The sequence below is a fragment of the Rhizobium mongolense USDA 1844 genome, from assembly GCF_000419765.1.
In the GTDB taxonomy this organism is placed as follows: Bacteria; Pseudomonadota; Alphaproteobacteria; order Rhizobiales; family Rhizobiaceae; genus Rhizobium; species Rhizobium mongolense.
This window is the reverse complement of record NZ_ATTQ01000002.1, coordinates 392,399-448,330: the sequence shown is the minus strand read 5'-3', so window position 1 is coordinate 448,330 and position 55,932 is coordinate 392,399. Positions and strand designations below refer to the sequence as shown.

Sequence of the window (55,932 nt, the reverse complement as noted above, 5' to 3'; positions counted from 1 at the left end):
GGGCATCGAGACGCTGCCGCTGCGCGTCAAGCAGCAGACTGCGAGTGCCGCCAGGATCGCGGACTTCCTTGCCGAACAGAAGCAGGTGGCCAAGGTGATCTATCCGGGCCGCAAGGATCATCCGCAGGCCGATATCATCGCCAAGCAGATGTCCGGCGGCTCGACGCTCGTCGCATTCGAGCTGAAGGGCGGGAAGGAAGCAGCCTTCGCTTTGCAGAATGCGCTCGACATCATCAAAATCTCGAACAATCTCGGCGATTCCAAGAGCCTGATCACGCATCCGGCAACCACGACGCACAAGAACCTGAGCGATGACGCCCGCGCGGAACTAGGCATTTCCCCTGGTACCGTTCGCCTTTCGCTCGGCATCGAGGATGCCGAAGACCTGATCGAAGATTTCGCCCAGGCTCTTTCAAAGGTTAAGTCCTGACCTGCAATAGCGACGGCCGGACCTTGCCGGTCCGGCCGCATGCTCCACCTAAGAAATGGCGCAAGAGCTTCGCTTTAATACGGGAATTAACTTCGAAAATTAGGATTAATGTTCGAAACGACGTGCAATCATCGCGGTTTGAAGGATGATGCATGTGCACGTTTCTTGACGGATCGAGCGCTGTATAAGATACGGGTAACATATCTTGGCTATGGTGTAAGGCATGTACCGCGCCCTCACACGAGATATCGAAGTTGTCGTCGAGCCCTTTTATCTGGAGGAGCAATCCGATCCGGATGATGATCGCTATGTCTGGGGCTACCGGATCGTGATCAGCAATAATTCGGACCTGACAGTACGGCTCATCAATCGCTACTGGAACATCACCGATCAGAACGGCCTGGTGGACGAGGTGACCGGTCCTGGGGTCGTCGGCGAGCAGCCCCGGCTGGAACCCGGCGATACCTACGAATACTCGTCCGGCTGCCCGCTCGATACGCCTTCCGGCCTCATGTTCGGGCACTACCAGATGGAAACGGAGGACGGCGAGCTTTTCGATGTCGAAATACCCGCCTTCTCGCTGGATTCTCCCGGGCTGCTCAGGGTGCTGAATTGATCATTCCGCAGCCGATGCGACTTCCACGACCTCAAACCGGTAGGTCGTGGAACAGAATTCGCAGGTAACGGCAATCTCGCCATTCTCCTGGCTGGCGTCGATCTCGTCGTCCGAAAAGCCTTTCAGCACATTCTTGATCTTCTCGCGCGAGCAGCTGCAGCGGTCTAAAACTGCCCGGGTACTGAAAACACGCACGCCACGCTCGTGGAAGAGACGAAAGAGCAGGCGTTCGATTCCGACCTGCGGATCCGTCAGTTCGTCCGCATCGATGGTATCGACCAACGCGCGCGCTTCGGTCCAGGCGTCGTCTTCCTTGTGTGCCAGCGCGGCGTTATCGCCGTCGCCGCCGTGGAGGTCTGGCTGGCGCATGCGCTCCGGCGCTTCCGGCAAGAACTGCGCAACGAGACCGCCGGCGCGCCAGCGGTGGCGTGGCTTGCCCGCCTCGTCGCGGTCAAACAATTCGGCGGCAGCCAGGCGGACGCGCGTCGGGATCTGCTCCGACTGACGGAAATATGTGCCGGCAATATCCTCAAGCGAGGTGCCGTCCAGCGCGACGATGCCCTGATAGGGCTGACTGAACTTGCCCTGGTCGATGGTGAAAGCCAGCACGCCTTTGCCAAGAAGCTGTTCCGGCTCGGTTTGGCCGGCGGCGACTGCCTTGTCGAGCAGGGCCTGATCGAAGCGCGCATAGGCACGCACGTTCTCCGGCGTCGAGAAATCAGCGACGAGGAGATCGACAGGGCCATCGCCCTTGGTCTGCACCGTGAACTTGCCTTCGAACTTGAGCGAGGTCCCGAGAAGCACGGTCAGCACAATGACTTCGGCGAGCAGCCGCGCAACGGGTGCCGGATAGTGATGACGCTCGAGGATCGCATCCAGCATGGGACCGAGCTGGACGGCGCGGCCGCGCACATCGAGGCCCTCTACCTGGAACGGGACAACGTGATCATCACCGGCGAAATCGAACTCGCCGAGAGCACTTGCGGTTTCTGCCATGGTCTTACTCCTAGTAGTCCGAGCGGCAGACCAGAAGTCTATCCACTCGCGCGGCCACGAGGCCATCAGGCCAAAGGTGGCGCCAGTATGGTTCAGATCACACCCAGGCACCATGCAAGAATCGACTTTTGCGCGTGAAGACGGTTTTCCGCCTCATCGAAAACCACGGATTGCGGGCCGTCGATCACTTCGTCCGTTACTTCCTCACCACGATGGGCAGGCAGGCAATGCATGAACAAAGCATCCTTGCCGGCCTTTGCCATCAAAGCCGCGTTGACCTGATAGGGCTGGAAAACGTTGTGACCGCGGGCCCGATGTTCCTGATTCATGGAGACCCAGGTATCGGTTACCACGCAATCGGCACCCTCGACCGCACGGTCGGCATCATGGCCAAGCACGATCTGGGCGCCTTCGTTGCGGGCCCAGTTCAGATAGTGATCCTTCGGCTCGGAACCAAGGGGCACGGCCATGTTCATGCGATAGCCGAAACGGGCAGCACCTTCGACCAGCGAGTGCAGCACGTTGTTGCCATCGCCGGTCCAGGCGATCGTCTTGCCCTTGACGGGACCGCGATGCTCCTCGAAGGTCATGATGTCGGCCATGATCTGGCAGGGGTGTGTGTCGTCCGTCAGCGCGTTGATGACCGGCACCGTCGCACGTTCGGCAAGTTCCAGCATGCGGTGATGCTCCGTGGTGCGGATCATGATCGCGTCGACGTAACGCGAGAGCACCTTGGCGGTATCGCCGATCGCCTCCGCGCGGCCGAGCTGCATCTCCGTGCCGGAGAGAAAGAGCGTCTCGCCGCCAAGCTGGCGCATGCCGACATCGAAGGAAACGCGCGTGCGTGTCGAGGGCTTCTCGAAAATCATTGCCAGCATCTTGCCTGCGAGCGGCTTATCACCCTTACCGGCCTTGAAGGCCTGCTTGCGCACGATCGCATCATCCATGATGGATCTGAGATCGGATGCGGTTACCGCCGAGAGATCGAGAAAGTGTTTGGGGGAAGCCATGTCGTTCTTACCTGTATGCCCCTTGAGGCGTCTATCCGTTCAAGCCGTCTTCTTGGTCTTTGCGGCGCGAATGCTTTCGGCAGCGCGCTCCACGCGGGCAAGCCCCTCGCGCGCTTCCTCCGCCGTGACGACCAGAGGCGGAAGGAGACGGATGACATTATCGCCCGCCGGAATGGCCAGAAGATGAGCAGCACGAATGGCCTGCAGCAGTTCGGAAGACGGGACGGCTGCCTTGATGCCGAGCATCAGGCCTTCGCCGCGCACATTCTCGATAACATCCGGATAGCGGTCCTTCAGCGAGGCAAGACCCTGGCGGAAGACGAGCGCCACGTCGCGCACATGTTGCAGGAAACCGTCGGCCAGGATGACGTCGAGCACTGCGCTGCCGACCGCCATGGCAAGCGGATTGCCGCCATAGGTGGAACCATGCGTGCCGGCCTTCATGCCGGAAGCGGCATCCGCGGTCGCAAGGCAGGCACCGAGCGGGAAGCCGCCGCCGATGCCCTTCGCCACCGCCATGATATCCGGCGTGACGCCGGACCATTCGTGGGCAAAGAGCTTGCCTGTACGGCCGACGCCGGACTGAACCTCGTCAAGAATCAACAACAGGCCCTTCTCGTCGCAAAGCTGGCGGAGCGCCTTCATGAATTCGTTTGTCGCCGGACGAATACCGCCCTCACCCTGCACCGGCTCTATGAGGATGCCCGCCGTCGCATCCGTGACCGCGGCGCGGACCGCCTCGATATCGCCGAACGGAACCTGATCGAAACCCGGTGCCTTGGGACCGAAGCCTTCGAGATACTTCTCCTGACCGCCGGCAGCGATCGTCGCCAGCGTGCGGCCATGGAAAGCGCCTTCGAAGGTGATGATGTGGAAGCGTTCTGGATGGCCATTGGAATACTGATAGCGGCGCGCGGTCTTGATCGCGCATTCCAGCGCCTCGGCCCCGGAATTGGTGAAAAACACCTTGTCGGCGAATGTGACGTCGGTCAGCCGTTTGGCAAGCGCCTCCTGGCCTGGAATTTCATAGATGTTCGACAGATGCCAAACCTTGTCGGCCTGCGCTTTCAGGGCTTCAACGACATGCGGATTGCCGTGGCCGACGGATGTTACGGCAACGCCTGCGCCAAAATCCAGATATCGCTCGCCGCCCTCGGTGATCAGCCACACGCCCTCACCTCGCTCGAACCGCAGAGGGGCGCGAGAATAGGTGTCATATAGCGGCGCGGCTTGAGCCATGGCGCGGTCTCCTGTCGTCGTTAGGGCAAACGGACTCCGGCTAAAAACCAGGCCCGAAAAATTAAAAATGCCGCCTTTCGGCGGCGATGGTCACTATTGACGTTTCGCGCCGTAATGTCAACAAAACTGCGGATTTTGGCGCGTGCGGCCGGCAGCCGATCAGGCGAGCTATTTATCAACAGCTAATGTTGCAGAAATGACTCGCTCGGGAAGCAAGTTGGGGAAAACTTGAAATTCGATTCATCCGGATTCCCGCGACTCTTGTCACGGAGTCAGCCTCACACTAGGTTAAAACTCAATTACTAGACTGCATGCGGCGGAACTAGTCACCACAATTGGTCAGGCGTTTCCTGCTTCGGACGTGTCCGGAGCAACGGTGAAGGATTCTGCCTTCACAACGCTAAACGGCGGAGACAGGGCATGAACTGGACAGACGAGCGTGTCGAGAGACTCAAGAAGCTTTGGTCCGAAGGGTTGAGCGCGAGCCAGATCGCGGCGCAACTCGGCGGGGTGAGCAGGAACGCGGTCATTGGCAAAGTCCACAGGCTTAGCCTTCCGGGCCGCGCCAAGGCCGGCGGCGCGACGACGACCGCACGCGCGCCGAAGCGCAATACTTCGGCTGTCCGCGCACCGAATTATGCATCGCGGATCGCGACCCGCACCGTCACGCGCCAGCAGGGCGCGACGATGCTCAAGGAAGAGGTCGAAATCGATCTCATGGAGGAGATGGACTATCGTCCGGCAGCAAACGTTGTCGTTCCGATCTCCCGCCGTCTTGGTCTGACGGAACTCACGGAGCGTACCTGCAAGTGGCCCGTCGGCGACCCGCTGAAGGACGACTTCCACTTCTGCGGCTGCGACAGCCCCGACACTTCCCCTTATTGCAGCTATCACCAGCGCATGGCCTATCAGCCGGTCAACGAGCGCCGCCGCGCAGCCCGCGCAAGCTGAGCCGGGTAAGTAACAAACGGAAACGGGTCCTCGCGGGCCCTTTTTTTTCGTCTGGCAATCGAGACCTCGGCCTCAAATCCACCACCAATATTCCAGGGGTTTACGTCGTCAGAAACGCACGGTGAAGTCCGTTCCCTTGCCGATTTCGGACTTGACGATCAGCCGCGCGCGGTGGCGCGTCAGGATATGCTTGACGATCGCCAGGCCGAGACCGGTGCCCTTCTTGGAGCGGCTGTCCTCGATATTGACGCGATAAAAGCGCTCCGTGAGGCGCGGCACATGCTCGGCGGGAATGCCCGGGCCCTTATCTGCGATGCTGACTTCAACCGCCTCGCCGGATGCATTTTTGACGCGGACATCGACGACCTTGCCCTCCTGGCCATACTTGCATGCATTCTCCATGAGATTTTCAAAAACCTGGACCAGTTCGTCGCGGTCTCCGAGAACCTCCGCCTTGCCTTCCGGCAGGTGCAGATTGATCTCGACACCAACCTCCGTGGCAAGCGGCACAAGCGCGTCCCTGACATGGCCGAGCAGCGGCACGAGATCGACCTTCTCGTCCGGTGCAATATGCGACTTGAGCTCAAGACGGGAAAGCGAGAGAAGATCGTCGACAAGGCGGCTCATGCGAGTCGTCTGGTCGAACATGATGCCCAGGAAGCGCTCCTGCGCCTTCGGATCATTCTTTGCCGGGCCTTGGATGGTCTCGATGAAACCGCGGAGCGACGCAAGCGGAGTCCGCAGCTCATGGCTGGCATTGGCGACAAAATCCGACCGCATGCGATCGATGCGCCGCACCTCGGAGATATCGCGGAACGAAAGCAGGAAAAAGCGCTCGCCATTCCCGGCACCGCCGAGGTCGATCGGCGCGCTGCGAACAATATAGACGCGCTCCGACGGCAGGCGCTCGGAATGCTCGATCTGGTTGGGAGCGTTGGTGGCGATCGTCTCTCCCACCATGTCCAGAATGCCCGGCGAGCGCAGGCGTGCAGAAATATGCGCCCCGATCACCACCTCGCCAAAGGCCTTTTCCGCAGCGCGGTTCTGGAAGAGAACGGAGGCATCGCCTGAGAGGAGCATCACGGGTATATCGAGGCCAGCCAGCGTTGCGGAGACGGCGGGCAGCAGACTTGCTGGCGCTTCCGGTTCGACTTCCGGCGGTTCCGCAAGCTTTGCCTGCACGCCCGGCATGCTGTTTAGAAGCACAATGGCGATCATTAAGACAAGAAGGCCCAGCACCGCCCACTTGTTCATGCCGGCCGCAAGCGCAACGAGGCCAATGACGATCGCCGCGAGCAGGACCGTTCGCTGCTGCCGGATGCGGGCCATGAGCCCCGTTGTCCATGGCATTTCGTCTTCCAAGTGTTCCTCGCCCAGTCGAGTCGTTCTTATGTTCAAACTCTGCCTGATAGCCGTGATTCATGACAGAAATTTTCCGCCGCTGCCATCTGCCGCAAAAGCGGCCACCGATACACACAGGAATTTTGCCTGCCGCGACGGATTTGATTTTCAATGGAAAATATGATCGCCTGCGAAGAAAGCCACGGACGGAGGAGGAAATATGGCCGAAGCTGTCGAAAGCCGCGCGGTTGAACTGAACATCAGGGGCAAGAAGCGCGTCTTCGATGTCGACGATCCGGTGCTTCCGGACTGGATCGATGAAGAGGCGCTGGAATCGGGGGATTTCCCTTACAAGAAAAAGCTGAAAGAGGAAGAGTATCTCGAAGAGCTGGAAAAGCTGCAGATCGAATTGGTCAAAGTGCAGTTCTGGCTGCAGGCGACCGGCAAAAGGGTGATGGCGCTCTTTGAAGGCCGCGATGCTGCCGGCAAGGGCGGCGCCATCTCGGCCTCCTCCGCCCACATGAACCCGCGCCTTGCCCGCGTCGTCGCACTCGCCAAGCCGAATGATCGCGAACTCGGCCAATGGTATTTCCAGCGCTACATCGCCCAGTTTCCGACGGCCGGCGAGTTCGTTCTCTTTGACCGCTCCTGGTACAACCGCGCAGGTGTCGAACCGGTCATGGGGTTTTGCACGCCCAAGCAATATGAGGATTTTCTCAAGCAGGCGCCGCCGCTGGAAAAGATCATTGCCCACGAAGGCATTCACTTCTTCAAGTTCTATCTGGATATCGGCCGCGAGATGCAACTCAAGCGCTTCCACGACCGCAGGCACGATCCGCTGAAGGTATGGAAGCTTTCCTCGATGGATATCGCCGCGCTCACCAAATGGGGCGACTACAGCGACAAACGCGAGCGGATGCTCAAGGAGACGCATACGGAATTTGCGCCCTGGACGGTCATCCGCGCCAACGACAAACGCCGCGCGCGGCTCAACCTCATCCGTCACATGCTGAAGAAAATGGATTACGACGGAAAGGACGACAAGGCGATCGGCGATCTCGACGACAAGATCATCGGCGCGGGGTCCGGCTTCTTGAAATAAAGGTCACTGCCCCGGCAGGATGCGCACGGCGTAGAGGTTGATGCCTCGCGCCTTGCCGTCGACATCGCTGTTGATCATCAGCCTGCCATCTCCGCTCGGCGCCGACGACCGGTCGAAGGTAACCTGAAGCAGAGCGTCGGACTTTTCGCGGGTGACGCTGAACCGGTGGCGGGCGCAATTGCCGAGCGTCTGGAAATTGCATTCGACCGTCACCTGCGTCGGCTCGTCGCTCGTCGATTGCAACGTGATCGCGATCGTCGAGGATTTGCCGGCGAGCTCTCGAAGTACGTCCTTCGGAACGCTGATGCCGATATTTCCATCGGCACCGTTGCTTTCCGAGATCAAACGAACGGCCGGACCATCGTTTTCGGCGATGTTTTCCGTCCGTGCCCGCGGGCCGCTTTCGATCTTGGCAGCGTCCGAAGGCTCGAATATCTCGATCCATTCCGCAGAAAAGCGGTTCTGCGGGTCGATCGTGGCCGGTTGATCGACATGCGGCGCCGTGTTCGCAGCACCTTCGTCCGCACCGTCGAAGTCTTCCGGCTCGGTACTGGCAGGCGGATTGGCGACGCTGGTGTCGCGCTCGGCCGCCGTCAGGAAGAGGCCGGACTTATAAGCCCACCAGGCCCCCATGCCGATGAAGGCGATCAGCACGCACCAGACAAGCAGCCGTGAGAAGAATTTTCGCGGCTTGCGGCGCTTTGCAGCCCCCTCGGGCCGGAAATCCATGTGGGCGGAGGGGCGGCTTTCGGGTGCAAGGCCTTCGCCGGTCTGAGGTGCAGCACCGAGATGATCGGACGTAGCGGCATGGACGTTATCAAGCCTCGACTCGTCGTAGGCAGGCCTTGCCGAATAGCCTCGTGTTTCACCGCCGACCTGAGGCGCGTCCTGTTCAAAATGCTCGTCGTGCCTGACTGGCGGCGGGATTTCGGCGACGGGCGGAACGGGCACTTCCGGTGGACCCTGGCGCGGATGCAGGCGCTCACGTTCTTCGGCCTCGATCATGTGAATGGTCGTTTCGAGCCGATGACGATGATGCGCAATCGCTTCCCGGTCGGTGATATCTTGCTTGCGAAGGCCGGCCTCCAGCGCCTGGCGGGCCGATTGATAAATCCTTGCACGGACTTCCGGATTATCGCGATCGGAGTTGTTAAGCGCCGTTCTGATTGCCGTTTCTAATCCGCTCACATCCGATCCTTCATGCTGGCATCAGGCATCACCGAAATCTTTACAAATGCCTAACAAAACTCGGTAGCGTCAATGGCTGAAAACCGCAAGTCTTGCGGCTGGAAGCATTTCGCATCGCAGGAATAAATATGCTCCTTACCCCGCCCTTGCCCACCTATCTCGACGGCCAATCTCTGGGGAATCGACAGGTCGGCACTCACGCATACTCTTTTCCTCGCCCATCAAGTCTGCTATCAAATTGACGTTTTCGTAAACGTCAATTGAATGGTGAGTGCAATGTCCCTTCCCAAAATCCTCACGGAAAACCTGAGACTGCCGGTTCTTGCTTCACCGCTCTTTATCATCTCGCATCCGGCCCTGACGCTGGCGCAATGCAAGGCGGGCGTGATCGGCGCTTTTCCGGCGCTGAATGCCCGGCCGGAAAGCCAGCTCGACGAATGGCTGGCAATGATCACCGAAGACATCGCGGCCCACAACGCCGCCAATCCAGACAGGCCGGCAGCTCCCTTTGCCGTCAATCAGATCGTCCACATGTCGAACAAGCGGCTGGAGCACGACCTGCGCCTCTGCGTCAAGTACAAGGTGCCCATCGTGATCTCTTCGCTCGGTGCTGTGCCCGAAGTGAATGCGGCCGTACACTCCTATGGCGGCATAGTGCTCCACGATGTCATCAACAACCGCCACGCCAATTCGGCAATTAGGAAGGGTGCCGATGGACTGATTGCGGTAGCGGCGGGCGCTGGCGGGCATGCCGGCACGTTGTCGCCATTCGCTCTGGTTCAGGAAATCCGTGAATGGTTCGACGGGCCGCTGCTTTTGGCAGGCGCGATCGCCACTGGCGACGCGATCCTTGCAGCACAGGCGATGGGCGCCGACATGGCCTATATCGGAACACCGTTCATCGCGACCGAGGAAGCGCGCGCCACCGAAGCCTACAAGCAGGCAATCGTCGCGGGCGTTGCAAACGACATTGTCTATTCCAACTATTTCACCGGCGTGCACGGCAACTACCTGAAGCCATCGATCCAGGCCGTCGGCCTCGACCCGGACAACCTGCCGGTAGCGGACCCATCGAAGATGGATTTCGAGCAGGCCGTCGGCGGCGCGAAGGCCTGGAAGGATGTCTGGGGGAGCGGCCAGGGCATCAGCGCGATCAAGGCTGTTGAGCCGGTCGCCAAGCTCGTCGACAGGCTGGAGGCCGAATACCGCGCGGCGCGCGCTCGCCTCTCGCTCTGAAATGCATGGTCGTCTTCAACGGGCGTTTTTTTGCCAAAGGCACGACAGGGCGCTTGAAATCTTCAAACAATGCCTGTATCAGCGCCATGCAAATCGCGGGCCGCACGGTTCGGCCGCCAAGTTGCCGCTTTAGCTCAGTCGGTAGAGCACATCATTCGTAATGATGGGGTCACGTGTTCGAGTCACGTAAGCGGCACCATTTGCGTTCATATCTGCGAACTCGACCCTCACCCTCCTCAGAAGGTATTTCGTCGACCTCTTCGCGCACGCACTTTCGAAGGTCAGATAAACGACCTACGACACTGACACACCTTTCCCCGACCTCCACACGAGCCAGACGGATTGGCCGCCCTCGTAGGCGTCATGCCCGCGCCGTTGGCCATGCAGCGCCTCCATTTGTTCGCGAATGCGCTCTGGTCCTCGCCACTCTTCGCTCGCCTTATGGAAGTCGCGAGGGGACGGCTTGGGCAGCGTTTGCGCACTGCTTGGTGTTGATGCTGTTGCCCAACCGTTGACCACGCGCCGCAATGCCAACCCGGCAGCGTAGTTCAAACGGAGATGGAATCGGCGGTTAAGGCATCGAAGTATACATCGCATTCAAGAATGCGAGCAGCCGCAAGCAGAGCTGAATGAACTCTGTTTTTTGCCCGCTTCTATTTCGACCCTATTCAGCTCTGCCGGCTTGTGGACAAAGCAACCGCTCGGACACCTTGCGTGCTTTCGGCTCGCCTTGGGCGTCGCCAGTCAAGGACCTCCCGTCGTCATTGCGCGATGGCGAAGGCGGCGGCATTCCTTGAAAGTCTTGCCTGAACCGCACGGGCATGGATCGCCGCTGCGGCGCTGCAGGCGGCCGATCAGCGGGAGCGTTGCTGCAGAAGGCAGCAGGGCTGCGGCAAGGGCTATGAGCTTGGCCGAGATGCCGGGGACCACAAGGCGGCGGCCGGATTTGAAGCCGCGCCAGGCGCGTTCGGCCACATAGTCCGAATCGAGCTTCGGCAAGATCTTGAATAGCGTTGCCCGGCTGGCGCCGGATTTTTCGAGGAACTCGGTCGACACCGGTCCGGGAGCGACGCATGTGACCGTCACGCCCGTGCCTCGCAGTTCCTGATGGAGCGCTTCCGAAAAGAAGCGCACGAAAGCTTTGCTCGCATAATACAGGGCCATATTCGGCCCCGGCGCGAAACCGGCGATGGAACCGAGATTGAGCACACCACCGCGTCCGCGCGCCGCCATTGCGGGCAGAAAGCTCAAGGTCAGGTCGCCGAGGGCGCGCATATTGAGATCGATGATGCCAAGCTGGTCCTTGATGGGCAGGAGTGTTGCCGCACCGCGTAATCCGTATCCGGCGCTGTTGACCAGGACATCGCAGTACAACCCGTTTGCAGACAGGAAGTCCTGCAAACGCGCCGAGGCATCGGCCACAAGGAGATCCAGTTCCAGCGTGAATACCTCGCCGCCCGCCGCCCGCACGTCTGCCGCGGCAGCGGCCAGACCTTCAGGCGATCGCGCAACGAGCACAACGACGGCCCCACGCTCCCGGGCGGCGACTTTGGCAATTGCCCTGCCGATGCCGCGCGAGGCACCGACCACGACGGCGGCCGGACGAAACTCACTCTGCATGATCATATTGCCGTACCTGAAGCCGCCGTATCGGGAGCGGCGGCACCCTGTGGGGCGAGTGGGGCGATGCTCTTTACTTCGCTGGCGACTTCGCCGTTCAATATCTTTTCGAACCGCTCCAGCGCCCGTGCGACATTGGCGCCGTCCATGACCCTGTGATCGTAGTGGATCCGGACCGTGACCGATCCATCTGCCGAGATCGGGCCGTAGTTGAACAGCGTGGTCAAAGGCGAAAGGGGATTGAGTGACTCTGCCCCGAGACCGGAATAGACCGACAGCTGGAAAGTGCCGAATCGGCGGGCACGCTGCCGCCCGATATTCAGCCCGAGCCACATCAACAGCCACCTCAAAGGCGCCGGCGCACGGGCGAACTTCAATGCTCGCCGGAACTCCTTGATTTCCAGGACCGGGCGTGAGCGCGCCGCCTGGATCAGGGCCTCGAGTTCGGCGATCGGCCGCCGCTCGGGGGCCTTGATAGAGCTCAGCAAGACGACCCGTTCGCCGCCATATTCGCGCTCGTGGGCAATCGAGGCCACGCTTTCGGGATATTCATAGAGCTGAGCTCTCGGGAACTTGATGTAAGCGCGCCTAAGATCCGGTGTCTCCCGGGAGAGAAGCGCGTATCCCTTCAAGAAGAGTACGGTCCAGGACGGCCTGCTTGGCTGGGCCAATCTGGCCGTCTGGAGCGGGCCGAGGTTCATCTGCCGCTGCACGGTGACCCGCGGCACTCCGATGGAGAACCGCATCAGATCCCCGACAAGGCGCCGTGCCGCCGAAAGCTTGATGGTTCGGCCTCGCATCATGCCTCCTCTAATAAAGATAGGGAATAATTCGCTTGGTCCTGTCCATATAGGCGCGATATTGCGCGCCGAAAATCTCCAGCATCATACGCTCTTCCTTGTCCACCCGTAGAAAAAAGAGGATTGCGAAGCCGATCAGACCAGCAAGCCCCACGATCCAGTTCGACAGGAGAAAGGCCTGGCCGAGGCCCATCAGCAGGAAAGACGTGTACATGGGATGGCGGACGAAAGCGTAGGGGCCGCTGCAAATCAGCTGATGCTGATCGCGAATCTCCAACGTGATGGACCAGTTGCGGCCGAGTTCCTTGTGGGTTCTGCGAAACACCCACATGGCGGCGGCAAAGAGCACCACCCCGACGGCCACCGCCCAGGCGCGGGCCGGATAATCGGCTGCTTGCGGCATGCCGGTGGCGACATAGAACCCCGGCACGATCGCAAGACCGAGCACCGCCGACGCAAGCCCGATCTTCTCGATATGAGAACGGCGGTGACTGACGACACGCACGCGCTTGGCGCGGCGCTCGAAGGGATATCGGATGATATACCAGGCAACGACGCCGAGCACCCACAGGATCTTGCCGACAACAGCTATGCTCAATTTAAGTCTCCAGAGCCCTGCTGCGTCCTGCAACCGACTGGATGGAGAAGCGGTATAGCAGCTTGCCCGCTCGCATTTAGGTGTTCATTTCGCGAAGCTGCGTCACGAATTGTTGCGGACGGAGCCAGATGCTGGGCGCCTTATAGCCCATCGAGCGAGCGATTTCTGCTACGAAAGCGTTACAGTTATAAACCGAAGCCTGCCAAAACTTGGATTTGGCCTTCAGCTTGCGTATGAAGGCAACGGTCTCATCGTATTCCGATGGAGTGAGAAGAACGCGCCAGCTTGCCGACCTGTAGGTCTCCTCAAGGTCGCCGTCACTGGCCCCGGTTTCGGCCGGCACGGGCAGGAAGTGGCCGAGAACGTAAGGGGCGGCATCGTTGCTCGCTGGAGCAAGCCCCGCGACCTCCGGATTGACCATCCCGCCAGCGTTATTCAACCGCCCGAATATCACGTAGGTGTGGCCGTAGGTCAGCGCATAGCGCGAGCGGAATTCAATAAAGTACTGGCCATCTCTTTTTTGCGATGATTCGCCAACAGACCCCCCCCGCGCATCCGAAACGAATCGCGGCTGCGGTGGCTTGTCTTCTGTCTGGCATGAGGTGAGCGCGAGAGCGAATAGAATTACAAGTGATAGACGGCCCTTTGCAAGCGTCATCGCTACACTTCATCTCCCGGTATCGAGCGAGCATCGACACATGCCCCGCTTGACGCCAATCTTTGCGCTGCAAGCTGAAAGGCAGGTCCAGCCCGGACTGCACGACGTTGGGAAGGGCCACGAATGCCCCCTCCCATTCAGCAACAGTTAGTTGCTACTTATATACTGGTGCCGGAGCCGTTTCCGCTACGGGCGGCGGGGCCTTCCCCTTGCCCTTACCGATCGACCCGCAAGCGCTCAGGCTTGCAACGGAAAACAACGCAACTAGGCACATGATCAGAATTCTGCTCATCAGTAGTCCTCTCCTTAGCACGGAATAGGTTATCGAAGGCAACGCTTCTACTAATAGCCGCAAAATACGCCTAAGCCAAGTGCAGAAAGGACACACCTTGCCTCTGCGCGGCCCCCGGCGCCTCATAATGCCTAACAGACCGTGGCGTTATCGTTGCAAAATGTAAGCATCATATGACCAATACTGGCGTTCCCACCGGAGCCCTGCTGTAGAGGTCGACGATGTCCTCATTGGTCAAGCGAATGCATCCATTGGAAACCGCCTGCCCTATCAACCAGGGCTCGTTCGTTCCATGCAGCCGGAACAGGGTGTCCTGTCCGCCCCTGTAGAGATAAAGGGCAGCGGCGCCAAGCGGATTGTGGGGTCCGCCCGAAACACCGCCCGCATACTGCGCCAAGTGCGGCTTGCGCCGTATCATGCTCGCTGTAGGCATCCACGAGGGCCATTCCGCCTTCCGGCCGATGGTCGCCCTTCCCTTGAGCGTCAGTCCCTCCTCGCCGACTGCAACGCCATAGCGCAGGGCCTCGCCGCCGCCTTCGACCAGATAAAGGTAACGCTCGTAGGTGTTGACCACGATCGTTCCAGCCGGCTCGCTTCCGTCATATGGCACGCGCCGCCGCCGGTAGCGCGAGCTGATTCGCGGCGTCGACGAAAACATCGACCCCACCTGCCATCCTGTCGTTGAAGCACATCCAGATACCATCAACGCCAGACTGCCCAGCAGGAGCCCCCGGCGCGCAACGTGTTTTTTTTCCATCTCTACCTGCTAAGCAATCGATCGACCCTATTCTTCGTCTTAACATCCCGGCGCCAACTGGCCAAGCCTCGCGTCAAAGCTGAAAGGTGCCAACGCTTTCGTTCACCTGGAACCTGCGCTGCCGTCCTTCAAGGGCCGGGGCGCTGCCAGGCGGGAGCATGATGGGTGAAGGGCTCGCAGAACCAGCGGCCGCCTTGCTTGCGGTTATGAAAGGTCTTGCATCAGTGGCGTGCCTCTGCTCGACTAGTGGCAGGGATAACGAGGAGGGACTTGATGACGAAGCCTGACTTCACGGGGAAAGTCGCGCTCGTAACCGGCGGAGGGTCCGGTATAGGTGCAGCCATTTGCCGGCAGCTCGCTGATGAGGGATCAGAGGTTGTCATTGCCGATCTCGATGCTGATGCCGCACGCAACCTTGCAGCGGAGATCCGTTCAAAGGGTGGGCGGGCGCGGGACTTTGCGGTCGATGTCACGGATGCCGGGGCTGTGGAAAAGCTGATCGGCTACACTGTCGAGACATGCGGCGGTCTGCATCTGGCGGTTAACAATGCAGGCATAGACGGCCCCCGAAAGGCGACGGCAGACTACCCGCTCGACAATTGGCACAACCTGATGAACGTCAACCTGAACGGCGTCTTCTACTGCATGAAGCATGAAATTGCCGCCATGCTGCAAGGCGGCGGCGGGGCCATCGTCAACATGTCTTCCGCCCTCGGTTCGGTTGGATTGCCATTTACAGCAGCCTATACGGCCGCCAAGCACGGGGTTGTCGGCCTGACCAAGGTTGCCGCAATCGAATATGCGAGGCTGGGCATCCGCATCAATGCCGTCGGCCCCGGCTGGATCGAAACGCCGCTTTTGACCGAGCATCTGGCGATAGCGGGAAGCCGGCGTATGGAAGCGCTTCAGCCGATGGGCAGGCGCGGCAGGCCGGAGGAAGTCGCAGCCCTCGTGTGCTTCCTTCTGTCCGAACAAGCAAGCTTCATCACTGGAAGCTACCATCTCGTGGACGGGGCCTATACCGCCCATTAGATCCACATGCCCACTGCGGCGGCCTAAGCTGGAGGCGGCTCGGCAGGATTCTGCGGCAGCGACTGAAGAAGGGTCTGGCGCGCAGAACGCAGATGCAGGCGGCACGAGAAGTCGATTGCCGCCTGATCGCGTGATTCCAGCGCCGCGATATAATCGAGATGTTCGTGAATGGCGCGTCCGTTGCGCTGGCGCGCGAACGCCTTGTTCCACTGGTAGTGATAGTGGAAGATGATCGCGATCGCATCGTAGAAGTCCGCGATGAACCGGTTTTTCGCGGCGCCGTGGATCAACAGATGGAAGCGCTCGTCAAGGGCTGAGAATTCCTTGTAGCGCGCATCGAAATCGTTGAGCATCGCATGATGCTCGGCCTTGATATCGGCCAGCGCCGCCCAGGCTTCGCTTTCGGGCGGTAGCTTGCCGAATTCCGTGGCCGAATGGAGCTCGAACATTTCGCGGACATCCGCCAGTTCCAATGCGAATTCGCGGGTGAAGCCTTTCAGGATCCAGTGGCTGTTCGGCCGCTTTTCGATGAGGCCGAAGCGCGAGAAACGGATGAGAAATTCGCGGACGCTGGTCGTACCGGTGCCGATCTCACGAGCCAGCTCCAGCTCGTTGATCTGCATGCCGGGCGCGGCATCATCCGACAAAATGCGCTGCATGAAGCTGCGCTCGATGATGTCGTGCAGCGAATCCGTCTCTTCGGACGGAAAGAGGTCTTTCTCGGTGGGAACGCGCAGCACGATCTTCTGGCGCTTGTTCCACCGGATGATGCCTTCGTCGTTCAGGCGGGTCAAGATCGCGCGGGCCGTGCTGCGGCTGATGCCGAGCTGCGCGGCGATTTCCGGTTCGGAAGGCAAGGCGGCATCCGGGCGTAGAGCAGCAGCATACCTGTTATAGGCTTCCTTGAAGACCGTATTCTGCCTTGCCATACCACCCCGCTCTTTCCTCGTGCCTTTTAAACTTTGCAACCTGCAAAGTTTAAAGCGCGCAGGCGCTAATCGACTGCGACCTTTAGCCTATTTCCTGGCCATCTGCGGCTGTTTGCCTCCCTTGACCACAGGAACAATATTCCCGTTGACTTGAAAATGTTTATTGTAGATAAAAAACAAAATCAATGCGCATTTTGCCGATGCAGCGGGCGCGTTCCTCAGGGAGAAGACAATTGAACAAACTGCCTTGGCTCATCCTGTCTGCTGGAGATAACGTCGCCGTCGCAACGGCAGCGATCGAAGCCGGAGCGACCGTCGCAGGTATAAAGACCCGTCAAAAAATCGAACCCGGCCACAAGGTTGCGATCGCCGACATCCCGCTCGGCACGCCGGTGGTGAAATATGGCCAGGCGATTGGCCGCACGACTGCCGAGGTGAAGGCAGGCGATCACATCCACAGCCACAACCTGCATTTCGAGAACGACCGTCTGGCGGCAACTGCGAATTCCGCGCCGGAAGCGGCGACCGCGGAAGACCGCGCGCGGACCTTCATGGGTTTCCGCCGCCAGGATGGCCGGGCCGCGACCCGCAACTATATCGGCGTCATCGCCAGCGTGAACTGTTCCACCACCGTCTGCCGTGCGATTGCAGACGAGGCCAATCGCACCATCCTGCCGTATTACGAGGGCATCGACGGCTTCGTGCCGATCGTGCATGACCAGGGCTGCGGCATGAGCTCGACGGGTGACGGCATGTCGGTCCTTCACCGCACGCTTGCCGGCTACACGCGCCATGTCAATTTCGGTGGCGTGCTGATGATCGGCCTTGGCTGCGAAGTAAACCAGCTGACGCTCTACGGCCAAAGCGGTGCCGGCAATGCCAAGCGGCACTTCAACATTCAGGATGCCGGCGGCTCGCGGCGGGCCGTCGAACGCGCCATGGGGATGCTCCGGGAGATCGCCGCCGATGTCGGTAGGGAGCGGCGCACGCCGATCCCCATCAGCGAGATCATCATCGGCCTGCAATGCGGTGGGTCGGATGGCTTTTCGGGCATTACCGCCAATCCGGCGCTCGGCGTCGCAGCCGATCTCCTCGCTGCAGCCGGCGGTACCGCAATCCTTTCCGAAACCTCGGAAATCTACGGCGCTGAGCATCTGCTGCGCAGCCGCGCGATCAACGAGGACGTGGCCAGGAAGCTCGACGACAAGATCGCCTGGTGGGAGAAATATGTCGGACTGCATGGCGCCTCGCTCGACAACAACCCCTCGCCCGGCAACAAGCGCGGCGGATTGACGACCATTCTTGAAAAATCGCTCGGCGCAGTCGCCAAGGGCGGCCGGTCTCCGCTGACGGCGGTCTACAGCTATGCCGAACGCGTAACTGCACCGGGACTCGTTTTCATGGATACGCCCGGATACGACCCGGTTTCCGCGACGGGGCAGGTTGCAGGCGGCGCAAACATGATCGCCTTCACGACCGGCCGCGGCAGTTGTTTCGGCTGTCGTCCCGCGCCCTCGATCAAGCTCTCCAGCAATTCGGCGCTCTTTGCTTCGATGGAAGAGGACATGGATATCGATTGCGGCACGATCGCCACCGGCGATGCGACGATCAGCGGCAAGGGGCGCGAAATTTTCGACCTGATCATCGATACGGCTTCCGGCAAGAAGACGAAAAGCGAGGAATTCGGCTACGGCGACAACGAATTCGTACCGTGGCATTTGGGAGCAACGCTCTAACAGAAATCGGCTCTTCACGGGGAGGGAAGATGAAGACGAGGAAAATCGGCAAGACCGAACTCAAGGTCACCGAAATCAGTTTCGGTGCCGCGGCTCTGGGTGGCCTTTACCGTGCCTGCCCGCGCGAACAGGCAATGGAAACGCTGGAAGCTGCTTGGGCGAGCGGCATCCGCTATTTCGACGTGGCGCCCTGGTATGGCCTCGGCCTTGCCGAGCGCTACGTGGGCGATTTCCTGAGGGCGAAGCCCGAGAAGGAATATGTGCTCTCGACCAAGGTTGGCCGGCTTTTGCGGCCCGTGCCGAGCGGTACGGTGCCGGACTACAGCTATGTCGACCCCCTCTCCTTCGATGCCGATTACGACTATTCCTATGACGGCATCATGCGATCGGTCGATTTCAGCTATGCGCGGCTGGGGCTTAATCGCATCGATATTCTCTATGTCCACGACATCGGCAGCTACACGCACGGTGCCGCGAAGAATGCTGTCCACCTGAAAAATTTTCTCAATTCCGGCATCAAGGCGCTGGAAGAGCTGAAGTCATCGGGCGCGATCAAGGCTTTCGGCCTGGGCGTCAACGAGGTTCCTGTCTGTCTCGATGTCATGCGCAACGCCGACATCGACGCCATCCTGATGGCCGGGCGCTATACCTTGCTCGATCGCTCCGCTGTGGCGGAGCTGCTGCCGCTCTGCCGCAAGAAAGGCACGTCTCTGGTTGTCGGCGGCGTCTTCAACTCCGGCATCCTTGCGACCGGTCCGGTGCCGGGCTCGCATTTCGACTACATGCCCGCGACACCGCACGTACTTGCCAAGGTGGGCGCGATGGAAGACATCGCCAAACGTCACGGCGTTGTGCTCGCGGCCCCCGCGCTGCAATTCCCGCTCCGCGAGCCAGCCGTTTCTTCCGTGCTGATCGGGACGGCAAAGGCATCCAGCCTCAAGCGCAACATGGAGCTCTTCGAGCCCGCGCTACCCGACACGATCTTCCCTGAATTCGACCCCCTGACACTCGTTGCGCCCCCGCTTGGCGAAGACGCGGTGCGTGTTTAAGGACCAGACCATGCTCAAAGGAATTCATCCCGTTCTCAGCCCGGATCTTCTGCGCGCCATAGCGCGCATGGGGCACGGCGACGACATTGTCATCGCGGACGCCAACTTTCCCTCGAGCACAATGGGACCGGATGTCATTCGTGCCGATGGCGTAACGGCGACCGAAATGGCCGAAGCGATCCTGACGCATATGCCGCTGGACACGTTCGTTCCGGAAACGGCATGGCGCATGGAGGTCGTCGGCGATCCCGGCGCCATGCCGGAGGTGTGCGTCGAATTCCAGGAGATTGTGAGCAGGCGGGCTGGCGACTTCCGGATCGCACAGCTTGAACGCTTCGCATTCTACGAGCATGCCAGGAAGGCGGCTTATATCGTCGCGACGACCGAATTCCGGCTGTATGGAAATCTTATTCTGAAGAAAGGCGTCGTGCATCCGCATGAAGTCTATCGCGGCTGAGATTTATTTTAGAATGCAGTTTAATTGATTTAAAAACAGGAGCTTGAGAGTATAGTCGACACCAGCCGCAGCCGGCCTCTAGCCACTTGCAATTTGGAAAGGTCTCGGCTAGCTTCCTTCGGCAACTGTTTTTTATAGATAAAAATCGTCCGCCTGCGTTCAGCGGTCTGGTTTCTTGGAGGAGAACGCACCCTAAGAGGAGAACCTACATGCGCATGAAATCCATTCTGTCTCGCCGAGCCTTCACGGCTCTCGCGGGCGCCGCCGTCATCGCAACTGCAATGCCGGTCCCATCCTTTGCAGCCGACGTGACGATCCCGATCATCGTCAAGGATACGACGTCCTTCTACTGGCAGATCGTGCTCGCCGGCGCCCGCAAGGCCGGCAAGGATCTCGGCGTCAACGTCCCGGAACTCGGCGCGCAGGCCGAATCCGACATCAATGGCCAGATCAGCATTCTTGAAAACGCCGTCGCCGGCAAACCCGCCGCCGTCGTCATTTCGCCGACCGAGTTCAAGGCGCTCGGAAAGCCGATCGACGAAGCCGCCAAATCGGTTCCGATCATCGGTATCGACTCTGGCGCCGATTCCAAGGCATTCAAGTCGTTCCTGACGACGGACAACGTTCAGGGCGGCCGTATCGCAGCTGACGGTCTGGCCGCAGCCATCAAGGAAATGACGGGCAAGGAAGAGGGTGAAGTTGTGATCCTCACCAATCTTCCGGGCGTCGGCTCGCTCGAGCAGCGCCGCGAAGGCTTCCTGGATCAGGTGAAGACCAAGTATCCCGGCCTGAAGGTCATTGCCGACAAATACGGTGACGGCCAGGCAACGACCGGCCTCAACATGATGACCGACCTGATCACCGCCAACCCCAACCTCGTCGGGGTCTTTGCCTCCAACCTGATCCTGGGGCAGGGTGTTGGCCAAGCGATCGCTGAAAACAAGCTCGGCGACAAGATCAAGGTCATCGCCTTCGACAGCGACGAAAAGACAGTCGGCTTCCTGAAGGAAGGTTCGCTGGCGGGTCTCGTCGTGCAGGACCCCTATCGCATGGGATATGACGGCATAAAGACCGCGCTTGCCGTTTCGAAGGGCGAGAAGGTCGAAGAAAACGTCGACACCGGCGCGAACCTCGTCACGAAGGCGAATATGAGCGACCCGAAGATCGATGCACTGATCAATCCGAAGATCCAGTAAACACGAGCCAAGGCTGCGCGCGAGAAATTCCGCGCAGCCTTTTCTTCACCTGTGTTATCGTTTCCCCGAGGGGCGCGGATCGCTGGTGGAGGAGACAGCAATTCGTGAGGAGGAGACGTCCATGAGCCTGGAAGAGGTCAGTCATCGCCACGACGACAGCGCGACACTGAAAGAGGCAAACCGCATTCCTGCGGGCTCACCGATCCTCGAGCTCAGGGCATTGCAGAAGAATTATGGCTATGTCCAAGCGCTAAAGCCTGCGACGATGACCTTTCTGGCCGGCGAAATTCACGCGATAGTCGGCGAAAACGGTGCGGGCAAATCAACCCTCATCAAGCTGTTGACAGGTGTGATCAGCCGAACCGCCGGGGAAGTTTTCTGGTGCGGCCATCCCGTTGCACTTGCGACGCCGAACGAGGCGATCGCGCGCGGCATCAACGCCGTCCACCAGGAGGTGGTGCTCTGCCCGCACTTGACGGTTGCGGCCAATCTCTTTCTCGGCGACGAAGTCAACCAGTACGGCCTCATGCGAAAGAAGCAGATGGTCAAGATGGCACAGGCCGTCCTCGACGATCTCGGATTCGGCCTGCCCGCAAATGTCCTGCTGAGTGAGCTCACCATCGGCCAGCAGCAGCTCGTTGCAACGGCACGCGCAGCTATGCGCGGTACGCAGTTCCTCATCTTCGACGAGCCGACGGCTTATCTTACCCGACAGGAATCTGCACAACTCTTCAAGCTCATCCGTCGCCTGCAGGGCGAAGGCGTGACGATCGTCTACATCAGCCACCGCATGGAAGAAGTTTTCGAGCTTGCCGACCGCGTCTCGGTACTGCGCGACGGCACCCATGTCGGCACGCGCACGATCGGCGAGACGAACGAGGCGGAGTTGATCGCACTGATGATCAACCGCTCGATCGAACAAATCTATCACAAGGAAGAAATTCCGATCGGCGAAACGATCCTGGATGTACGCGGGCTTTCGGGGCCTGGTTTCGAGGACGTATCGCTGACCGTGAAGGCCGGCCAGATTGTCGGGCTTTACGGCCTGATCGGGGCAGGACGCAGCGAATTCGCACTCGGCCTCTACGGCCGCGAAAAGACGACGGCCGGCGAAATCCGCTGGATGGGCAAGCAGGTCGATATCAGGAACGAACGCACGGCGATGGAGCTCGGGATCGCGCTTGCGCCCGAGAGCCGCCGCGATCAGGGGCTCTGCCTCAACCTGTCTATCAGTCTCAATATCAACTTGCCGGTCTTCAAGAGGCTGAGCAAAGGCCCGGTCATCAGCCACAGCGAGGAATCGGAGAATTCCGACCGGCAGATTCGCAATCTTTCAATCAAGACCCCGAGCCGCCGTGTGCTCGCATCCAGCATGTCGGGCGGCAACCAGCAAAAGGTCGTCATCGGCAAATGGCTCAGCCACGGCGCACGCCTGTTCATCTTCGACGAGCCAACAGTTGGTGTCGATGTCGGTACAAAGGCGGAAATCTACCGGTTGTTTGCCAAGCTTCTGAAGGAAGGCGCAGGCATCATCCTGATCTCGTCCTATCTGCCGGAAGTCTACGAGCTTGCTGACCGGCTGCACGTTTTCCGCCGCGGCCAGTTGGTCGCAAGCCACGACTACCACGCGGCGACGCATGAAGAAGTGCTCGGCGAAGCGATCGGCGTCTGAGTGAAAGAATAAGAGGGAGAGAGAACCAATGACTGTAACCCCGACGGAAATCGTCGCCCCGCCGCCGCGCCGAAAAGTGAACATCCTGTTCAGCCTGACCCTGATCGGATTACTTCTCTTCCTCTGGATCCTCCTCGGCATCGTCACCGCCAGCTTCTGGACGCCGCTCAATATTTCGAACCTCTTGCGGCAGGGCGCGATGACGGCAATCCTGGCGCTCGGCCAGACCTTCGTTATCATTACGGCCGGCATCGACCTATCCGTCGGCGCCATCGTCGGCTTTGCCGGTGTCATCCTCGCGTGGCTTCTGCAGGCGGGGGTTCCGGTATGGGCCTCCATTCTCATCACGCTGCTAATCGGGGTCGGGATCGGAGCCTTTCACGGTTTCGGCATCGTCAAGATGGGGCTGCCGCCATTCATCATCACCTTGGCAACGCTGACCTCGTTGCGTGGTATCGGGCTGCTCATCACCAATGGATCGACGATCAATATCGTCAACGAGCCCTTCACGAATTTCGCCCGCGCCAATTTTCTTGGCGTGCCGAGCCTCTTCTGGATGGTCATACTCGTCGCGGTTCCGTCCTTCGTCTTCCTGCATCTGAGCCGCTGGGGCCGCTATCTCTTTGCAGTCGGCTCCAACCGCGAAGCTGCCCGCCTTTCCGGCGTGCGCGTCGACGGCATGATCTATCTCGCCTATATTCTCTCGGCGACCTTCGCCGCCTTTGTCGGCGTGCTGCTTGCCTCGCGCATCGCGATCGGCAACGCGACCCAGGCCGACGGTTGGGAACTGCAGGCGATCGCCTCTTCCGTTATCGGCGGAACCAGCCTTTTCGGTGCGATCGGCTCGGTTCATGGTCCGTTGATCGGCGCCTTCATCCTGGCCACGATCAACAACGGCGCGAACCTCTTGAACGTCAACTCATTCTGGCAGCGTATCATCACCGGTCTGCTGATCATCGTGATCGTCTATTTCGATCAGTTGCGCCGCCGCCGGAGCCAGTGAGATCGAAGAAACATCGTGAAGCCGGTCCCGCGACCGGCTTCTTCATGTTCTGAATGCGAGACACATCATGAAAGCAGTGCTTTGCCAGAAGCCCGGCGTGCTCGAAATGGTCGAGCGCCCCTCCCCCGGAACCCCTGCCCCCGGCTGGGTCCGGCTTGCCGTCAGCCACGTCGGCATTTGCGGCACGGATTATCACATCTTCGAGGGCAAACACCCCTTCCTCGAATATCCGCGCGTCATGGGCCACGAAATCTCGGCAACCGTGCTCGAGGCGGGTGACGGTGTCACGATGACTGCCGGAACGCCAGTGATCGTCAATCCATACCTTTCCTGCGGCAACTGCGTTGCCTGCCGGCAAGACAAACCGAACTGCTGCACGAGTATCAAGGTGCTCGGCGTCCACACCGATGGAGCGTTCTGCGAAGAGATCATCGTACCGGCCGGCAATCTCTACGCCGCGAAAGGCTTGAGCCTCGAGGCGGCAGCAACCGTCGAGTTCCTGGCAATCGGCGCACACGCCGTCCGGCGTTCGATGGCGCCCGCCGCCTCGCGAACGCTGGTCATCGGCGCAGGTCCGATTGGGCTCGGGGCTGCAATCTTCTCTCGGATTGCCGGGCATGACGTGACACTGCTCGACACCAGTGCCGAACGGTTGCAGATGGCTTCGGAGCGATTCGGCTTCCTCTCCGGCATTGTCGCCAATGACGAAACGGCGGAAGCCGTGAAGGCGAAGACGGACGGCGACGGCTTCGATGCCGTGTTCGACGCGACGGGCTACGGTCCTTCGATGGAGAAGGCTTTCAGTTTCGTGGCGCATGGCGGCGCACTGGTGCTGGTTAGCGTCGTGAAGGATGAGATCCGCTTTTCCGACCCGGAATTCCACAAGCGCGAAATGACGGTCATCGGCAGCCGCAACGCGACGCGCGCCGACTTCGAGCATGTCGCGGATTCGATCGCCAAAGGTCTGGTGCCAGTCGACAAGCTGATCACGCACCGCACGACGCTTGCCGACGCGCCGCGCGACCTCCCCCTCTGGACGCATGAAAAGACCGGCCTGATCAAGGCCGTCATCAAAGTGGCCGCTTAAGCCGCGTCGATCGCCTGGCGCATCTGCCGGACGACCGCGACATCGGTTTGATTGGAGGCCGGTGCCGCAAAACCGAAAGAGACGGCGCGCGGATCGATGTTCGCCGGTGAACTGCACGAGCCATGGACCTCCCGGGCGCCTGTCATGCGCAGAATTTGCGCGACATTGGCGCACCGCACGCCGCTGCCGGGCATGATCGAGATCCGGCCGGCGGCCTTTGCGGAGATACGCTTCAGCGTTTCGAGACCATCCATCGCTTTCGGCGCGCAACCGGAGGTGAGGATGCGCTCGCAGCCAAGCTCGACGGCCTGCTCCAGCGCAACATCGGCATCCGGCACGAGGTCGAAGGCGCGATGCAGCGTAGAGCCCAGACCCGCAGCATGCTTTTTCAAGCGGTGGATGAGCGGCATGTCCAGCGTTCCGTCGGGTCGGTTGGCGCCGATGACAACGCCGGCGAGGCCGAAAGCGCGGACGGCATCGATATCCGCTATCATTGCGTCCTCGTCCGCTGCATCGAAGATGAAGGGCCCGGAATGCGGACGGATCATTGCGTAGACTGGGATCGGCGCTGATGCTGCGGCTTTCATGAGACCTGCGACCGGCGTCAGGCCGCCCAGTTCGAGCGCCGAGCAAAGTTCGATACGGCCCGCGCCGCCTTCGATTGCGGCAGCAAGGCCCTTCGGGCTGTCCACGCACACTTCCAGCAAAGCCGGCATCTTTCTAATCTCCTTCATCCGCCCGACGGCCTCTTTAGGCGACAGCAGCGGTTTTCGCGACAGGCTCCGAGATGATTTTGTGCACGGCTGCAGCAATCATGGCGCAGGCATCCGCCGATGCTTTCCGATGATTGAAGGCGACATGATAGGAAATCGGGATGTGTTCGGCGAGTTCGACAATACGGACGCGATCGGCGATCGGCAGCGCGCTGACGCGTCCGAGGAACGAGACGTAGCCGTGGTTCGAGACAAGATCGACGATCACCGGCAGTGAATCCGCCGCCATGATGTCCTGATTGCGAAAGCGGCGGCTTACGGTCCGCTCGCGGCTCAGTGCGGTTGCGGCATCGCCCAGGCCGGTTCGCTCGCTCGGCGTGCAGATGGGATGCTCGGCCACCAGATCGGCGACAGTCAGCCCGGTACTTGCCGGCGGCGCGATTGCCACCAGATCGGTGCGAAGGAGTTCGCGATGTCCGAAGCTTTCCAGCTCGAACACCGAATCCAGGATCGCCACGTCGATGCGGCCAGATCTGAGGGCTTCCCGCAGATCATCGGCAGTCATGGAGATCAGCGAAATGGCATTCTTGCTGCGCCCCGCATTCCAATCGGCCACCAGAGCGCCCAGGCAGCGCGCAACCCAGCTTTCCGCACCCGTCGGAATGATCGATCCGATACGCAGCGAACGCGCCGCACGCCGATAGCGTTCGTCGGCCGTTGATTTGAGATCGTTCCATGCCTGGCTCACCGCCGAAAAGATGCCGTAGACCCGCCTTCCCTTCTCGGTCAGCGTCGAGCCTTGCGCCTGACGTTCGAGAAGCTGATGACCGACGAACTTCTCAAGATTGGCGATCTGCAATGAAAGTTGCGGCTGGCCAAGCTTGAGACGCCGGGCGGCACGATTGATGCTGCCCTGATCTGCGACCTCCAGAAAGCGCTCGATCGTCACGAGCTTGATCGGGATGCGCGATGCCCAGCTTTCGAAGGCTTCGACGAGTTCGCCGGCGAGTTCATAAAGCTGCTCGACCGCGTGCATGATGGGCTGCAGCGCGTCGCGCACCTTGCCGCTCGCGATCAGTTTGACAAGTTCACCGGAACTGCGCTTGGTCAACTTGATCGCAAGCTCACTCTCAAGATTGCTGACCGCCGACGATACAGTGGAGGCCGCGAGCGAGAAGCGCCGCGCGGTTTCTCGAACCGAACCCGAGGCGAGAACGTGGCTGGCGACAAAAAGGGCACCGAGATGCAAGACATTCTCCGGAAGTGACTGAAAAACCGGACGATATGATGTGTTCACGAAAAAAGATATCCCTGTTGCGGAATTGCCGGGCTATCGTCTTTTTCAAGAACAAATCCGGGCGGGGCAGCAGTGCCGATTAAAGAGCACCGGAAGATTGCGGAAACACGCAAGGGGACAAAAACAAACCGCCGCGGCCTTGCAAAAGGAAATGCGATTTCGCGCGCGGTGATGCTTTCACGGCCATAATCGCGCCGCGACTGCAGAAACTGGAGAGGGGTTGCATCGATTTTTCGAGAGCGCACACTATTTCCATGATGCTCGTATGTCCGGCATGATCGCTTATGCGCTTTGGCCGGGGGATTTCATGCGCGAAGGTTCCCGCCGGGCCCTCGCGACGGTCAAACGGTGTAACCAAGGGGACACTCCATGCTCAAGAAACTCGCGCTTGCCGTCTCACTTTCCGCTTTTGCGGCGGGTGCGGCCCATGCTGCCGACGTCGTCGTCTCATCGAAGATCGATACGGAAGGCACGCTGCTCGGCAACGTCATTGCGCTGGCGCTGAACGCCAACGGCATCAAGACGCAGGACCGCATCGCACTGGGAGCGACGCCGGTCGTGCGCAAGGCGATCACGGCCGGCGAGATCGATATCTATCCGGAATATACCGGTAATGCCGGCTTCTTCTTCAACAAGGCCGATGATGCAGCCTGGAAGAACCTCGAGCAGGGCTACGAGATGGCCAAGAAGCTCGACTACGATGCCAACAAGATCGTCTGGCTGGCCCCCTCGCCTGCCAACAACACCTGGGCGCTCGGCATTCGCAACGATGTCGCCGGTCCGAACAACCTCAAGACCATGTCCGATTTCGGCAAATGGGTGACCGGCGGCGGCGCTGCGAAGCTTGCAGCTTCCGCCGAGTTCGTGAACTCGGCCGGTGCGCTTCCCGCCTTCCAGACCACCTACGGCTTCCAACTCAAGCCCGACCAGATGGTCGTCCTTTCCGGCGGCGACACGGCAGCGACGATCAAGGCCGCCGCCGACCAGACGAACGGCGTCAACACCGCCATGGTCTATGGCACCGACGGCGCAATCGAAGCGGCCGAACTCACCGTCCTTGAAGACGATAAGAGCGTGCAGCAGGTCTATGCACCGACCCCGATCATCCGCGAGGACGTACTGAAGGCGAACCCGAAGATCGAGGAAATCCTCGCTCCGATCTTCAAGAGCCTGACGGCCGACGAACTGCGAAAGCTGAACGCCAGGATCCAGGTCGACGGCGAGCCGGCAAAGTCTGTTGCCGAGACCTATCTGAAGGAAAAGGGCTTCCTGAAGTAATCTTCTTACGCTCCGCCCCATCGCAGGGCGGAGCGGCTGCTTTCCAGACAGGATGGATCGATGGAAGAAACCTTAGCGGTCCGCAAATTGGATCGGCTCGGCGTGGTTCTCGTGGTTGCCGGCATCATCGCCACGGCCCTTTTGCCCTTCATCTATGTGAAGGCAAACCGCATTGCCTCCGGCAAGCCGATGCTTCTTACGCAGCTTCTCGACCAACCTTCCATCATCATCCTCGCCATACTTTTGGTCGCCACCGCATTTGCTGCACTCTTTGCACAGAGCGCCCCGTTGCGGCTTGCGATTGCGACGCTTGGGCTGGCAGCACTGGTCGCGGCGATCGGTCTCGTCGCCGCGGCCTTTACTCCACCCAACAGCAATGCGGCGCGCATGACGCCGGGAGGCGGTTTCTGGGTACTGTTTGCCGTCGTCGGTCTCATCATTTCGGATGCGCTCGTCAAGATCCGCCTGACGCCGTGGATGCGGGTCGCCGCGCTGATCGGCTACACTGCGCTCTTGGCCGGTTGCCTTTCTTCCGGCCTGCTCGACAGCCTGTCGATCATGAAGGAGTTCGCAACGCGGTCTGCGCAATTCTGGTCCGAGGCGGTCGCCCATTCGCTGCTTGCCCTCGGTTCGCTTGCGATCGCGATCGTCGTCGGCTTGCCGCTCGGCATCTTCTGTTTCTGGGTACCGAAGCTGCGCGCCGCCGTGCTGCAGAGCCTCAGCCTGATCCAGACCATCCCGAGCCTTGCGCTCTTCGGCATCCTTATGCTGCCGCTCGGCTATATCGCAACGCATGTGCCGCTTGCAGCGGACCTCGGCATCCGCGGGATTGGCACGGCGCCAGCGCTGATCGCGCTTGTGCTGTATTCCTTGCTGCCGATCGTCGCTAATACGGTCGTCGGTCTTGAGGGCGTTGATCCTTCAGTGCGGGATGCGGCCGCCGGCATGGGACTGACGCGCCGGCAAATCCTGACCGGCATCGATATGCCGCTTGCCTTTCCAGTCATTCTCACCGGCATCCGAATCGTGCTCGTACAAGCGATCGGCCTCGTGACGATCGCAGCGCTCATCGGCGGCGGCGGCTTCGGCATCTTCATTTTCCAGGGCCTCGGGCAGACCGCCATGGATCTCGTGATGCTCGGCGCCGTGCCGACCGTCTTCTTCGCCTTTTCATCGGCCGTCATCCTCGATGCGGTCATCGACAGCATACGGGGATCCGCCGCATGACCATGATCGAGATCAGGAACGTCACCAAACGCTATGGCGCTGCAACCGTCGTCGATGGTGTCTCGATGAGTGTCGAGAAAGGTTCGATCACCGTCATCGTCGGCACGTCCGGTTCGGGCAAATCGACGCTGATGCGGATGATCAATCGGCTGGTCCCGATCACCGAAGGGCAGATCTTCGTCGCCGGGCAGAATGTCATGGACGTGCCGGCAACAGATCTCCGCCGCAAGATCGGCTACGCAATCCAGGGTCATGGGCTCTTTCCGCACCGGACCGTGGCGCAGAATATCGCAACCGTACCCGAATTGCTGGGCTGGGACGCAGCGCGCACCGCCGGGCGCGTCGACGAGCTCCTCGGTCTCTTCAATCTCGATCCGGCAAGTTTTGCCGAAAAATACCCCCATCAGCTTTCCGGCGGTCAGCAGCAACGCGTCGGTGTAGCCCGCGCGCTCGCTGCTGAACCAGAGCTACTGCTGATGGACGAGCCCTTTGGTGCGCTCGATCCAGTTATCCGCGGAAAGGCGCAGGACGATCTTCTGGCGATCCAAAAGCAGTTCGGCACGACCGTCATTCTCGTGACCCACGACATGGACGAGGCCTTCCACCTCGGCAACCAGATCGCCGTCATGAGCGAGGGCAGGCTGCTGCAATGCTCGACGCCGGAAAAGATACTGACCGAACCGGCCGACCCCTTCGTGCAACAGTTGACCGGTACCTCCGACAGGGCCTTGAAACTGATGTCGCTGCTGCCGCTCAAGGCAAGCATGGCGCCCGCCAAGACAGGGCTGCCTTACGCACTGCCGCAATCGATCAGCCTTCGGGACGCTCTCGCGGAAATGATCTGGCAAGGGGTCGAGGAAGCAGCGGTACAAGATGCCGACAGGGCTCCGGTCGGCTCGATCTCCATGACGCGGCTTCTCGAACTGGGCCGCAAGGCATGAAGCTTGTCGTCGCCAACCTCTTTCGTTTCTTAGCTCTGGGGCTACTCCTGATCCTGCTTTTCAGGACCGAGTGGCTTTCCTTCATATTGGTGCCGCTGACCAGCAACAACGCACCGCCGGTCTACACGCAAAACAGCCTGCCATCGCTTGCCTTCGGCCACATGGAGCTGGTGGTCGTCTCGATCGTCGGCAGTGCCATTCTGGCGGTTCTTGCGGGCGTCTTCGTGACGCGGAAAAGCGGCGAGGATTTCCTGCCGCTCTCGCGCGCGATTGCCAATGCCGGGCAGACCTTCCCACCGGTCGCCGTCTTGGCGCTTGCCGTTCCGGCCACAGGCTTCGGCGCCGCTCCGACGCTGATCGCTCTCTTTCTCTATGGCCTGCTGCCGATCTTCGAGAATACCGTCTCCGGATTGCGTCAGGTTTCGCCATCCGTTCTTGATGCCGCCGACGGCATGGGGATGGATGGGACACAGCGGCTTTTCCGCGTTGAGCTGCCGCTTGCGCTTCCGCTCATCCTTGAGGGACTAAAGGTCGCGACCGTCATCAATATCGGCACGGCGACGATCGGCTCGACGGTTGCCGCAAAGGGCCTTGGCGAGGTCATCATCGCCGGCCTGATCTCCGACAATACAGCCTTCATCCTGCAAGGCGGTCTCATCGTCGGCCTGATGGCCGTGCTGATCTACGATGCAATGGGCCTCATCGAAAGCGCGATCACGCAAAGAATTGGCTTGCGCCCCGCATAACGGGAAAGCTACCAAGACTGCCGCAATACTGGCAATGGGAGGCCGCCTTGGCAAAGATGATCCACTCCATGATCCGCGTACTCGACGAGGGGCGCTCCGTCGATTTCTACAGCAAGGTCTTGGGGCTGACAGTCGCCGATCGGGTCGAGTTCGAGACCTTCGCGCTGATCTATATGAGCAATGCCGAGACCGGATTCGAACTGGAACTGACGATCAACAAGGGCCGTACCGCATCCTACGACCTCGGCAACGGCTATGGTCACCTCGCCGTTTCGGTCGATGAGGTCGCCGTCGAACACGAGCGATTGACGAAAGCCGGCCTCAATCCCGGCAAGCTTGTCGAGCTCAACCGCGACGGAAAGCTCTTCGGCTTGTTCTTCTTCATCACCGATCCCGACGGCTACAAGATCGAAATTCTGCAGCGTCACGGTCGTTTCCAGTAAGAGCACCTCCATGATCGAAAAAGCCGAACTCCAAAGCGGCTGGGCGCTCTCCTGCAACGATACAGGGCATCCCGGACTGCCCGAATCGATGCCCGCAACCGTTCCCGGCTGCGTGCATCTCGACCTTCTGGCAAACCGGCTGATCCCCAACCCCTATCTCGACGTCAACGAGATCAGCAACGACTGGATCGGCAGGACGGAATGGACCTATCGCTGCAGCTTCGAAGCCGCTCCTGATGAGAGCAAAGTTCATGAGCTGGTTTTCGACGGGTTGGATACGATCGCTACGATCCGATTGAACGGCGAGGAGGTGGCGCGAACCTTCAACCAGCATCGTACCTACCGCTTCGATGTTTCAGCTTTGCTCAAGGCCGGCGTCAACGAACTCAGCGTCACCTTCCATTCCGCCTATGCCCACGGCGCGGAGATGGAGAAGCATTACGGCTACCGGCCCAACAATTATCCGGGGCCCGGCAACCTGATGCGCAAGATGGCCTGCAATTTCGGCTGGGACTGGGGACCGACCTTGGTGACTGCGGGGATATGGAAGCCGGTGCGGCTGGAAAGCTGGGATCGGGCACGGCTCTTCGAGACGCGGGTATCGGCGACGCTTGCAGGTGGCGATGGCCTGGTGAAGGTCCATGCCAAGCTGGCGAAGCATGGCGCATCGGGTGCCTGCAGGATCGACGCCGAGATTGCGGGCGTACTTCATACCGTCGAGATTGCGGAAGATGCCGGAGACGCCAGCTTCGACATCCGTGTTCCATCGCCGCAACTTTGGTGGCCGCATCATCTCGGCGCCCAGCCACTCTATCCGCTGAAGATCGAGTTGCGCGATAGCGTAAACGATGACTTACTCGATAGCTATTCCAAGGAGATCGGCTTTCGCTCTGTCCGGCTAGATACTGCGCCGGACGCACATGGCTCAGCCTTCACTTTCATCGTCAACGAGGTGCCGCTTTTCATCTGCGGCGCGAACTGGATTCCCGACGATTGCTTCCCCTCTCGTGTGACTTCGGACGGCTATGTCTCGCGCATCGACGAGGCGAAGGCAGCAAACATCAATATGCTGCGCGTGTGGGGCGGCGGCATTTTCGAGCGCGATGGATTCTACGAGGCGTGCGACCGCGCCGGGATGCTGGTCTGGCAGGACTTCCTGTTTGCCTGTGCTGCCTATCCGGAGGAAGAGCCGCTTCGTAGCGAAGTGGAAGCCGAGGTACGTGACAATGTCGTCCGGCTGATGTCACACCCTTCGCTCATCGTCTGGAATGGCAATAACGAGAATATCTGGGGCTTCGATGAGTGGGGCTGGCGGCCGATCATCAAGGAGGGCGTTACCTGGGGGCTTGGCTACTATCTCGATCTGCTCCCGAAGCTGTGTGCCGAACTCGACCCCGACCGGCCCTATTATCCCGGGAGTCCCTATTCCGGCACGATGGATATCGCGCCTAATGCGGACGAACACGGCTGCAAGCATATCTGGGATGTGTGGAACGACGTCGGCTACGAGGTCTATCGCAACTATATCCCGCGCTTTTGCTCCGAATTCGGCTGGCAGGCGCCACCGAGTTGGGCGACGCTCGAAGAAAGCGTACATGACAATCCGCTGACGCCGCAATCACATGGCGTCTTCCATCATCAAAAGGCGACACATGGCAACGAGCGGCTGATCCGCGGCCTTGCCAGCCATTTGCCGGTGCCGAAGACGATGGGCGACTGGCATTTCGCTACACAGTTGAACCAGGCGCGCGCGATCCGCTTCGCCGTCGAGCATATGCGCTCGCATCGCGGCATCTGCAAAGGTGCAGTCGTTTGGCAGTTCAACGATTGCTGGCCGGTAACGTCCTGGTCCGCACTCGATTCCGCGGGGCGGCGCAAGCCGCTCTGGTACGCCCTGCAACACGCTTTTGATCCGCGCCTGCTGACGATCCAACCGCGGGCAGATAAGCTCGCCGCCGTAGCCGTCAACGAGCGGACGCTCTTCTGGCGGTCGAAAATCAGCGGCAGGCGCATAAAGCTCGACGGGACGGTGCTTGCCGAATTCGAATTCTGGCGGCTGCTCTGCGACAGGTTCGAAGCCAAGGAATTCATCCTGCCGGACGACATCGCCACTCCAGATACGGCTGAAGACGAGGTGGTCGTCGTAGAGATGCTCGACAAACGCGCCTTCCACTATTTCGTCGAGGATGTCGACTTGAAGTTGCCGAGGCCGCAGTTCGACGTCGCAGTCACCCGTGTTGTCGACGGATGCGAGGTGAAGGTCACGGCCAGAAGCTTTCTGAAGGATATTTGCCTGATGGCCGACCGGCTGGATCCGAATGCAGTAGTAGGTTCCATGCTTGTTTCGCTGCTGCCAGGCGAGAGCCATGTTTTCAAACTGAATACGAAGAGGCCAGTCTCTTCGGACGACATCGTCCCGGGCGTGGTTCTTCGCTCGGCCAACGATCTCCTTTGACGACACCAAAAAGGCCCCGCCAGCCGCGGGGCCCTTTCCGGCTCGTTCGCGCGAACGACGTTACATCCAGTAAGGTGGCACGCCGTAGTAGTCATAGATTCGGCGGCTATTATCGTTGTACCAGTTGTCGTCATCGTCCGCGTAGCTCGGCGCGTTTTCGATCTCCTCCTTCGTGAGATCGATACGGTAGCCGTCAAGCTGCGTGTCGTAGGTCAGCTTTTCCCAAGGCAGCGGGTAGTGGTCATTGCCAATACCCAGGAAGCCGCCAAAGCTCATCACGGCATAGGCCACGCGGCCGTCTTGCTTTCCGATGATCAGGCGCTCGATCGAGCCGATGTGCTTGCCATCGGCGCCATAGACACGAGTGCCCTCAACGCGGTCACTTGCAATCAGCGACGGCGTATCCTTCACATTGGGATCGACGCGGCTGACATCAGCCTCTTCATTGAGCATTTCTGCTTCTCCTCACGTGTCAGTCATGGAAATAGAACGCGTCTTCGGACTCAAAAGTTCCGGATGACCGGAACGGTGGAAGCACGTTGACGTTTACGTCAAAGTTAGTGTAACTCTAATCCAGCTTGAACCGTTCAAGCATTGGCATAAGCTGCCCTTCGGAGGATGGAGGATCATCCGACCGGCAGCCGCAGACCGGCGTCCTTGCCGGATAGGGAGAGAGACACGATGAGCAGCATTTCCGTCCATCCAGGTGGCGCGAAGCGGGAAAAGCCTTGGCTTGCCGCCTATCCCGCGATCGTACCGGCCGAACTGCCGCCGCCGGAACATGGTTCGCTGGCGGATCTGCTGGAAAAATCCTGCAAGACCTATGCGAATCGCGTTGCCTTCTCGAGCATGGGCAAGACACTCACCTATCGGGAGCTCGGAGAGCAGACACGCAAGGTCGCAGCCTGGCTGCAAAGCACCGGTCTTCAGAAAGGCGACCGGGTCGCCGTGATGATGCCGAATGTGCTGCAGAACCCTATCGCGGTCTACGGCATCCTGCGCGCCGGCCTGGTCGTCGTGAATGTCAATCCACTCTATACGCCGCGCGAACTGGAACACCAGCTGCGCGATTCGGGTGCCAAGGCGATCTTCGTACTGGAGAACTTCGCACGCACGGTCGAACAGGTGCTGGCAAAGACCGATGTGCGCCATGTGGTGGTGACTTCGCTTGGCGAAATGCTGGGTCCAAAGGGAGTGATCGTCAATTTCGTCGTCCGCAACGTGAAGAAGCTGGTCCCCTCCTGGTCGATCCCGCAGCACAAGGCATTCAAGCAGATCTTGAACGAGGGTGCACGCAGGCCGCTGCAACCGCCGGTCATCAACGGCAGCGATATCGCCTTCCTTCAATATACCGGCGGCACCACGGGTGTGGCCAAGGGTGCGGTGCTGACACACCAGAACCTGCTTGCCAATAAACGGCAGCTGCAGCTTTGGCTGAAATCCGCTTTCGAGCTCAAGAAGCAGCCGGACGTGCTCAACTTCATGTGTGCGCTACCGCTCTATCACATCTTCGCGCTTACGGTGAACTCGCTGATGGGCATGTCGCTCGGCGCGCACAACATCCTGATACCCAATCCGCGCGACATCCCAGGCTTCGTCAAAGAATTCGCCAAGTCGAACGTCCATATCTTCCCCGGCCTCAACACGCTGTTTAACGCGCTGATGAACAATGCCGATTTCGCCAAGCTCGATTTCTCCTCGCTCATCATGTCGCTGGGCGGCGGCATGGCGGTGCAGCGGCCGGTCGCCGAGCGCTGGCTGAAGATGACAGGCTCGCATATCACCGAGGGCTACGGCCTTTCCGAGACCTCGCCGGTTGCAACCGCCAACCGCTTCGATTCGCCGGAATTCACCGGCTCGATCGGCTTGCCGCTGCCCTCTACCGAGATCGACATCCGCGATGAAAACGGCAATTCCCTGCCGCTCGGCGAGATCGGCGAGATCTGCATTCGCGGCCCGCAGGTCATGGCCGGCTACTGGCAGAAGCCGGAGGAGACCGCCAAGGTGATGACGGCGGACGGCTTTTTCCGCAGCGGTGACATGGGCTTCATGGACGAGCGCGGCTACACCAAGATCGTTGACCGCAAGAAGGACATGATCCTGGTTTCCGGTTTCAACGTCTATCCGAACGAGATCGAGGAAGTCGCTGCCATGCACCCGGGCATCATCGAGGCCGCCGCGATCGGCGTGCCGGACGGCCATTCCGGCGAAGCGGTGAAACTCTTCGTGGTGCGGAAGGACCTGGCGCTGACCGAGGCCGATGTAAAGGCTCATTGTGCCGCCAACCTCACCAACTACAAGCGTCCCCGCCATATCGAATTCCGCACCGAATTGCCGAAATCGCCGGTCGGCAAGATTCTGCGCAAGGACCTGCGCGGCTGATTTTGACACCCGCATGAAATTTGAAGCCATCCGCCTGTGCGCGGGTGGCTTTTTTGCATTCCGGCGGTGGCTGAACTTGATTTACGCCCTACAAAGCGAATAGTTTCCGCAACCTTTCCGCCTTCAAAGGAGCCTCCAATGAATGTCATCGTCGAACAGCTGAAGAGCACTGCGGCCGCCACGAAGGCAACCGATATCCGCGATGCCTTCGCGACCGATCCAAAGCGCTTCTCTCGCTTCACCGCCTCGCTCGACGACCTTTTGATGGACTATTCAAAGACCGCCGTGAACGACGAAATCCTGGCGCTTCTTGTCAAGCTCGCAGAAGAAGGCGGTGTGGAGAAGAAGCGCGAGGAAATGTTTTCCGGCAAAGCCATCAACTTCACAGAAGACCGCGCGGTTCTACACACTGCGCTTCGCAACCGCTCCAACACGGCGGTGCTGGTCGACGGCAAGGATGTGATGCCGGATGTCAACGGCGTTCTCGCCGCCATGGGGAAGTTCGCCGACGGCATCCGCTCCGGCGCGCTGAAGGGCGCGACGGGCAAGCAGATCACCGACGTCGTCAATATCGGGATCGGTGGCTCGGACCTCGGCCCGGTCATGGCGACCCTGGCGCTCGCACCCTTCCATGATGGCCCGCGCGCGCATTTCGTCTCCAACATCGACGGCGCCCATATCGCCGACATCCTGAAGCAGGTCCAGCCGGAAACGACGCTCTTCATCATTGCCTCGAAGACCTTCACGACGATCGAGACGATGACCAATGCGCAGACGGCGCGCAATTTCATCGCCAAGGCGCTGGGTGAGGCTGCGGTGCAGCACCATTTCGCGGCCGTCTCGACGGCGCTCGACAAGGTCGCCGCCTTCGGCATCGCGAGCGAACGCGTCTTCGGCTTCTGGGATTGGGTCGGTGGCCGCTATTCCATCTGGTCGGCCATCGGCCTGCCGCTGATGATCGCGATCGGACCCGAAAACTTCGGCAAATTCCTCGACGGCGCGCATGCAATGGACAACCACTTCCGTAAGGCTCCGGTTACCGAAAACCTGCCCGTGCTGCTCGGCCTCATCGGCTTTTACCACCGCAATGTGCTGGGTTATCCCACCCGTGCGATCCTGCCTTACGACCAGCGCCTGTCGCGCTTCCCGGCCTACCTGCAGCAGCTCGACATGGAATCCAACGGCAAGGGTGTGACGATCGACGGCACGCCGGTCGAGAGCAATTCCGGCCCGGTGGTCTGGGGCGAACCTGGGACCAACGGCCAGCACGCATTCTTCCAACTCATCCACCAGGGAACGAGCATTATTCCCGGCGAATTCATGATCGCCGCCAATGCCTTCGAGCCGGAACTGCGCCACCAGCACCAATTGTTGATGGCCAATTGCCTGGCACAGTCAGAAGCGCTCATGAAGGGCCGTACTTTCGAGGAAGCCAAAGCGCAGCTCACAGCCAAGGGGATGGACGACAAGAAGGCCGATTTCATCGCGCCGCACCGAGTCTTCACCGGCAATCGGCCATCGATCACCTTCGTCTATGACAAACTGACGCCCTACGCGCTCGGCCGCCTCATTGCGCTCTACGAGCATCGCGTATTCGTCGAAGGCGTGCTCTTCCGCATCAACTCCTTCGACCAGTGGGGTGTCGAGCTCGGCAAGGAACTGGCGACCGGCCTGCTGCCGGTCATTGAAGGCACGGAGAGCGCGGCAGGACACGATAGTTCGACCGAGGGGCTTGTTGCAGCGTTGGCGAAGCTCGCCACGTAAGATCACTCCGATCCTTCGGATTGTGCGCCCCTCGACGATAGCTGTCGGATCCTCCTCCAGCGGATGTGGGGAGGTATCTCGCCGAGCGGGCTGGCGTTGATCAGAACCGTAAGAGAAGCACGCGACAGCGCGGTGTTGCACCGAAGACTTGGATAACGCTTCGCTTTGCGGGAGAGGCGCACCAGCGAAATATGGTTGACGCGGCGGTGACCCTGACAGAGCATCTCGACCATCTGCCCGACAAGAAGCGCCGGGAGCTCGCCCGTATTCTGCAAATCCTGTTTTTCGAGGTCGAGCAGTTCCGCGCCACCAAGCTGTCCGGAAAGAAGGCCCCGGCAAGGTGCTCAAGGTTCTTTACGGCTCCTATGCCCGCGGCGACTGGGTCGAGGACCGCTCAAGCGGCTACCGTTCCGACTATGACCTTCTCATTGTCGTCAACACCAAGAGCTTTGCCGAGGAGCACGAGCTGTGGGAGGCGCTGGAGGAACGGCTGTTGCAGGAGCAGATCAGCCATCGGATCGAAACGCCGGTGATCCCGATCGTGCACTGCCTGGCAGACGTCAACGACCAGTTGGCACGCGGCCGGCCCTTCTTCACCGACATCGCCAAAGACGGGATCGTGCTCTACGAGGAGCCCGGCCATCCACTCGCCCAGCCGAAAGCGCTGACACCAGACGAGGCAAAGGCCGAAGCACAGCGGTATTTCGACAAATGGTTTCCGATGCGTCTTACTGTGTCAGGCAGGCTGAAAATGCTTTTGCCGATCAGATGTCAAACCACGCCGCCTTCGATCTGCATCAGGCGACAGAGCGCTTTTACCATTGCGTTTTGCTGACCCTGACGCTCTACAGCCCGAAGTCTCACCGCATCAAGGTGCTGCGCTCGCAAGCCGAAAGCACGGATGCGCGGCTGGTTTCCGCCTGGCCACGCGACACTCGCCCTGCCCGCCGCTCATTTGAGCTGTTGTCGCGGGCTTATGTCGAGGCGCGCTATTCGTCGAGATACACGATCAGTCATGAAGAGCTGCAATGGCTTGTTGCGCGCGTAAAGGACCTGCAGGCGCTTGTGGAAACGATCTGCAAGGAACGTCTTGGCGCAAGAAGTCAGATTCTCAGTATGTTGAGTGGTGCGAAAAGCACAGTTCCAACTAGGCATGGTGCGACTTTCGAAACACAGAACGAGAACATGTTCACCGAACAGACCATCGTTCAGCGTCGCATAAGCAACCGGTGTCAGGAGGCTTTCGCAGCGGCAGTCCGCGGCAAGCTCGCCAATCCTGAACCCGACTACCTACCTCGAAGCGCTCATCCGACCAACCACGCCGTTAACCTGAAGCGAGTCCCTCCAAGGAACCCTCGGGCGTCACCGCCTGAGGACGTAAATCGCGCCTCCGGCGTCGTCGGATATTAGGACGGAACCGTCCGGCGCTTCCTTGACGTCCACAGGCCGCCCGACGCCTCTGGCGAAAGTCGTCGCCGAGACGGGGCGGCCCCCTTGGAAGCGCACCCGCACTACCTGACGGCCGACCGGAACAGACCTGTCCCAACTGCCGTGCTCGGCAACCAGGGCGTCGCCGCCGAGGCTGCGGAAGAAATGGATTCCCAAGGCTGCGACATGCGCCTGAAAGTTGAAGACGGGCGAAATCTGCCGCGCGAGCGGCGGCGAGTCCTCGAACCCCTTGAGCCGGATCTGGCCTCCGAAAAAGGGAAAGCCGTAAAAGCCGCCGGGCTGCAGCGCGTTCAGCTCGTCTGGTGGGATATCGTCGCCCATTCGGTCGGCGCCGTTGTCGGTAAAGAACATCGTGCCGCCGCGCCAGTCGAAGCCGACCGAATTGCGCACCCCCCAGGCCACTCGTCGAAGGTCGGACCCGTCCTGGTCCATGCTGACGATCGTGCCTTGCAGCCCGCGCGGCAAGCAAATGTTGCAAGGCGATCCCAACGAGACATAGAGCCGGGAATCGGGACCGACGGCGATATAGCGAAAACTGTGGGCTCCCGAATTCGGCAAGTCTCGACGAATATCACGCCTACCGCTCAGAGCGCCCCCACGCCCGATGTTGAACGCGGTTACGCTGTTTCTCGAAGCGACGAACAAACGACCGCGGGAGCATGCGACTCCGTTCGGAGCGGAGAATCCGGAGGCGACCCGCCGGGCGAGGCCGCCGGAGAATGGCACGGCATAGACCGAGGAACCTTTGGTTCCAACGAACAATATGTCGCCGCAGACCGCCATTTCGCGCGCGGCGGGAACACGGGCGAGCAGCTCGGCCCGCGCCGGGCCAAGGGCCACGCCGGAGGCGACAGTCGCGACGGAGGCGAGCGCGAGAAGTCCAATTCTAGCGGAGAGAAATCCGGCTTTCGGCGAAAAGACGTTCATCGGCGTCCTCCGAATACAAGCTGAATTGCTGGAAGGAATTGGAATGGCTTAATTTCTTTTCAAGACGGAGCCCGGGCCTTACGGCGAAGTGATCTCCTGGATTGATGGGCGGCTCGGCCGCGGGCGTGGCGAAGCGCTCCAGAGCTGCCTGTCGCGCCGACGAGAACGTCAGGGCCGGCTTGGATGGAAGTTTGCCCTTTGTATTGCTTGCCGGACTGGATCGATCGCGCCAAGAGGCAACTCCAATCCCTCGCCTTGAAAAGATTCGAACTGCAGACCCTTGATAACACGATGCCGGCGAGAACGGAGTCACGAGCCTATTCTTCGAATTGATCGACTGCCTCATAAGGGCGATTAGAAAACTATGGACCCGTATTTCTAGCCTGGATGGGCTGCCGAGTTTGTGCTTGCATAATCAGCAAGCGCCTATATATTTGCTAGCATGAACAGCAAGCAGAGAAAGACTCTGGCGGCCGTCTTCATGGATCCGGTATCTGGAACCATTGAATGGACGGCAATCGAGAACCTGCTTGTAGCTGCCGGGGCGAGTGTAATCCAGGGAAACGGCTCCCGCGTTAAGTTCGAAAAAGACGGCATCATTGCGAGCTTCCATCGACCTCACCCGGACAAGGAAGCGAAGCGCTATCAGGTGCGCGATGCTCGCGAGTTCCTGACGCAGATTGGAGCAACACCATGAACACCTTGACTTACAACGGCTACCACGCTCGCATCGAATTTGACGCTGAGGACGAGGTATTTTTTGGCAAGATTGCAGGTATTTCCGATGTCATCGGCTTTCACGGTGACAGCGTCTCTGAAATTAAGAAAGCTTTTCATGAGGCTGTCGATGATTACGTCGAGACATGCAAGACAATAGGAAAAGAGCCTCAGAAACCCTATTCTGGTAAGATGATGTTTCGTGTCGCTCCTGAAGTGCACCGCCGAGCAGCTCTTGCCGCCGAGCTTTCAGGAAAGAGCCTCAATCAGTGGGCGGAAGAAGCACTCGAAGAAGCCGCCGAACACTTTGTCGAGGCTCGTCTATCGGCCTAATAGATGTAAACGCGAATGACTCGTCTGTCCGTCGAATTGGCCACGTAAGTCCGTTCTACGAGATGCTGTGCTTGCTCTGCTCCTCAGCTCGCCCTTGTCGCGGCTGCCGATGCACGACGGGTCTCCTAAGCCTGGCATCCCGTTTAGGCATTGTGCGACTTTCGAAGCCTTAGACGATCTGATGGTGTCTTATTCTCCTAAATTCTCCCTGGGACCATCCGTCTGTCGTTCGACGATCCCGATCTCTCGGATCGTGCCTCAAGATCTCGGATGGGATCTGTGATTTACATTTGAAGCTGTCGAAACGCGCCACATCTGATCGTCTGTATCAAGGAAGGGAGAGCCGCATGAGTGTGATGGACGACGAACTCAAGATTTTTGAGGCAGAGGGCGCGCCACCGCTGCCGACGGCGGCATCCGCAGGTCTCATCGAGCATGAGGGTGCCAGTATATGGTACGCGACTTACGGGAACGGTCCTGCGGTGATCCTCTTGCATGGCGGGCTTGGTAACAGCGGCAATTGGGGCTACCAAGTGCCGGCATTGATCGAGTCCGGCCGGCAGGTTGTGGTCATCGACAGCCGTGGGCATGGCCGCAGCACGCGCGATACCCAGCCGTATGAGTACGCGTTGATGGCAACGGACGTTCTGGCGATCATGGATCATCTAGAGCTCGCCAAGGCAGCGCTCGTCGGCTGGAGTGATGGCGCCTGCACAGCACTCATCCTTGCCGATCAGCATCCGGACCGCGTCTCCGGCGTCTTCTTCTTCGCGTGCAATATGGATCCGAGCGGCACGAAAGAGTTTGTCGCGACGCCGGTCATCGATCGCTGCTTCAGCCGGCACAGCAAGGATTATCGGGCACTATCGGCAACACCCGATCAGTTCGATGCCTTTGTTCAGGACGTCAGCAGGATGATGGCGACCGAGCCCAACTACACAGCGAGCGATCTCGCGCGGATCAAGGTGCCAGTCGCGGTCGTGCTGGGTGAGCGCGACGAATTCATCAAGCCCGAGCATGCCGACTATCTCGCGCGCAACATCCCTGATGCCGAGCTCATCCTGCTGCCCGATGTCAGCCACTTCGCGCCCCTGCAGCGGCCCGAGCACTTCAATCGCGAAGTACTCGGCTTTCTTGATCGGCTTGGGTAGCTCAAAGGCCGATTTCGTGCGCCCAGGGCGGATTGGCGCCGGCGCGCGAAACGGTGACGGCCGCGGCCTTTGCCCCAAGCGACAGAGCGTTGTGCAGCGCCTTTTCGTCGAGGGAGGCAACCTGCGCCTTGGTCAACAGATTGTCCATCTTCAGCGAAGCGAGGATGCCCGCATCGAATGTATCGCCCGCACCAACCGTGTCGACCACAGTGACGCGCTGGCTCGGCACAACGACCTTGCGATCCTTGGTGTAGCCCGACGCGCCTTCCGCGCCCTTGGTGATGACGACGAGCTTGGCGCCATGCTTCAGCCAGTGGGCCGCCAGATCGTCATGGCTGCCTTCAAGGCCAAACCATTCAAGATCTTCGTCGGAAAACTTGACGATATCGGACTTCGCCGCCATGCGCTTGATGCGCGCCATGTGGGCTTCCTTATTCTTGATGAAGCCGGGGCGGATGTTCGGATCGAGCGAGATGACGCGCTTTCCGGCCTCTCGATCGAGCAGCGTCTCGTACGTCTCGCCGCAGGGACTGGGGATCAGGCTGATCGCACCGAAATGCAGCGCCTCACAATCGTCGCCGAGGACCGGCAGATCGTCTGTGGTGATCATGCGGCCGGCCGTGCCTTCATCGTAGAAGGCATAAGTCGCCTGACCGTTCACCAGCTTAACGAATGCGAGCGTCGACGGGCGGGGCGATATGGCGCAAAGGCTGAAATCAACATTGCTGGCGACCAGCGTCTCGCGCAGGATATCGCCCATCATGTCATCGGCGATGCCGGTAAAGAAGGACGTCGGAACGCCAAGCCTGCCGAGCGCAATCGCCGTGTTGAAGATCGCACCGCCGGCATAGGGCGCGAAGCTCTTCTCGCCGAGCGTCGTCTCCCGCGGCAGCATGTCGATCAACGCTTCGCCACAGCACAAAATCATTCCGGCCTCCCAAAGTATCGGTGAATTTCGATCTTCAAATCGATTAGATAATTTCGTGGCAAAAGCAAAGCCGCACTTTGCCTATCCGTTCTTAAAGCGACGAAACGCCGCCGTTGCGGCCCGACCAGGCGAGCGGCGCGTCGAGGAAAGCTTCCACTTCGCTGAGCGTCTTCTCGTCGAAAAGCTCCTGCGCTTTGGCAACAGCCAGAACGTCACGCCAGGTAGCGATGTAATGCAGCTTCACCTTCCCGTCAGCAAAGCGCAACGCGCCTTCGTCAAAGATGCCGTAGTAGAAGAGTGCAATGCCGTGATCAACGATGCCGCCAGCCGCGCGGATGGCATCGATGAACTTGAACATGCTGCCGCCCGCCGTCGTCAGATCCTCGATGACAAGGACGCGCGAACCTTCGGGCATATTCCCTTCGATCTGCGCATTGCGGCCATGGCCCTTCGGCTGTTTGCGCACATAGATCATCGGCAGGCCGAGACGATCGGCAAGCAACGCGGCGAAGGGAATCCCCGCCGTCTCGCCGCCGGCAATGCAATCGAACTGCTCGAAACCGGCGTCACGAAGGACGACGCCTGCGGCGAAGTCCATCACCGTGGAACGGATTCGCGCGAAAGAGAGCAGCTTGCGGCAATCGATATAGACCGGGCTCGCCATGCCGGAGGAGAGCTTGTAGGGCTGGGCGGCGTTGAAATGGACCGCCCTGATCTCCCAGAGCATCTTCGCCACCAGTTCGGCCATGACGGCGCGGTCGGGAAATGTCGTGTGGATCATCGCTCTCTCCTTCGCTTAAATCCATGCGGCAATAGCAGCAAGCGCGAAAAGATTCCAGAACTGCGAGGGTCCGGCGTCAAGAATAGCAACGAATGCGTCAACTCTTTCAAACATTTCTGATTGTGCGCTGGCATGACGGGAATATCGTAAGACCATGGAACATATCGAAATCTTTCAGCGTCTCGGTGTGGCTCTTGCGATTGGCCTGCTTGTCGGCGTCGAGCGGGGCTGGCAGGAGCGCGACGTCCGGGCGGGCGGCAGGACAGCAGGTATCCGCACATTCGCCCTCACTGGTTTTCTCGGCGGAATAGCCGGGACGCTGCATTCGATGATCGGTCCTTTCCTACCGGCGACGATCGCGGCGCTGCTTGGCCTCGTCTATATAGCAGGGAATTGGCAGGAGACGCAGGAAGACGAAGATTACAGCATAACCTCGGTCGTGGCTGCGCTGGCGGTTTTCGGGCTTGGCGTTCTCGCCGCTGTCGGTGACATCGTGACTGCGGCTGCAAGCGGCGTCGTGATGACGATAATTCTTGCCGCGCGCCACAGCCTGCATGGCTTTCTGAGAGGTATGACCTGGCCGGAGCTTCGCTCTGCGCTGGTGCTGCTTGCCATGACCGTGGTTGCTCTACCGCTGCTTCCGGACAGGCCGCTCGACCCTTGGGGGGCGCTCAACCCTTTTTCCCTCTGGGTGCTGACCATTACCATCGCCGCACTTTCCTTTGCCGGCTATCTCGCCATCAAGCTGACTGGCACGACTCGTGGCATCCTGCTGGCAGGGGCTGCCGGGGGACTGGTTTCTTCCACTGCGCTGACGCTCTCTTTCGCACGTTATTCCAAGCAGGCGCCTCAGGGTTCGACACATCTGGCGGCCGGGGCGGCCGTTGCTGGAGCCTTGTCCTTTGCCCGTGTTCTTGTCATCGGCAGCGCCTTCTCGCTCGACTTGCTTCCTCCGCTTGCAGCCGGCCTGATCCCGGCGATCATCGGCTTTCTGATTGCGGGCGTCTTCTGGGTCTGGCGTTCCGGCTCCGCGAGAGAGGTGCCGGAAATTGAGCTGAAGAACCCGTTCGAACTTCGCATGGTCTTCTCTTTCGCCGCGCTGCTTGGGTTGATCAGCCTGATATCAAAGATGGCAATCGACTATATCGGCGCGTCGGCACTTTACGCCGTGGCCGCGATCTCCGGGCTGGTCGATGTGGACGCCATCACACTTTCGACGGCGCGCCTTATGGGCACCGCGATCAATGCCAAAACCGCCGCCGACGTCATCCTGATTGCGGTCGCCGTCAATGTCATAACAAAGGCGGTGCTAGCCTTCACCGCCGGCACGCGGGAGTATGGCGTCGCCTTGGCGTTGGCCTCAGTAGTCGCGGTTGCCATGGGATGCATCGCCTATTTCATGCTCCGCAGCCTTATGCCCGTCTAGCGCGACGGGTTGTCGAGAAGCCGGCCGATATCGGCCGGCAGCATTCTCTTGTAGAGCGCGATCGCAGTCCGCCCCTCCTCCTCGCTGACCGAGATCGAATAGCGCACGGCCGCTGCAAGCAGATGCATCGTCAGCCGCGCAATCGCCAGCAACTCGCCCCCTTCACGCTCCGGCCACAGTTTTTCCAAGACCTCGAACAGTCTTTGCGAGTGGAATTCCATGTCCTCGGCATCGACCTCCTGCAGCAGCTTGTCGGCCTGGGTCGCATGCCAGATGTCGCGCATGACCGGTTCTCTGCGGAAGAAATCGCAATACTGATCGACGATGTTGCAGAGCGCCCTTTGCAGCGTTTCGGTGCTCGCTACCTTGGCCAGCTCTTCTTCGACGCAGCGCCTGCCCTGCTCGTTGAAGCGTTCGGCAAGCGTCCGGATGATGGAGCTCTTGTCCGGGAAATACTGGTAAAGGGCGCCGAAGGAAAGCTCGGCCTTTTCAACGATTTCGCTCATCTTCAGGGCGTCGCTGCCGTTCTTTTCGATCAGTTCCATTGCCACCGACAAGATCTTCTCGAAGCGTTCCCGACCCCGCTGCTGGCGCGGGATGCGTCGAGGTTGACCGGCCGATTGCAATCCTCTTTTACGCCTAACCACGGTCCGTTCCGTCATTCGGCACTCCATTTTTCTGTTGACGAGTAAAATAAGAGAGTTTATCTCATTATGCAAATACGAGATTTTCTCTTGTTTTGTGGAAGGAGCAGTCAAATGCAGAATTCCGAAATCATCCTAGTTGGCGGCGCGGGAAAAACTGGCGGGCGCGTCGCTTCGCGACTCAAAGAGCGCGGTATCAAGTCGCGCTTCGCTTCGCGCTCCAGCACACGCCCCTTTGATTGGGAGAATAGAGCAACCTGGCCCTCGGCGCTTAAGGGTGCCACCAGCGCATATGTCACCTTTCAGCCCGATCTCGCCGTCGCTTGGGCGGCCGCTGCTATCGGCGCCTTGGCGAAGACGGCCGTCGATTACGGTTTGCGGCATATCGTCCTGCTCTCCGGCCGCGGCGAAGACGGTGCCGAGCGCAGCGAAGAGATGCTCAAGGCCGCCGGCATCGGCTACACGATCCTGCGAGCATCCTGGTTCTGCCAGAACTTCAGCGAAGGCGCGTTTAAGGATTCGATCGCCGCGGGAGAGCTCGTCTTGCCCGCGGGTGAGGTCAAGGAGCCCTTCACCGATGCCGACGACATTGCCGATGCGGCCGTTGCCGCGCTGACCGACCAGCGTCACCTCGGCAAAACCTACGAATTGACCGGGCCAAGCGCGCTTACCTTCCGCGAAGCGGTATCGGAGATCGCGACGGCGACCGGACGGGCGATCCGCTACCGCCAGGTTTCCATGGAAGACTTCAAGGCCGGGCTCTCTTCGGCCGACCTGCCGGCAGGAACGATCGATCTTCTCGAGGAGCTCTTCGGCAAGGTTCTCGACGGCCGCAATTCGCGCGTCATGAATGGTGTTGCGGAAATCCTCGGCCGGCCGCCGAAAGACTTCAGCCAATATGCCCGCGAGACTGCGGTGACCGGCATATGGGAGACATGACCATGGGAATGATCCTCACCTTCGCGCTTGTCGCCGCTGCAATCGGCAGCGGCCTTGTCGCCGGCATCTTCTTTGCCTTCTCGACCTTCATCATGACCGCATTTTCCCGCATTCCGCCGGAGCAAGGCATCGCGGCAATGAATTCGATCAACGTCACGATCGTGCGCTCGCCGTTCATGCTCGTCTTCATTCCAACCGCCATCCTGTCCGTCCTGATCGCCGTCCTGGCCGTCATCGACTGGCGGGGAAGCGCAGGCATTTGGATGCTGGCTGGTGCCGGGCTCTACGTCATCGCATCCTTTATCTCAACTATCGTCTTCAACGTGCCGATGAATAATGCCCTGGCAAAGGTCAGCGCTAATGGCGCGCAAGACGCCAGCGTCTGGAATACCTATCTGAAGGATTGGACCTGGTGGAATCACGTCCGCACGATCGCGTCCCTGCTTTCCGCAGTTGCTTTCGTCCGGGCCTTGATGATCCTTTGATGGAGGCGGTAGGACTTTGCTCCTCCCGCCCGGCCTTTCAGCATCTTTCGCAGAAGGTGATGCGGTTGTTGAAGGGGTCGACGACCTGCATCTCGAGCCCCCACGGCGCCTCTTCGAGGCCTGGCTTCATGTAGCGATAATTCTTGCCGACGAGTTCGGCCTGGAAGGCGCGAACACCGCTCACCGGCACGAAGGCTCTGGCGCCGGGGCTCGCGTCGCCGGAATGCTCGCTCAGATGCAGCAGCATGCTCCCGCGTGAGACCTGGCAATAGAGCGGAAACTGATCGCCGAAGCGGTGTTTCCAATCCAGCCTGAAGCCTAGAAAGCCGCAATAGAACTCCATCGCCTTGTCGATATCGAAAATACGGAAGATGGGAATCGGCGGTTCTATGTCGATATTGCCGGGGCTGGCGTCCGCTTCATCAAGCCTCGCCGCAAGAATGTTCCACTGATCGAAGCCAAACTGCCTGGCGACAATCTCCAGCGTCTCGCTATGCGTGAGGGTAATTTCTCGGCCGGCCAGAGCCTGCCGCAGGGCTTTTGCCATAAGCTTGGCATCGCGAAAATCGCGCATCGTTCATCCTTCCGTCGGCGGCAAACAGGAAGATCAGTGCCCGCGTCTGCTGACCCGTTCGCCATCGTTCGCCAAAGGCAAGGATGTGAAGGATTTATCTGGATGCATTCACCTTAGCGCTCGCACGCACGGGACGGCTGGCCGCATCGCCGGAAACGACCCTAGAAAAATTGCACGAGCCGATCAAGAGCGTTCGACGTCCCAGTGCAGCGGGAACATGGGATCGAACACCGTCACCGTTCCGGCACCGGTTTCGATCTTCGTCGGAAACGCCACGGGCACTTCACGCTTCACCAGCGTGACGCGCTCTTCGTTCGGCGAAAGGCCATACCAGGCCGGGCCGTTCAGCGAGACGAAGGCTTCGAGCTTGTCGAGCGCGCCCTCCTGCTCGAAGACATGGGCAAGGCAACTCATCGTATTGATCGAGGAATAGATGCCAGCGCAGCCGCAGGCGCACTCCTTCAGCGGATCGATATGCGGGGCCGAATCGGTGCCGAGGAAGAAGCGCTTGTCGCCGCTCACAGCGGCCGCACGCAGCGCCAGGCGGTGGTTTTCGCGCTTGGCGACCGGCAGGCAGTAATAATGCGGCCGGACGCCGCCAACCAGGATTGCATTGCGGTTGATGATCAGGTGGTGCGTCGTGATGGAGCCTGCGAGATTGGCTTTCGACGACTTGATATAGTCGATGCCGTCTGCCGTCGTTACGTGCTCCATCGTGACTTTCAGCTCCGGCAGGCGCTTGCGCAGGGGATCGAGCACCGTTTCGATGAATACGGCCTCACGGTCGAAGATGTCGACCTCAGGCGTCGTAACTTCACCGTGCACGCAAAGCGGCAGACCGATCTTCGCCATGCGCTCCAGCATCGGCATGGCCTTTTCCATGTCGCGCACGCCGCTATGGGAATTGGTAGTCGCACCCGCCGGATAAAGTTTTACCGCCGTGATCAGGCCGCTTTTCTTGCCTTCCTCGATATCGTCGGCGCTCGTATGCTCCGTGAGGTAGAGCGTCATCAGCGGCTCGAAGCGATCGCCGTTCGGCAATGCCTCCATGATCCGCGCGCGATAGGCTTTCGCGTCCGCCGTCGTCACGACCGGCGGCACGAGGTTCGGCATGATGATGGCGCGGGCGAAGTTGCGGCTGGTATCGCCGATCACACCTTCAAGCATCGCGCCATCGCGCAGATGCAGGTGCCAGTCGTCAGGGCGGCGGATGGTGATGGACTGCATGCGCTATAACTCCGGCAGGGCGGCCTTCAAAGTTCCGCCTCGCGCATTATCATCCCGGCACGGCTCATGGCAAACATTTTGCCGCTTCAATTGTCAGGCGATTTCAAGCGTCACATCGGCGCGGCGGCGGTTTTCCAGGATGAGCCTGCCATTCGGCAGGTCATTGCCATTGACCTTGGCACTCGCCTGCTCTTCCGTCAGGTTGTAGCCGCGCCAGCGGGCTAAGAGCCGCTCTTCCAGCACCTCGATCGGCGGTGCAAGCATGATGGAGTAGTCGAAGATACCCTCAAGCTCCGCCCACTTGCCCTGGCTGAGCAGAAGGTAGTTGCCCTCGACGATGATGAAGCGATGCTCCGGCGAGACGACGCGGGCCGATGCGATGGCGATCTCGCGGAACCGGTCGAAAACCGGGATCAGCACTTCCTGGTCGGCTGGACGCACGGCGCGAATGATGTCCAGAAAACCGCGGACGTCGAAGCTTTCCGGCACGCCCTTACGGGCGAGCAGACCCCGCTCGCTCAGAACTGCGTTGTCCATGTGAAAGCCGTCCATCGGCAGCACTTCCGCGGTTTCTCCCCGCGCTCTCAGCGCATCGGCGAGATTATCCGCCATCGTCGACTTGCCGGCGCCGGGCGGACCGGCGATGGCGATCAGGAAGCGCTTGGTGTCGCCGGCGCGGGTGATCACCTCGCCGGCGATTTCCTCGATGGTTACGCTCATGCGGGAACCGGATCCGTGGGGACCGTCTTGGCGCCGGTCATGAATGCCACGGCGTCGGACATGGTGTATTCCTTCGGGTTGATGACCGTCAGGCGGCGGCCGAGCCGGTGGATGTGGATACGGTCCGCGACTTCGAAGACATGCGGCATGTTGTGCGAAATGAGCACGATCGGCAAGCCGCGGGAACGCACGTCGAGGATCAGTTCCAGCACGCGACGGCTTTCCTTCACTCCGAGTGCGGCTGTCGGCTCATCCATGATGACAACCTTGGAGCCGAAAGCGGCCGCGCGTGCAACCGCCACACCCTGGCGCTGGCCGCCGGAGAGCGTTTCGACCGCCTGATTGATGTTCTGGATCGTCATCAGACCCAGTTCCGTGAGCTTCGTACGGGCGCGTTTTTCCATCGCCGGCCGATCGAGCATGCGGAACCAACTGCCGAGCACGCCAGGCCTCCTGATCTCACGACCAAGAAACATGTTGTCGGCAATCGACAAGGCGGGGGAAAGCGCAAGGTTCTGATAGACGGTCTCGATGCCCGCCTCACGCGCCTCCATCGGCGACCTGAAGTGGACCGGCTTGCCCTCCAGCGTGATCTCGCCCTCGTCGGGAGTAACTGCACCGGAAATCGCCTTGATCAGCGACGACTTGCCGGCACCGTTGTCGCCGATGACGGCGAGGATTTCGCCGGGATAGAGGTCGAAGTCTGCGTTGTCGAGCGCGGTGACGCGTCCGTAGCGCTTCACGAGGCCGCGGGCGGTAAGGATGGGTTCAACAGCCATGATTACACCGAAACCTTTCTGATCCACTGGTCGATTGCGACAGCGGCGATGATGAGCACGCCCGTCAGCAGGACTTTCCACTGGGGGTCGGCCCCGAGCATGTTGAGGCCCATGGACACGACGCCGACGATCATCGCGCCGAACAGGGTGCCGAGGATGGAACCGCGGCCGCCAAAGAGCGAGATACCACCGATCACGGTGGCGGTGATCGCCTGCAGGTTATAATCGGTGACCGCTGAAGACGGCGAGATGGAGCCGTTGCGGCCGATCGATACCCAAGCTGCAAAGGCTGCGATGACGCCCGAGATTGCATAGACCGTGAGCAGCACGCTCTTGGTTTGGATGCCGGAGAGCTTTGCCGCCTCCGGATCATCGCCGACCGCATAGACGTGCCTACCCCAGGCCGTGTGGTTGAGAACATACCAGAGCCCGAGCACCAGCAGCACCATGGCGATGACGCCAAGCGTCAAGACCGCATTGCCGACTTTGAAACTGAGCGCGAAGAAATGCAGCAGCGGCGCCTGCGCATCCACGTCCGCATCGCGGATCGTCTCGTTTGCCGAGTAGATGAAATTCGTCGCCATAACGATATTCCACGTGCCGAGCGTCACGATGAACGGCGGCAGCTTCATGTAGGCGACGAGGAAACCGTTGAGCAAGCCGCACAGGCCGCCAACCAGCATGCCGAGGATGACGGCAATCGGCGTTGGAATTCCGTAGGTGATAGCACAGTTGCCCATGATGACGGCGGAAATGACCATGATGACGCCGATCGAAAGATCAATGCCGGCGGTCAGGATGACCAGCGTCTGGGCCGCGCCGAGAATGCCGACGATGGCGATCTGCTGCAGAATGAGCGTGAGCGTGTAGGACGAGAAGAACCGCCCACCAATCGCTATGCCAAAAATGATGATCGCCAGCACCAGCACGATCAGCGGCACCGCGGCCGGCGTCGAGTGCAGGAAGTGCTGCGCACGCTTCAGAAATGAGATGTCCTGGTGTTCGAACGACGCGACATTCTTATCGCTGTCGTCAAGAACCCGTTCGAATTCCTGTGCTCCGGTCATTTTTTCTCCTCCGCTTTCGCGCCGAACCGCGCGCGGAAGCTATTGCCCATATTGCTCCGGTCTTCGCACGCCGGTCCTTGAGGCAAGAGCTTATCGTCTGTCGAAAACGGCCGAGGATCAAGCCCCGGCCGTTGTTGTGGCTAGATAGCCAGGCTCAGCCCCAGCACTTGTCGGTGCCGACCTTGGTGTCGATGGACTCGACGCCGGAAACCGGCTTGTCGGTGACGAGCGAAACACCGGTATCGAAGAAGGACTTGCCCTCGGTCGGCTTCGGCTTTTCGCCGCTATCGGCGAACTTCTTGATCGCCTCGACGCCGAGAGCCGCCATCATCAGCGGGTACTGCTGCGAGGTGGCGCCGATGACGCCATCCTTGACCGACTGGACGCCCGGGCAACCACCGTCAACCGACACGATCAGCACATTGCTCTCCATTCCGACAGCCTTCAGCGCCTGATAGGCACCAACAGCGGCCGGTTCGTTGATCGTGTGGATCACGTTAATGCTCGGATCCTTCTGGAGAAGGTTTTCCATGGCCTTGCGGCCGCCTTCTTCGTTGCCGTTGGTCACATCATGACCGACGATGCGCGGATCGTCTTCATCGCCGATCTTGTTCGGGTCCTTCGGGTCGATGCCGAAGCCCATCATGAAGCCCTGGTCGCGCAGAACGTCGACGGTCGGCTGCGACGGCGTCAGATCGAGAAAGCCGACCTTGGCGTCCTTGGCCTTGTCGCCAAGCGTTTCCTTCGCCCACTGGCCAATCAGCTTGCCGGCGAGCAGGTTGTCGGTCGCAAAGGTTGCGTCAGCGGCATCGGCCGGATCGAGCGGCGTGTCGAGCGCGATGACCAGCAGGCCAGCGTCGCGCGCTTTCTTGACCGACGAAACGATGCCCTTGGTATCCGATGCAGTGATCAGAATGCCCTTCGCGCCATCGGCGATGCAGCTTTCGATAGCAGCAACCTGGCTTTCGCTGTCGCCGTCGATCTTACCGGCGTAGGACTTCAGTGTAACGCCGAGTTCCTTCGCCTTGGCCGTCGCGCCTTCCTTCATCTTGACGAAGAACGGATTGGTGTCCGTCTTGGTGATGAGGCAGGCGGAAACATCCGCGGCCATGGCCGGAGCGGAAAAAGCAACGCCGAGTGCAAGCGCGCCGAAAGCCAGAACTGATTTCTTCATGAACTCCTCCCAGAGATTAGCCGGAACGCCCGCATGGCAGAACCGGAATTTGAGATACGGGACGACACCGCAGATTCAGTCAAAGGCCTCCTCCAAAGCCGCCCCACATGTTGACGATCGCAATTAAGAACGAAAAGAAATTCGCTTGTCAATAAATAAATCCAATTGAATTATTAATTCCATGTGGCATGTTGATCAAAAATCAGGCATAGGCCAATGAACGGGAGGAGTGGCCCAATGTCGTCCTTGGACGGTCCGACGCACGCGCCGGGCACACCACCTATTCTGAACCCGGCGGGAGGCGCGAACCAGGTCAGGGTGCGCGCTTATAACGAGCGGTTGGTCCTTTCGCTGGTGCGCCTCTACGGCTCGCTTTCGAAGGCCGATATCGCACGCCGCAGCGGCCTTTCTGCTCAAACCGTTTCCGTCATCATGAGGGAACTGGAGAGAGAGGGGGTGCTTTCAAGAGGCGAACCCGTTCGCGGCCGCGTCGGCCAGCCGTCGATCCCAATGCACCTCAATCCCGACGCCGTCTATTCCTTCGGCGTAAAGATGGGCCGGCGCAGCGCCGATCTGGTTTTGATGGATTTCGTCGGGCGCATCCGCATGCAGTTGCACCAGACATATGCCTATCCCCAACCCGACGAAATTCTCGCCTTCATCATTTCCGGCATCCGGGAGCTTGAAAGCAAACTCGACGAGAGGCAACGGAGCCGGATCGCAGGCATCGGCATCGCCGCGCCCTTCGAGCTTTGGAACTGGGCAGACGAGGTCGGGGCGCCGGAGGGCGCGATGGAAGTCTGGCGCGGGTTCGACCTGCAGGCCGAAGTTGCCGCACGCGTTTCACATCCGGTCTATCTGCAAAACGATGCGACCAGCGCCTGCGGCGCTGAGCTCGTCTTCGGCGTCGGCCCATCCTACCCGGATTTCGTCTATCTTTTCATAGGCTCGTTCATCGGCGGCGGCATCGTCCTCAACTCGGCGATCTTCTCCGGCCGAACTGGCACTGCCGGCGCGATCGGCCCGCTTCCGGTGCGCGGCAAGAACGGCGAGAACCGCCAGCTTCTCGATATTGCCTCGATCTTCGTGCTCGAAAACATGTTGCGCGAGAAAGGCATCGACCCTCAGCCGCTCTGGTACTCCGCCGACGACTGGGTGGATTTCGGCGCGCCGATGGAGACCTGGATCCAGGATACCGCGAAAGCCTTGGCGCAGGCGATCGTTGCCGCTGCCTCGATCATCGATTTCAGCGCAGCCGTCATCGACGGCGGCTTCCCCGGCTGGGTGCGCAAACGCATCGTAAGCGCAACAACCCGCGAGGCCGCGAAACTCGACCTGCAGGGTGTTGTGATGCCAGAGATCATCGAGGGTGTGGTGGGGGCGCAAGCGCGCGCGATCGGTGGCGCGAGCCTGCCGATTTTTGCGCGCTATCTGACCGACCAGAATGTGCTTTTCAAGGAGATCGAAAATGCTGAAGGGACTTGATCCGCTCTTAAGTCCGCAACTGCTTTCGACGCTGCGCGAGATGGGCCATGGCGACGAGATCGCCATCGTCGACGGCAATTATCCGGGTGTCGAGCATGGACGTCGCCTGATCCGTCTCGACGGCCACGGCGTCGTACCGGTGCTCGACGCGGTTCTCAGCGTGCTGCCGATCGACGATTTCGTGCCGGAAGCGATCTTCCGCTCGACCGTCAAGGCCGAGCGTGACAAGCTCGATCCCGTGCACGAGGAAATGATCGACTGCTGCGCCAAGCACGAGCCGCATCGCCAGGTGACGCCGCTCGTCGGCCAGGATTTCTATAACCGCGTTCGCGCCGCCTACGCCGTCATTCAGACAAGCGAGCCGCGTCTTTATGCCAACATCATCCTGCGCAAGGGCGTCATCTATCCGAAGGCTGCCGGCGAAGGCGCCAAGGGGGCAGTCGAGCCTTTCGACTATTAACGCTTAAATCTCGCCCGCCTGCGGCCCCCAGACATCCGTCAGCGCGAAGCCGTCCGGATGCGGATCGAAGGGGTCGAGCGCCACCTGCGACAGGCCGAAGGTGAAACCGCGGCCGGTGATCGTCGGGATGATGGCCGGGCGGCCTGCAACTTCGGTCACCGCTTGCAAGCCAACCTCGAATTCCGAGCCGATGATCGAGCGTGACATGAAGATATCGCCGACCTTGGCCTTGCCGCGTGCATGGAGCGCAGTCAGGTTCGCCGAGCTGCCGGTGCCGCAGGGCGAGCGGTCGGCGCGGCCGGGCCACATGGTCGTGCAGGTGCGCACCGCGCCATCCGGCTCGGTATCGCGAAACATCACATAGGCAACACCTGAGATGGCTGGAATTTCCGGATGTATGACCGGGATGTCGCGATTGATGATCT

General features: G+C 60.2%; 55 protein-coding genes, 1 tRNA gene and 1 pseudogene (2 of these 57 only partly in view). 31 read left to right on the top strand and 26 right to left on the bottom strand.

What is annotated here, in order from left to right:
• Both A3C3_RS0105370 and apaG read left to right on the top strand, forming a co-directional pair.
• Nucleotides 1-430, top strand: partial view of an O-succinylhomoserine sulfhydrylase gene (locus A3C3_RS0105370; protein WP_022713592.1) — the 3' end only. It extends 755 nt beyond the left edge of the window; only the last 430 of its 1,185 coding nucleotides appear in the window; its start codon lies beyond the left edge, outside the window; it ends in the stop codon at nt 428-430.
• A 223-nt stretch (nt 431-653) separates the two neighbouring features.
• On the top strand, nt 654-1,046 hold the full coding sequence (gene apaG, locus A3C3_RS0105365; protein WP_022713591.1) for a Co2+/Mg2+ efflux protein ApaG: 393 nt from the start codon (nt 654-656) through the stop codon (nt 1,044-1,046).
• Here the strand turns inward: apaG and A3C3_RS0105360 are convergent, their stop codons facing one another.
• The 3 genes from A3C3_RS0105360 to A3C3_RS0105350 form a co-directional block, all read right to left on the bottom strand.
• Entirely contained in the window at nt 1,047-2,042 is a 996-nt protein-coding gene (locus A3C3_RS0105360; RefSeq protein WP_022713590.1) for an Hsp33 family molecular chaperone, read from the bottom strand. It lies immediately after the preceding gene.
• A gap of 92 nt (nt 2,043-2,134) precedes the next feature.
• Nucleotides 2,135-3,052 (bottom strand): ornithine carbamoyltransferase, encoded by a 918-nt coding sequence (argF, locus tag A3C3_RS0105355; protein WP_022713589.1) that lies wholly within the window; start codon nt 3,050-3,052, stop codon nt 2,135-2,137.
• 39 nt (nt 3,053-3,091) lie between these two features.
• Nucleotides 3,092-4,291, bottom strand: a complete 1,200-nt coding sequence (locus A3C3_RS0105350; RefSeq protein WP_022713588.1) for an aspartate aminotransferase family protein — start codon at nt 4,289-4,291, stop codon at nt 3,092-3,094.
• A gap of 420 nt (nt 4,292-4,711) precedes the next feature.
• Between A3C3_RS0105350 and A3C3_RS0105345 the strand changes: the two genes are divergently transcribed.
• Complete coding sequence (locus tag A3C3_RS0105345) at nt 4,712-5,242, top strand: GcrA family cell cycle regulator (RefSeq protein ID WP_022713587.1); 531 nt, start codon at nt 4,712-4,714, stop codon at nt 5,240-5,242.
• Between the two features lie 108 nt (nt 5,243-5,350).
• Here the strand turns inward: A3C3_RS0105345 and phoR are convergent, their stop codons facing one another.
• Entirely contained in the window at nt 5,351-6,571 is a 1,221-nt protein-coding gene (gene phoR, locus A3C3_RS0105340; RefSeq protein ID WP_022713586.1) for a phosphate regulon sensor histidine kinase PhoR, read from the bottom strand.
• 232 nt (nt 6,572-6,803) lie between these two features.
• On the opposite strand from phoR, the gene ppk2 reads away from it, so the two are divergent.
• Complete coding sequence (gene ppk2, locus A3C3_RS0105335) at nt 6,804-7,685, top strand: polyphosphate kinase 2 (protein WP_022713585.1); 882 nt, start codon at nt 6,804-6,806, stop codon at nt 7,683-7,685.
• A gap of 3 nt (nt 7,686-7,688) precedes the next feature.
• On the opposite strand, the gene A3C3_RS0105330 is transcribed toward ppk2, so the two are convergent.
• Nucleotides 7,689-8,873, bottom strand: a complete 1,185-nt coding sequence (locus A3C3_RS0105330; protein WP_022713584.1) for a hypothetical protein — start codon at nt 8,871-8,873, stop codon at nt 7,689-7,691.
• A gap of 276 nt (nt 8,874-9,149) precedes the next feature.
• On the opposite strand from A3C3_RS0105330, the gene A3C3_RS0105325 reads away from it, so the two are divergent.
• Together A3C3_RS0105325 and A3C3_RS0105320 are read left to right on the top strand one after the other, a co-directional pair.
• Entirely contained in the window at nt 9,150-10,109 is a 960-nt protein-coding gene (locus tag A3C3_RS0105325; RefSeq protein WP_022713583.1) for an NAD(P)H-dependent flavin oxidoreductase, read from the top strand.
• Between the two features lie 123 nt (nt 10,110-10,232).
• A tRNA-Thr gene (locus tag A3C3_RS0105320) sits at nt 10,233-10,308 on the top strand.
• A 545-nt stretch (nt 10,309-10,853) separates the two neighbouring features.
• On the opposite strand, the gene A3C3_RS0105315 is transcribed toward A3C3_RS0105320, so the two are convergent.
• The 6 genes from A3C3_RS0105315 to A3C3_RS0105295 form a co-directional block, all read right to left on the bottom strand.
• Nucleotides 10,854-11,735, bottom strand: coding sequence for an SDR family NAD(P)-dependent oxidoreductase (locus A3C3_RS0105315; protein ID WP_022713582.1), 882 nt, complete (start codon nt 11,733-11,735; stop codon nt 10,854-10,856).
• A complete protein-coding gene (locus A3C3_RS0105310) occupies nt 11,732-12,529 on the bottom strand; it encodes a hypothetical protein (protein WP_028739418.1) in 798 nt (265 codons plus the stop codon). Before A3C3_RS0105310 ends, A3C3_RS0105315 begins: the two co-directional genes overlap by 4 nt.
• Before the next feature lie 10 nt (nt 12,530-12,539).
• Nucleotides 12,540-13,127 (bottom strand): protein-S-isoprenylcysteine O-methyltransferase, encoded by a 588-nt coding sequence (locus tag A3C3_RS0105305; protein ID WP_022713580.1) that lies wholly within the window; start codon nt 13,125-13,127, stop codon nt 12,540-12,542.
• Between the two features lie 76 nt (nt 13,128-13,203).
• The gene (locus A3C3_RS0105300; protein ID WP_022713579.1) at nt 13,204-13,785 is read right to left on the bottom strand and encodes a hypothetical protein; all 582 of its coding nucleotides are present in this window, start codon (nt 13,783-13,785) and stop codon (nt 13,204-13,206) included.
• Between the two features lie 154 nt (nt 13,786-13,939).
• The gene (locus A3C3_RS46645) at nt 13,940-14,077 is read right to left on the bottom strand and encodes an ABC transporter (protein ID WP_074060058.1); all 138 of its coding nucleotides are present in this window, start codon (nt 14,075-14,077) and stop codon (nt 13,940-13,942) included.
• Nucleotides 14,078-14,246: 169 nt separating this feature from the next.
• Nucleotides 14,247-14,834, bottom strand: coding sequence for a L,D-transpeptidase (locus tag A3C3_RS0105295; RefSeq protein WP_022713578.1), 588 nt, complete (start codon nt 14,832-14,834; stop codon nt 14,247-14,249).
• Between the two features lie 273 nt (nt 14,835-15,107).
• On the opposite strand from A3C3_RS0105295, the gene A3C3_RS0105290 reads away from it, so the two are divergent.
• On the top strand, nt 15,108-15,866 hold the full coding sequence (locus A3C3_RS0105290) for an SDR family NAD(P)-dependent oxidoreductase (protein ID WP_022713577.1): 759 nt from the start codon (nt 15,108-15,110) through the stop codon (nt 15,864-15,866).
• Between the two features lie 23 nt (nt 15,867-15,889).
• On the opposite strand, the gene A3C3_RS0105285 is transcribed toward A3C3_RS0105290, so the two are convergent.
• Entirely contained in the window at nt 15,890-16,795 is a 906-nt protein-coding gene (locus tag A3C3_RS0105285; RefSeq protein WP_022713576.1) for a GntR family transcriptional regulator, read from the bottom strand.
• 233 nt (nt 16,796-17,028) lie between these two features.
• Here A3C3_RS0105285 and A3C3_RS0105280 point away from each other — a divergent pair, with 233 nt between their 5' ends.
• The 7 genes from A3C3_RS0105280 (at nt 17,029) to A3C3_RS0105250 (ending at nt 24,995) form a co-directional block, all read left to right on the top strand.
• Nucleotides 17,029-18,531 (top strand): UxaA family hydrolase, encoded by a 1,503-nt coding sequence (locus tag A3C3_RS0105280; RefSeq protein ID WP_022713575.1) that lies wholly within the window; start codon nt 17,029-17,031, stop codon nt 18,529-18,531.
• A gap of 29 nt (nt 18,532-18,560) precedes the next feature.
• Nucleotides 18,561-19,580, top strand: coding sequence for an aldo/keto reductase (locus A3C3_RS0105275; RefSeq protein WP_022713574.1), 1,020 nt, complete (start codon nt 18,561-18,563; stop codon nt 19,578-19,580).
• 10 nt (nt 19,581-19,590) lie between these two features.
• Nucleotides 19,591-20,037, top strand: a complete 447-nt coding sequence (locus A3C3_RS0105270; RefSeq protein ID WP_022713573.1) for an RbsD/FucU family protein — start codon at nt 19,591-19,593, stop codon at nt 20,035-20,037.
• A 209-nt stretch (nt 20,038-20,246) separates the two neighbouring features.
• Nucleotides 20,247-21,233: an ABC transporter substrate-binding protein gene (locus A3C3_RS0105265; RefSeq protein ID WP_022713572.1), complete on the top strand. Its 987-nt coding sequence runs from the start codon at nt 20,247-20,249 to the stop codon at nt 21,231-21,233.
• Nucleotides 21,234-21,354: 121 nt separating this feature from the next.
• Entirely contained in the window at nt 21,355-22,905 is a 1,551-nt protein-coding gene (locus A3C3_RS0105260) for a sugar ABC transporter ATP-binding protein (protein WP_022713571.1), read from the top strand.
• Nucleotides 22,906-22,933: 28 nt separating this feature from the next.
• A complete protein-coding gene (locus A3C3_RS0105255) occupies nt 22,934-23,908 on the top strand; it encodes an ABC transporter permease (protein WP_022713570.1) in 975 nt (324 codons plus the stop codon).
• 67 nt (nt 23,909-23,975) lie between these two features.
• Nucleotides 23,976-24,995, top strand: coding sequence for a zinc-binding alcohol dehydrogenase family protein (locus tag A3C3_RS0105250; protein WP_022713569.1), 1,020 nt, complete (start codon nt 23,976-23,978; stop codon nt 24,993-24,995).
• On the opposite strand, the gene A3C3_RS0105245 is transcribed toward A3C3_RS0105250, so the two are convergent.
• Together A3C3_RS0105245 and A3C3_RS0105240 are read right to left on the bottom strand one after the other, a co-directional pair.
• The gene (locus A3C3_RS0105245) at nt 24,992-25,711 is read right to left on the bottom strand and encodes a copper homeostasis protein CutC (RefSeq protein WP_022713568.1); all 720 of its coding nucleotides are present in this window, start codon (nt 25,709-25,711) and stop codon (nt 24,992-24,994) included. The genes A3C3_RS0105250 and A3C3_RS0105245 overlap by 4 nt on opposite strands.
• Before the next feature lie 34 nt (nt 25,712-25,745).
• A complete protein-coding gene (locus tag A3C3_RS0105240; RefSeq protein ID WP_022713567.1) occupies nt 25,746-26,957 on the bottom strand; it encodes a LysR family transcriptional regulator in 1,212 nt (403 codons plus the stop codon).
• A 417-nt stretch (nt 26,958-27,374) separates the two neighbouring features.
• Between A3C3_RS0105240 and osmF the strand changes: the two genes are divergently transcribed.
• Genes osmF through A3C3_RS0105205 form a run of 6 tightly spaced genes read left to right on the top strand, consistent with a single transcriptional unit; the run spans nt 27,375 to nt 34,095 of the window.
• Nucleotides 27,375-28,283 carry a glycine betaine ABC transporter substrate-binding protein OsmF gene (gene osmF / locus A3C3_RS0105230; RefSeq protein WP_022713565.1) on the top strand — a complete coding sequence of 303 codons (909 nt, stop codon included), beginning with the start codon at nt 27,375-27,377 and terminating at the stop codon, nt 28,281-28,283.
• A gap of 60 nt (nt 28,284-28,343) precedes the next feature.
• On the top strand, nt 28,344-29,510 hold the full coding sequence (locus A3C3_RS0105225) for an ABC transporter permease (protein ID WP_022713564.1): 1,167 nt from the start codon (nt 28,344-28,346) through the stop codon (nt 29,508-29,510).
• Nucleotides 29,507-30,451 carry an ABC transporter ATP-binding protein gene (locus A3C3_RS0105220; protein ID WP_022713563.1) on the top strand — a complete coding sequence of 315 codons (945 nt, stop codon included), beginning with the start codon at nt 29,507-29,509 and terminating at the stop codon, nt 30,449-30,451. The genes A3C3_RS0105225 and A3C3_RS0105220 overlap by 4 nt, the downstream gene beginning before the upstream one ends.
• Entirely contained in the window at nt 30,448-31,197 is a 750-nt protein-coding gene (locus tag A3C3_RS0105215; protein ID WP_022713562.1) for an ABC transporter permease, read from the top strand. The genes A3C3_RS0105220 and A3C3_RS0105215 overlap by 4 nt, the downstream gene beginning before the upstream one ends.
• A 47-nt stretch (nt 31,198-31,244) precedes the next feature.
• Nucleotides 31,245-31,640 carry a VOC family protein gene (locus tag A3C3_RS0105210; protein ID WP_022713561.1) on the top strand — a complete coding sequence of 132 codons (396 nt, stop codon included), beginning with the start codon at nt 31,245-31,247 and terminating at the stop codon, nt 31,638-31,640.
• Nucleotides 31,641-31,650: 10 nt separating this feature from the next.
• A complete protein-coding gene (locus A3C3_RS0105205; protein ID WP_022713560.1) occupies nt 31,651-34,095 on the top strand; it encodes a glycoside hydrolase family 2 protein in 2,445 nt (814 codons plus the stop codon).
• A gap of 60 nt (nt 34,096-34,155) precedes the next feature.
• Here the strand turns inward: A3C3_RS0105205 and A3C3_RS0105200 are convergent, their stop codons facing one another.
• Nucleotides 34,156-34,548: a PRC-barrel domain-containing protein gene (locus A3C3_RS0105200; protein ID WP_022713559.1), complete on the bottom strand. Its 393-nt coding sequence runs from the start codon at nt 34,546-34,548 to the stop codon at nt 34,156-34,158.
• Nucleotides 34,549-34,776: 228 nt separating this feature from the next.
• Here A3C3_RS0105200 and A3C3_RS0105195 point away from each other — a divergent pair, with 228 nt between their 5' ends.
• The 3 genes and pseudogenes from A3C3_RS0105195 to A3C3_RS48445 all read left to right on the top strand — a co-directional run.
• Nucleotides 34,777-36,477 carry a long-chain fatty acid--CoA ligase gene (locus A3C3_RS0105195; protein ID WP_022713558.1) on the top strand — a complete coding sequence of 567 codons (1,701 nt, stop codon included), beginning with the start codon at nt 34,777-34,779 and terminating at the stop codon, nt 36,475-36,477.
• Nucleotides 36,478-36,615: 138 nt separating this feature from the next.
• Nucleotides 36,616-38,241 (top strand): glucose-6-phosphate isomerase, encoded by a 1,626-nt coding sequence (gene pgi / locus A3C3_RS0105190; protein ID WP_022713557.1) that lies wholly within the window; start codon nt 36,616-36,618, stop codon nt 38,239-38,241.
• Nucleotides 38,242-38,432: 191 nt separating this feature from the next.
• Nucleotides 38,433-39,333: pseudogene (locus A3C3_RS48445) on the top strand (HEPN domain-containing protein); the annotation flags it as partial.
• 270 nt (nt 39,334-39,603) lie between these two features.
• On the opposite strand, the gene A3C3_RS0105180 reads toward A3C3_RS48445, so the two are convergent.
• On the bottom strand, nt 39,604-40,617 hold the full coding sequence (locus A3C3_RS0105180) for a PQQ-dependent sugar dehydrogenase (protein ID WP_022713556.1): 1,014 nt from the start codon (nt 40,615-40,617) through the stop codon (nt 39,604-39,606).
• 442 nt (nt 40,618-41,059) lie between these two features.
• Here A3C3_RS0105180 and A3C3_RS0105175 point away from each other — a divergent pair, with 442 nt between their 5' ends.
• The 3 genes from A3C3_RS0105175 (at nt 41,060) to A3C3_RS0105165 (ending at nt 42,818) form a co-directional block, all read left to right on the top strand.
• On the top strand, nt 41,060-41,314 hold the full coding sequence (locus tag A3C3_RS0105175) for a type II toxin-antitoxin system HicA family toxin (protein WP_022713555.1): 255 nt from the start codon (nt 41,060-41,062) through the stop codon (nt 41,312-41,314).
• Complete coding sequence (locus A3C3_RS0105170) at nt 41,311-41,667, top strand: type II toxin-antitoxin system HicB family antitoxin (RefSeq protein WP_022713554.1); 357 nt, start codon at nt 41,311-41,313, stop codon at nt 41,665-41,667. Before A3C3_RS0105175 ends, A3C3_RS0105170 begins: the two co-directional genes overlap by 4 nt.
• A 347-nt stretch (nt 41,668-42,014) precedes the next feature.
• Nucleotides 42,015-42,818, top strand: coding sequence for an alpha/beta fold hydrolase (locus tag A3C3_RS0105165; RefSeq protein ID WP_022713553.1), 804 nt, complete (start codon nt 42,015-42,017; stop codon nt 42,816-42,818).
• Nucleotide 42,819: 1 nt separating this feature from the next.
• Here A3C3_RS0105165 and A3C3_RS0105160 read toward each other — a convergent pair whose 3' ends face one another.
• Together A3C3_RS0105160 and A3C3_RS0105155 are read right to left on the bottom strand one after the other, a co-directional pair.
• Nucleotides 42,820-43,746, bottom strand: coding sequence for a carbohydrate kinase family protein (locus tag A3C3_RS0105160; RefSeq protein WP_022713552.1), 927 nt, complete (start codon nt 43,744-43,746; stop codon nt 42,820-42,822).
• Between the two features lie 91 nt (nt 43,747-43,837).
• The gene (locus A3C3_RS0105155) at nt 43,838-44,527 is read right to left on the bottom strand and encodes an orotate phosphoribosyltransferase (protein WP_022713551.1); all 690 of its coding nucleotides are present in this window, start codon (nt 44,525-44,527) and stop codon (nt 43,838-43,840) included.
• A gap of 154 nt (nt 44,528-44,681) precedes the next feature.
• Here A3C3_RS0105155 and A3C3_RS0105150 point away from each other — a divergent pair, with 154 nt between their 5' ends.
• Nucleotides 44,682-45,953 (top strand): MgtC/SapB family protein, encoded by a 1,272-nt coding sequence (locus tag A3C3_RS0105150; RefSeq protein ID WP_022713550.1) that lies wholly within the window; start codon nt 44,682-44,684, stop codon nt 45,951-45,953.
• Here the strand turns inward: A3C3_RS0105150 and A3C3_RS0105145 are convergent.
• Nucleotides 45,950-46,615, bottom strand: coding sequence for a TetR/AcrR family transcriptional regulator (locus A3C3_RS0105145; protein WP_022713549.1), 666 nt, complete (start codon nt 46,613-46,615; stop codon nt 45,950-45,952). The two genes, A3C3_RS0105150 and A3C3_RS0105145, sit on opposite strands and share 4 nt — an antisense overlap.
• Nucleotides 46,616-46,711: 96 nt before the next feature.
• Between A3C3_RS0105145 and A3C3_RS0105140 the strand changes: the two genes are divergently transcribed.
• Both A3C3_RS0105140 and A3C3_RS0105135 read left to right on the top strand, forming a co-directional pair.
• Complete coding sequence (locus tag A3C3_RS0105140) at nt 46,712-47,536, top strand: NmrA family NAD(P)-binding protein (RefSeq protein WP_022713548.1); 825 nt, start codon at nt 46,712-46,714, stop codon at nt 47,534-47,536.
• Nucleotides 47,524-48,021, top strand: a complete 498-nt coding sequence (locus tag A3C3_RS0105135) for an anthrone oxygenase family protein (protein ID WP_376774919.1) — start codon at nt 47,524-47,526, stop codon at nt 48,019-48,021. The genes A3C3_RS0105140 and A3C3_RS0105135 overlap by 13 nt, the downstream gene beginning before the upstream one ends.
• A 37-nt stretch (nt 48,022-48,058) precedes the next feature.
• On the opposite strand, the gene A3C3_RS0105130 is transcribed toward A3C3_RS0105135, so the two are convergent.
• From A3C3_RS0105130 to A3C3_RS0105105, 6 genes are all read right to left on the bottom strand, one after another.
• On the bottom strand, nt 48,059-48,595 hold the full coding sequence (locus A3C3_RS0105130) for a glyoxalase superfamily protein (RefSeq protein WP_022713546.1): 537 nt from the start codon (nt 48,593-48,595) through the stop codon (nt 48,059-48,061).
• A 183-nt stretch (nt 48,596-48,778) separates the two neighbouring features.
• Nucleotides 48,779-49,822 (bottom strand): dihydroorotase, encoded by a 1,044-nt coding sequence (pyrC, locus tag A3C3_RS0105125; RefSeq protein ID WP_022713545.1) that lies wholly within the window; start codon nt 49,820-49,822, stop codon nt 48,779-48,781.
• A 93-nt stretch (nt 49,823-49,915) separates the two neighbouring features.
• Nucleotides 49,916-50,542: a nucleoside triphosphate hydrolase gene (locus tag A3C3_RS0105120; RefSeq protein WP_022713544.1), complete on the bottom strand. Its 627-nt coding sequence runs from the start codon at nt 50,540-50,542 to the stop codon at nt 49,916-49,918.
• On the bottom strand, nt 50,539-51,321 hold the full coding sequence (locus tag A3C3_RS0105115; RefSeq protein ID WP_022713543.1) for an ATP-binding cassette domain-containing protein: 783 nt from the start codon (nt 51,319-51,321) through the stop codon (nt 50,539-50,541). The genes A3C3_RS0105120 and A3C3_RS0105115 overlap by 4 nt, the downstream gene beginning before the upstream one ends.
• Nucleotides 51,322-51,323: 2 nt before the next feature.
• Complete coding sequence (locus A3C3_RS0105110) at nt 51,324-52,388, bottom strand: ABC transporter permease (RefSeq protein WP_022713542.1); 1,065 nt, start codon at nt 52,386-52,388, stop codon at nt 51,324-51,326.
• 154 nt (nt 52,389-52,542) lie between these two features.
• Nucleotides 52,543-53,562, bottom strand: a complete 1,020-nt coding sequence (locus A3C3_RS0105105) for a sugar ABC transporter substrate-binding protein (protein WP_022713541.1) — start codon at nt 53,560-53,562, stop codon at nt 52,543-52,545.
• Between the two features lie 237 nt (nt 53,563-53,799).
• Between A3C3_RS0105105 and A3C3_RS0105100 the strand changes: the two genes are divergently transcribed.
• Entirely contained in the window at nt 53,800-55,047 is a 1,248-nt protein-coding gene (locus A3C3_RS0105100) for an ROK family transcriptional regulator (RefSeq protein ID WP_022713540.1), read from the top strand.
• Nucleotides 55,031-55,507 carry an RbsD/FucU family protein gene (locus A3C3_RS0105095; RefSeq protein ID WP_022713539.1) on the top strand — a complete coding sequence of 159 codons (477 nt, stop codon included), beginning with the start codon at nt 55,031-55,033 and terminating at the stop codon, nt 55,505-55,507. Before A3C3_RS0105100 ends, A3C3_RS0105095 begins: the two co-directional genes overlap by 17 nt.
• A 3-nt stretch (nt 55,508-55,510) precedes the next feature.
• Here the strand turns inward: A3C3_RS0105095 and A3C3_RS0105090 are convergent, their stop codons facing one another.
• Nucleotides 55,511-55,932: the 3' end of a proline racemase family protein gene (locus tag A3C3_RS0105090; RefSeq protein ID WP_022713538.1), read on the bottom strand. Its footprint extends 616 nt past the window's final position; only the last 422 of its 1,038 coding nucleotides appear in the window; its start codon lies beyond the right edge, outside the window; its stop codon occupies nt 55,511-55,513.

Bases quoted from the DNA above. Each gene is read 5' to 3' on its own strand.
- apaG (WP_022713591.1), top strand. From the start codon at position 654: ATGTACCGCGCCCTCACACGAGATATCGAAGTTGTCGTCGAGCCCTTT.
- A3C3_RS0105360 (WP_022713590.1), bottom strand. From the start codon at position 2,042: ATGGCAGAAACCGCAAGTGCTCTCGGCGAGTTCGATTTCGCCGGTGAT.
- argF (WP_022713589.1), bottom strand. From the start codon at position 3,052: ATGGCTTCCCCCAAACACTTTCTCGATCTCTCGGCGGTAACCGCATCC.
- A3C3_RS0105350 (WP_022713588.1), bottom strand. From the start codon at position 4,291: ATGGCTCAAGCCGCGCCGCTATATGACACCTATTCTCGCGCCCCTCTG.
- A3C3_RS0105345 (WP_022713587.1), top strand. From the start codon at position 4,712: ATGAACTGGACAGACGAGCGTGTCGAGAGACTCAAGAAGCTTTGGTCC.
- phoR (WP_022713586.1), bottom strand. From the start codon at position 6,571: ATGGCCCGCATCCGGCAGCAGCGAACGGTCCTGCTCGCGGCGATCGTC.
- ppk2 (WP_022713585.1), top strand. From the start codon at position 6,804: ATGGCCGAAGCTGTCGAAAGCCGCGCGGTTGAACTGAACATCAGGGGC.
- A3C3_RS0105325 (WP_022713583.1), top strand. From the start codon at position 9,150: ATGTCCCTTCCCAAAATCCTCACGGAAAACCTGAGACTGCCGGTTCTT.
- A3C3_RS0105315 (WP_022713582.1), bottom strand. From the start codon at position 11,735: ATGATCATGCAGAGTGAGTTTCGTCCGGCCGCCGTCGTGGTCGGTGCC.
- A3C3_RS0105310 (WP_028739418.1), bottom strand. From the start codon at position 12,529: ATGCGAGGCCGAACCATCAAGCTTTCGGCGGCACGGCGCCTTGTCGGG.
- A3C3_RS0105300 (WP_022713579.1), bottom strand. From the start codon at position 13,785: ATGACGCTTGCAAAGGGCCGTCTATCACTTGTAATTCTATTCGCTCTC.
- A3C3_RS46645 (WP_074060058.1), bottom strand. From the start codon at position 14,077: ATGAGCAGAATTCTGATCATGTGCCTAGTTGCGTTGTTTTCCGTTGCA.
- A3C3_RS0105295 (WP_022713578.1), bottom strand. From the start codon at position 14,834: ATGGAAAAAAAACACGTTGCGCGCCGGGGGCTCCTGCTGGGCAGTCTG.
- A3C3_RS0105290 (WP_022713577.1), top strand. From the start codon at position 15,108: ATGACGAAGCCTGACTTCACGGGGAAAGTCGCGCTCGTAACCGGCGGA.
- A3C3_RS0105285 (WP_022713576.1), bottom strand. From the start codon at position 16,795: ATGGCAAGGCAGAATACGGTCTTCAAGGAAGCCTATAACAGGTATGCT.
- A3C3_RS0105275 (WP_022713574.1), top strand. From the start codon at position 18,561: ATGAAGACGAGGAAAATCGGCAAGACCGAACTCAAGGTCACCGAAATC.
- A3C3_RS0105270 (WP_022713573.1), top strand. From the start codon at position 19,591: ATGCTCAAAGGAATTCATCCCGTTCTCAGCCCGGATCTTCTGCGCGCC.
- A3C3_RS0105265 (WP_022713572.1), top strand. From the start codon at position 20,247: ATGCGCATGAAATCCATTCTGTCTCGCCGAGCCTTCACGGCTCTCGCG.
- A3C3_RS0105260 (WP_022713571.1), top strand. From the start codon at position 21,355: ATGAGCCTGGAAGAGGTCAGTCATCGCCACGACGACAGCGCGACACTG.
- A3C3_RS0105255 (WP_022713570.1), top strand. From the start codon at position 22,934: ATGACTGTAACCCCGACGGAAATCGTCGCCCCGCCGCCGCGCCGAAAA.
- A3C3_RS0105250 (WP_022713569.1), top strand. From the start codon at position 23,976: ATGAAAGCAGTGCTTTGCCAGAAGCCCGGCGTGCTCGAAATGGTCGAG.
- A3C3_RS0105245 (WP_022713568.1), bottom strand. From the start codon at position 25,711: ATGCCGGCTTTGCTGGAAGTGTGCGTGGACAGCCCGAAGGGCCTTGCT.
- osmF (WP_022713565.1), top strand. From the start codon at position 27,375: ATGCTCAAGAAACTCGCGCTTGCCGTCTCACTTTCCGCTTTTGCGGCG.
- A3C3_RS0105225 (WP_022713564.1), top strand. From the start codon at position 28,344: ATGGAAGAAACCTTAGCGGTCCGCAAATTGGATCGGCTCGGCGTGGTT.
- A3C3_RS0105220 (WP_022713563.1), top strand. From the start codon at position 29,507: ATGACCATGATCGAGATCAGGAACGTCACCAAACGCTATGGCGCTGCA.
- A3C3_RS0105215 (WP_022713562.1), top strand. From the start codon at position 30,448: ATGAAGCTTGTCGTCGCCAACCTCTTTCGTTTCTTAGCTCTGGGGCTA.
- A3C3_RS0105205 (WP_022713560.1), top strand. From the start codon at position 31,651: ATGATCGAAAAAGCCGAACTCCAAAGCGGCTGGGCGCTCTCCTGCAAC.
- A3C3_RS0105200 (WP_022713559.1), bottom strand. From the start codon at position 34,548: ATGCTCAATGAAGAGGCTGATGTCAGCCGCGTCGATCCCAATGTGAAG.
- A3C3_RS0105195 (WP_022713558.1), top strand. From the start codon at position 34,777: ATGAGCAGCATTTCCGTCCATCCAGGTGGCGCGAAGCGGGAAAAGCCT.
- pgi (WP_022713557.1), top strand. From the start codon at position 36,616: ATGAATGTCATCGTCGAACAGCTGAAGAGCACTGCGGCCGCCACGAAG.
- A3C3_RS0105180 (WP_022713556.1), bottom strand. From the start codon at position 40,617: ATGAACGTCTTTTCGCCGAAAGCCGGATTTCTCTCCGCTAGAATTGGA.
- A3C3_RS0105175 (WP_022713555.1), top strand. From the start codon at position 41,060: ATGAACAGCAAGCAGAGAAAGACTCTGGCGGCCGTCTTCATGGATCCG.
- A3C3_RS0105170 (WP_022713554.1), top strand. From the start codon at position 41,311: ATGAACACCTTGACTTACAACGGCTACCACGCTCGCATCGAATTTGAC.
- A3C3_RS0105165 (WP_022713553.1), top strand. From the start codon at position 42,015: ATGAGTGTGATGGACGACGAACTCAAGATTTTTGAGGCAGAGGGCGCG.
- A3C3_RS0105160 (WP_022713552.1), bottom strand. From the start codon at position 43,746: ATGATTTTGTGCTGTGGCGAAGCGTTGATCGACATGCTGCCGCGGGAG.
- A3C3_RS0105155 (WP_022713551.1), bottom strand. From the start codon at position 44,527: ATGATCCACACGACATTTCCCGACCGCGCCGTCATGGCCGAACTGGTG.
- A3C3_RS0105150 (WP_022713550.1), top strand. From the start codon at position 44,682: ATGGAACATATCGAAATCTTTCAGCGTCTCGGTGTGGCTCTTGCGATT.
- A3C3_RS0105145 (WP_022713549.1), bottom strand. From the start codon at position 46,615: ATGACGGAACGGACCGTGGTTAGGCGTAAAAGAGGATTGCAATCGGCC.
- A3C3_RS0105140 (WP_022713548.1), top strand. From the start codon at position 46,712: ATGCAGAATTCCGAAATCATCCTAGTTGGCGGCGCGGGAAAAACTGGC.
- A3C3_RS0105135 (WP_376774919.1), top strand. From the start codon at position 47,524: ATGGGAGACATGACCATGGGAATGATCCTCACCTTCGCGCTTGTCGCC.
- A3C3_RS0105130 (WP_022713546.1), bottom strand. From the start codon at position 48,595: ATGCGCGATTTTCGCGATGCCAAGCTTATGGCAAAAGCCCTGCGGCAG.
- pyrC (WP_022713545.1), bottom strand. From the start codon at position 49,822: ATGCAGTCCATCACCATCCGCCGCCCTGACGACTGGCACCTGCATCTG.
- A3C3_RS0105120 (WP_022713544.1), bottom strand. From the start codon at position 50,542: ATGAGCGTAACCATCGAGGAAATCGCCGGCGAGGTGATCACCCGCGCC.
- A3C3_RS0105115 (WP_022713543.1), bottom strand. From the start codon at position 51,321: ATGGCTGTTGAACCCATCCTTACCGCCCGCGGCCTCGTGAAGCGCTAC.
- A3C3_RS0105110 (WP_022713542.1), bottom strand. From the start codon at position 52,388: ATGACCGGAGCACAGGAATTCGAACGGGTTCTTGACGACAGCGATAAG.
- A3C3_RS0105105 (WP_022713541.1), bottom strand. From the start codon at position 53,562: ATGAAGAAATCAGTTCTGGCTTTCGGCGCGCTTGCACTCGGCGTTGCT.
- A3C3_RS0105100 (WP_022713540.1), top strand. From the start codon at position 53,800: ATGTCGTCCTTGGACGGTCCGACGCACGCGCCGGGCACACCACCTATT.
- A3C3_RS0105095 (WP_022713539.1), top strand. From the start codon at position 55,031: ATGCTGAAGGGACTTGATCCGCTCTTAAGTCCGCAACTGCTTTCGACG.